54 protein-coding genes, 3 tRNA genes, 1 pseudogene and 1 riboswitch (1 of these 59 running past the window's edge) are annotated in these 54,431 nt (G+C 71.5%); of the genes and pseudogenes, 27 read left to right on the forward strand and 31 right to left on the reverse strand.

Features of this window, described 5'->3' with window-relative positions; genetic code table 11:
- Positions 1–128: 128 nt before the first annotated feature.
- From HYQ63_RS20900 to HYQ63_RS20925, 6 genes are all read right to left on the reverse strand, one after another.
- A complete protein-coding gene (locus tag HYQ63_RS20900) occupies positions 129–1,337 on the reverse strand; it encodes a CdaR family transcriptional regulator (RefSeq protein ID WP_179935329.1) in 1,209 nt (402 codons plus the stop codon).
- Positions 1,338–1,447: 110 nt separating this feature from the next.
- Positions 1,448–2,887, reverse strand: a complete 1,440-nt coding sequence (locus HYQ63_RS20905) for an amidase (protein WP_179935330.1) — start codon at positions 2,885–2,887, stop codon at positions 1,448–1,450.
- 62 nt (positions 2,888–2,949) lie between these two features.
- On the reverse strand, positions 2,950–4,443 hold the full coding sequence (locus tag HYQ63_RS20910; RefSeq protein WP_179935331.1) for a sodium:solute symporter: 1,494 nt from the start codon (positions 4,441–4,443) through the stop codon (positions 2,950–2,952).
- Positions 4,440–4,676: a hypothetical protein gene (locus HYQ63_RS20915; protein ID WP_179935332.1), complete on the reverse strand. Its 237-nt coding sequence runs from the start codon at positions 4,674–4,676 to the stop codon at positions 4,440–4,442. The genes HYQ63_RS20910 and HYQ63_RS20915 overlap by 4 nt, the downstream gene beginning before the upstream one ends.
- Before the next feature lie 131 nt (positions 4,677–4,807).
- Entirely contained in the window at positions 4,808–7,075 is a 2,268-nt protein-coding gene (locus tag HYQ63_RS20920; RefSeq protein ID WP_218929575.1) for a family 2 encapsulin nanocompartment cargo protein terpene cyclase, read from the reverse strand.
- A 198-nt stretch (positions 7,076–7,273) separates the two neighbouring features.
- Positions 7,274–8,557, reverse strand: a complete 1,284-nt coding sequence (locus HYQ63_RS20925; RefSeq protein ID WP_179935333.1) for an acyltransferase family protein — start codon at positions 8,555–8,557, stop codon at positions 7,274–7,276.
- A 342-nt stretch (positions 8,558–8,899) separates the two neighbouring features.
- On the opposite strand from HYQ63_RS20925, the gene HYQ63_RS20930 reads away from it, so the two are divergent.
- Genes HYQ63_RS20930 through HYQ63_RS20940 form a run of 3 tightly spaced genes read left to right on the forward strand, consistent with a single transcriptional unit; the run spans position 8,900 to position 11,825 of the window.
- On the forward strand, positions 8,900–9,145 hold the full coding sequence (locus HYQ63_RS20930) for a ferredoxin (protein ID WP_179935334.1): 246 nt from the start codon (positions 8,900–8,902) through the stop codon (positions 9,143–9,145).
- Complete coding sequence (locus HYQ63_RS20935; protein WP_179935335.1) at positions 9,093–10,529, forward strand: NAD(P)/FAD-dependent oxidoreductase; 1,437 nt, start codon at positions 9,093–9,095, stop codon at positions 10,527–10,529. The genes HYQ63_RS20930 and HYQ63_RS20935 overlap by 53 nt, the downstream gene beginning before the upstream one ends.
- A gap of 48 nt (positions 10,530–10,577) precedes the next feature.
- Positions 10,578–11,825 carry a cytochrome P450 gene (locus HYQ63_RS20940; RefSeq protein ID WP_179935336.1) on the forward strand — a complete coding sequence of 416 codons (1,248 nt, stop codon included), beginning with the start codon at positions 10,578–10,580 and terminating at the stop codon, positions 11,823–11,825.
- Here the strand turns inward: HYQ63_RS20940 and HYQ63_RS20945 are convergent.
- Positions 11,822–13,309 carry an SDR family oxidoreductase gene (locus HYQ63_RS20945; RefSeq protein WP_179935337.1) on the reverse strand — a complete coding sequence of 496 codons (1,488 nt, stop codon included), beginning with the start codon at positions 13,307–13,309 and terminating at the stop codon, positions 11,822–11,824. The two genes, HYQ63_RS20940 and HYQ63_RS20945, sit on opposite strands and share 4 nt — an antisense overlap.
- A gap of 72 nt (positions 13,310–13,381) precedes the next feature.
- A riboswitch (TPP riboswitch) is annotated at positions 13,382–13,553 on the reverse strand.
- 165 nt (positions 13,554–13,718) lie between these two features.
- On the opposite strand from HYQ63_RS20945, the gene HYQ63_RS20950 reads away from it, so the two are divergent.
- Positions 13,719–14,015 carry a type II toxin-antitoxin system VapB family antitoxin gene (locus tag HYQ63_RS20950; RefSeq protein WP_009716657.1) on the forward strand — a complete coding sequence of 99 codons (297 nt, stop codon included), beginning with the start codon at positions 13,719–13,721 and terminating at the stop codon, positions 14,013–14,015.
- Between the two features lie 114 nt (positions 14,016–14,129).
- Positions 14,130–14,798: a LytR C-terminal domain-containing protein gene (locus tag HYQ63_RS20955; RefSeq protein ID WP_179935338.1), complete on the forward strand. Its 669-nt coding sequence runs from the start codon at positions 14,130–14,132 to the stop codon at positions 14,796–14,798.
- A gap of 68 nt (positions 14,799–14,866) precedes the next feature.
- Here the strand turns inward: HYQ63_RS20955 and upp are convergent, their stop codons facing one another.
- On the reverse strand, positions 14,867–15,502 hold the full coding sequence (upp, locus tag HYQ63_RS20960; protein WP_009716655.1) for a uracil phosphoribosyltransferase: 636 nt from the start codon (positions 15,500–15,502) through the stop codon (positions 14,867–14,869).
- A 168-nt stretch (positions 15,503–15,670) separates the two neighbouring features.
- Between upp and HYQ63_RS20965 the strand changes: the two genes are divergently transcribed.
- From HYQ63_RS20965 to HYQ63_RS20980, 4 genes are all read left to right on the forward strand, one after another.
- Positions 15,671–15,871: a hypothetical protein gene (locus HYQ63_RS20965; protein ID WP_123104650.1), complete on the forward strand. Its 201-nt coding sequence runs from the start codon at positions 15,671–15,673 to the stop codon at positions 15,869–15,871.
- A 174-nt stretch (positions 15,872–16,045) separates the two neighbouring features.
- On the forward strand, positions 16,046–16,582 hold the full coding sequence (locus HYQ63_RS20970; protein ID WP_179935339.1) for a hypothetical protein: 537 nt from the start codon (positions 16,046–16,048) through the stop codon (positions 16,580–16,582).
- A gap of 19 nt (positions 16,583–16,601) precedes the next feature.
- Positions 16,602–17,102, forward strand: coding sequence for a tRNA adenosine(34) deaminase TadA (gene tadA, locus HYQ63_RS20975; protein WP_179935340.1), 501 nt, complete (start codon positions 16,602–16,604; stop codon positions 17,100–17,102).
- 59 nt (positions 17,103–17,161) lie between these two features.
- Positions 17,162–17,248: transfer RNA gene (locus tag HYQ63_RS20980), tRNA-Ser, on the forward strand.
- Between the two features lie 312 nt (positions 17,249–17,560).
- On the opposite strand, the gene HYQ63_RS20985 is transcribed toward HYQ63_RS20980, so the two are convergent.
- Complete coding sequence (locus HYQ63_RS20985) at positions 17,561–18,538, reverse strand: zinc-binding alcohol dehydrogenase family protein (protein ID WP_179935341.1); 978 nt, start codon at positions 18,536–18,538, stop codon at positions 17,561–17,563.
- Positions 18,539–18,737: 199 nt separating this feature from the next.
- Here HYQ63_RS20985 and HYQ63_RS44825 point away from each other — a divergent pair, with 199 nt between their 5' ends.
- Positions 18,738–18,977, forward strand: coding sequence for a hypothetical protein (locus HYQ63_RS44825; RefSeq protein ID WP_257231994.1), 240 nt, complete (start codon positions 18,738–18,740; stop codon positions 18,975–18,977).
- 11 nt (positions 18,978–18,988) lie between these two features.
- Here HYQ63_RS44825 and HYQ63_RS46075 read toward each other — a convergent pair.
- Positions 18,989–19,144 (reverse strand): annotated as a pseudogene (locus HYQ63_RS46075) (hypothetical protein); the annotation flags it as partial.
- A gap of 152 nt (positions 19,145–19,296) precedes the next feature.
- Positions 19,297–20,244: a LysR family transcriptional regulator gene (locus tag HYQ63_RS20995; protein ID WP_179935342.1), complete on the reverse strand. Its 948-nt coding sequence runs from the start codon at positions 20,242–20,244 to the stop codon at positions 19,297–19,299.
- Positions 20,245–20,393: 149 nt separating this feature from the next.
- Between HYQ63_RS20995 and HYQ63_RS21000 the strand changes: the two genes are divergently transcribed.
- Positions 20,394–20,915, forward strand: a complete 522-nt coding sequence (locus tag HYQ63_RS21000) for an SRPBCC domain-containing protein (RefSeq protein WP_179935343.1) — start codon at positions 20,394–20,396, stop codon at positions 20,913–20,915.
- On the opposite strand, the gene HYQ63_RS21005 is transcribed toward HYQ63_RS21000, so the two are convergent.
- Complete coding sequence (locus HYQ63_RS21005; RefSeq protein ID WP_179935344.1) at positions 20,857–21,456, reverse strand: helix-turn-helix domain-containing protein; 600 nt, start codon at positions 21,454–21,456, stop codon at positions 20,857–20,859. The genes HYQ63_RS21000 and HYQ63_RS21005 overlap by 59 nt on opposite strands.
- Positions 21,457–21,502: 46 nt before the next feature.
- Between HYQ63_RS21005 and HYQ63_RS21010 the strand changes: the two genes are divergently transcribed.
- A complete protein-coding gene (locus HYQ63_RS21010) occupies positions 21,503–22,066 on the forward strand; it encodes a GNAT family N-acetyltransferase (protein WP_179935345.1) in 564 nt (187 codons plus the stop codon).
- 19 nt (positions 22,067–22,085) lie between these two features.
- On the opposite strand, the gene HYQ63_RS21015 is transcribed toward HYQ63_RS21010, so the two are convergent.
- The gene (locus HYQ63_RS21015; protein ID WP_179935346.1) at positions 22,086–23,036 is read right to left on the reverse strand and encodes a phosphotransferase; all 951 of its coding nucleotides are present in this window, start codon (positions 23,034–23,036) and stop codon (positions 22,086–22,088) included.
- A gap of 173 nt (positions 23,037–23,209) precedes the next feature.
- On the opposite strand from HYQ63_RS21015, the gene HYQ63_RS21020 reads away from it, so the two are divergent.
- Positions 23,210–23,449, forward strand: coding sequence for a DUF6411 family protein (locus HYQ63_RS21020; protein ID WP_179935347.1), 240 nt, complete (start codon positions 23,210–23,212; stop codon positions 23,447–23,449).
- A 255-nt stretch (positions 23,450–23,704) separates the two neighbouring features.
- Here the strand turns inward: HYQ63_RS21020 and HYQ63_RS21025 are convergent, their stop codons facing one another.
- Together HYQ63_RS21025 and HYQ63_RS21030 are read right to left on the reverse strand one after the other, a co-directional pair.
- Positions 23,705–24,061: a hypothetical protein gene (locus HYQ63_RS21025; protein WP_179935348.1), complete on the reverse strand. Its 357-nt coding sequence runs from the start codon at positions 24,059–24,061 to the stop codon at positions 23,705–23,707.
- Positions 24,062–24,135: 74 nt separating this feature from the next.
- The gene (locus HYQ63_RS21030; RefSeq protein WP_179935349.1) at positions 24,136–25,323 is read right to left on the reverse strand and encodes a DUF6777 domain-containing protein; all 1,188 of its coding nucleotides are present in this window, start codon (positions 25,321–25,323) and stop codon (positions 24,136–24,138) included.
- A 278-nt stretch (positions 25,324–25,601) separates the two neighbouring features.
- Here HYQ63_RS21030 and HYQ63_RS21035 point away from each other — a divergent pair, with 278 nt between their 5' ends.
- Positions 25,602–26,468: a universal stress protein gene (locus tag HYQ63_RS21035; protein WP_179935350.1), complete on the forward strand. Its 867-nt coding sequence runs from the start codon at positions 25,602–25,604 to the stop codon at positions 26,466–26,468.
- 126 nt (positions 26,469–26,594) lie between these two features.
- On the opposite strand, the gene HYQ63_RS21040 is transcribed toward HYQ63_RS21035, so the two are convergent.
- On the reverse strand, positions 26,595–27,620 hold the full coding sequence (locus HYQ63_RS21040) for a 6-phosphofructokinase (protein ID WP_179935351.1): 1,026 nt from the start codon (positions 27,618–27,620) through the stop codon (positions 26,595–26,597).
- Between the two features lie 198 nt (positions 27,621–27,818).
- Between HYQ63_RS21040 and HYQ63_RS21045 the strand changes: the two genes are divergently transcribed.
- The 4 genes from HYQ63_RS21045 (at position 27,819) to HYQ63_RS21060 (ending at position 30,957) form a co-directional block, all read left to right on the forward strand.
- Entirely contained in the window at positions 27,819–27,983 is a 165-nt protein-coding gene (locus HYQ63_RS21045) for a hypothetical protein (protein WP_179935352.1), read from the forward strand.
- Between the two features lie 194 nt (positions 27,984–28,177).
- Entirely contained in the window at positions 28,178–29,032 is an 855-nt protein-coding gene (locus HYQ63_RS21050) for an RNA polymerase sigma factor SigF (RefSeq protein ID WP_179935353.1), read from the forward strand.
- A 183-nt stretch (positions 29,033–29,215) separates the two neighbouring features.
- A complete protein-coding gene (locus tag HYQ63_RS21055) occupies positions 29,216–30,046 on the forward strand; it encodes an RNA polymerase sigma factor SigF (protein ID WP_123104616.1) in 831 nt (276 codons plus the stop codon).
- Between the two features lie 38 nt (positions 30,047–30,084).
- On the forward strand, positions 30,085–30,957 hold the full coding sequence (locus HYQ63_RS21060; RefSeq protein WP_179935354.1) for a hypothetical protein: 873 nt from the start codon (positions 30,085–30,087) through the stop codon (positions 30,955–30,957).
- Between the two features lie 57 nt (positions 30,958–31,014).
- On the opposite strand, the gene HYQ63_RS21065 is transcribed toward HYQ63_RS21060, so the two are convergent.
- Positions 31,015–31,215, reverse strand: coding sequence for a hypothetical protein (locus HYQ63_RS21065; protein ID WP_179935355.1), 201 nt, complete (start codon positions 31,213–31,215; stop codon positions 31,015–31,017).
- Positions 31,216–31,415: 200 nt separating this feature from the next.
- Here HYQ63_RS21065 and HYQ63_RS21070 point away from each other — a divergent pair, with 200 nt between their 5' ends.
- From HYQ63_RS21070 to HYQ63_RS21080, 3 genes are all read left to right on the forward strand, one after another.
- Positions 31,416–31,901, forward strand: a complete 486-nt coding sequence (locus HYQ63_RS21070) for a MarR family winged helix-turn-helix transcriptional regulator (RefSeq protein ID WP_179935356.1) — start codon at positions 31,416–31,418, stop codon at positions 31,899–31,901.
- Between the two features lie 8 nt (positions 31,902–31,909).
- Positions 31,910–34,525, forward strand: coding sequence for an MFS transporter (locus tag HYQ63_RS21075; protein WP_179935357.1), 2,616 nt, complete (start codon positions 31,910–31,912; stop codon positions 34,523–34,525).
- 188 nt (positions 34,526–34,713) lie between these two features.
- Positions 34,714–35,568 (forward strand): YceI family protein, encoded by an 855-nt coding sequence (locus tag HYQ63_RS21080; protein WP_179935358.1) that lies wholly within the window; start codon positions 34,714–34,716, stop codon positions 35,566–35,568.
- 29 nt (positions 35,569–35,597) lie between these two features.
- Here HYQ63_RS21080 and HYQ63_RS21085 read toward each other — a convergent pair whose 3' ends face one another.
- The 6 genes from HYQ63_RS21085 to HYQ63_RS21110 all read right to left on the reverse strand — a co-directional run bounded on the left by HYQ63_RS21085 (position 35,598) and on the right by HYQ63_RS21110 (position 44,490).
- A complete protein-coding gene (locus tag HYQ63_RS21085) occupies positions 35,598–36,383 on the reverse strand; it encodes a TetR/AcrR family transcriptional regulator (RefSeq protein ID WP_179935359.1) in 786 nt (261 codons plus the stop codon).
- Positions 36,384–36,460: 77 nt separating this feature from the next.
- Positions 36,461–37,987, reverse strand: a complete 1,527-nt coding sequence (locus HYQ63_RS21090) for an MFS transporter (protein WP_179935360.1) — start codon at positions 37,985–37,987, stop codon at positions 36,461–36,463.
- A 177-nt stretch (positions 37,988–38,164) separates the two neighbouring features.
- Complete coding sequence (locus HYQ63_RS21095; RefSeq protein WP_179935361.1) at positions 38,165–40,555, reverse strand: glycosyltransferase family 39 protein; 2,391 nt, start codon at positions 40,553–40,555, stop codon at positions 38,165–38,167.
- Positions 40,552–41,850 (reverse strand): bifunctional glycosyltransferase family 2/GtrA family protein, encoded by a 1,299-nt coding sequence (locus HYQ63_RS21100; RefSeq protein WP_179935362.1) that lies wholly within the window; start codon positions 41,848–41,850, stop codon positions 40,552–40,554. The genes HYQ63_RS21095 and HYQ63_RS21100 overlap by 4 nt, the downstream gene beginning before the upstream one ends.
- A 25-nt stretch (positions 41,851–41,875) precedes the next feature.
- Positions 41,876–43,642: an ATP-binding protein gene (locus tag HYQ63_RS21105; protein WP_373689215.1), complete on the reverse strand. Its 1,767-nt coding sequence runs from the start codon at positions 43,640–43,642 to the stop codon at positions 41,876–41,878.
- Between the two features lie 110 nt (positions 43,643–43,752).
- Positions 43,753–44,490 (reverse strand): response regulator transcription factor, encoded by a 738-nt coding sequence (locus HYQ63_RS21110; protein WP_039938430.1) that lies wholly within the window; start codon positions 44,488–44,490, stop codon positions 43,753–43,755.
- 209 nt (positions 44,491–44,699) lie between these two features.
- On the opposite strand from HYQ63_RS21110, the gene HYQ63_RS21115 reads away from it, so the two are divergent.
- On the forward strand, positions 44,700–45,581 hold the full coding sequence (locus HYQ63_RS21115) for an LLM class F420-dependent oxidoreductase (RefSeq protein ID WP_179935363.1): 882 nt from the start codon (positions 44,700–44,702) through the stop codon (positions 45,579–45,581).
- A 59-nt stretch (positions 45,582–45,640) separates the two neighbouring features.
- Here HYQ63_RS21115 and HYQ63_RS21120 read toward each other — a convergent pair whose 3' ends face one another.
- The 3 genes from HYQ63_RS21120 to HYQ63_RS21130 all read right to left on the reverse strand — a co-directional run bounded on the left by HYQ63_RS21120 (position 45,641) and on the right by HYQ63_RS21130 (position 47,432).
- Complete coding sequence (locus HYQ63_RS21120) at positions 45,641–46,519, reverse strand: amidohydrolase family protein (RefSeq protein WP_179935364.1); 879 nt, start codon at positions 46,517–46,519, stop codon at positions 45,641–45,643.
- A gap of 75 nt (positions 46,520–46,594) precedes the next feature.
- Positions 46,595–46,668 (reverse strand) — tRNA-Met (locus tag HYQ63_RS21125).
- Between the two features lie 86 nt (positions 46,669–46,754).
- The gene (locus HYQ63_RS21130; RefSeq protein WP_179935365.1) at positions 46,755–47,432 is read right to left on the reverse strand and encodes a DUF4232 domain-containing protein; all 678 of its coding nucleotides are present in this window, start codon (positions 47,430–47,432) and stop codon (positions 46,755–46,757) included.
- 152 nt (positions 47,433–47,584) lie between these two features.
- Between HYQ63_RS21130 and HYQ63_RS21135 the strand changes: the two genes are divergently transcribed.
- A complete protein-coding gene (locus HYQ63_RS21135; RefSeq protein WP_179935366.1) occupies positions 47,585–48,154 on the forward strand; it encodes a cysteine hydrolase family protein in 570 nt (189 codons plus the stop codon).
- On the opposite strand, the gene HYQ63_RS21140 is transcribed toward HYQ63_RS21135, so the two are convergent.
- Positions 48,151–48,591, reverse strand: a complete 441-nt coding sequence (locus tag HYQ63_RS21140) for a class I SAM-dependent methyltransferase (protein ID WP_373689126.1) — start codon at positions 48,589–48,591, stop codon at positions 48,151–48,153. The two genes, HYQ63_RS21135 and HYQ63_RS21140, sit on opposite strands and share 4 nt — an antisense overlap.
- A gap of 167 nt (positions 48,592–48,758) precedes the next feature.
- Here HYQ63_RS21140 and HYQ63_RS21145 point away from each other — a divergent pair, with 167 nt between their 5' ends.
- Positions 48,759–49,088: a hypothetical protein gene (locus tag HYQ63_RS21145; protein WP_179935367.1), complete on the forward strand. Its 330-nt coding sequence runs from the start codon at positions 48,759–48,761 to the stop codon at positions 49,086–49,088.
- 376 nt (positions 49,089–49,464) lie between these two features.
- Here the strand turns inward: HYQ63_RS21145 and HYQ63_RS21150 are convergent, their stop codons facing one another.
- From HYQ63_RS21150 to HYQ63_RS21160, 3 genes are all read right to left on the reverse strand, one after another.
- Positions 49,465–50,388: a restriction endonuclease gene (locus HYQ63_RS21150; RefSeq protein WP_179935368.1), complete on the reverse strand. Its 924-nt coding sequence runs from the start codon at positions 50,386–50,388 to the stop codon at positions 49,465–49,467.
- A gap of 318 nt (positions 50,389–50,706) precedes the next feature.
- Complete coding sequence (locus HYQ63_RS21155; RefSeq protein WP_179935369.1) at positions 50,707–51,177, reverse strand: NUDIX domain-containing protein; 471 nt, start codon at positions 51,175–51,177, stop codon at positions 50,707–50,709.
- 2 nt (positions 51,178–51,179) lie between these two features.
- A complete protein-coding gene (locus HYQ63_RS21160) occupies positions 51,180–51,923 on the reverse strand; it encodes a helix-turn-helix transcriptional regulator (protein WP_179935370.1) in 744 nt (247 codons plus the stop codon).
- Positions 51,924–52,042: 119 nt separating this feature from the next.
- On the opposite strand from HYQ63_RS21160, the gene HYQ63_RS21165 reads away from it, so the two are divergent.
- Together HYQ63_RS21165 and HYQ63_RS44830 are read left to right on the forward strand one after the other, a co-directional pair.
- Entirely contained in the window at positions 52,043–52,402 is a 360-nt protein-coding gene (locus HYQ63_RS21165) for a DUF6415 family natural product biosynthesis protein (RefSeq protein ID WP_179935371.1), read from the forward strand.
- 876 nt (positions 52,403–53,278) lie between these two features.
- Positions 53,279–53,407: a hypothetical protein gene (locus HYQ63_RS44830; RefSeq protein ID WP_257231995.1), complete on the forward strand. Its 129-nt coding sequence runs from the start codon at positions 53,279–53,281 to the stop codon at positions 53,405–53,407.
- Positions 53,408–53,498: 91 nt separating this feature from the next.
- Here the strand turns inward: HYQ63_RS44830 and HYQ63_RS21170 are convergent.
- A tRNA-Arg gene (locus HYQ63_RS21170) sits at positions 53,499–53,571 on the reverse strand.
- Positions 53,572–54,006: 435 nt separating this feature from the next.
- Here HYQ63_RS21170 and HYQ63_RS21175 point away from each other — a divergent pair.
- On the forward strand, positions 54,007–54,431 hold the 5' portion of the coding sequence (locus tag HYQ63_RS21175) for an SSI family serine proteinase inhibitor (RefSeq protein WP_179935372.1). The gene runs 25 nt beyond the window's last position; the window shows 425 of its 450 coding nt (coding positions 1–425); the start codon lies at positions 54,007–54,009; the stop codon falls past the right edge of the window.

The raw sequence follows: 54,431 nt of genomic DNA on the forward strand, positions 1-54,431 counted from the left end.
CCCCGGTGTTGCGTGCTGCGTACGCATCATGGGCGGGCGGGGGCGCGCGCCGCACTGTCCTGGGGACCGATTGCACGGGGGCGGGTGTTGTCGCACGGCACAAGCCCGCGACGCGGGCCCGGCGTCGCCTACGGGAGGCGCAGCGCTCGTAGGCGCAGGCGCAGCTGGATCTCGAACTTGGCGGCCGGGTCGGCGAGGTCGAGGCCCGCGATCTCGTGTGCGCGCCGCAGGCGGTAGCGCAGCGTGTTGGGGTGGATGTGCAGCTGGCGGGCGGCCAGCCGGGCGTCCTCGCCGGCGGCGAGGTAGCGGGCCAGGCTGTCGAGCAGTTCCGTGCCGCGCTCGCGGTCGTAACGCTCCAGCTCGGCGATCGCGCCCAGCGGGTCGTGCCCGGACTCGTCGGCCAGGTCGACCGTCTGCATGAGCAGCGCGTCCAGGTGGACATCGCGGATGTGGGCGGCCGCGCCGCCCGAGCCGCCCAGCCGGGTGAGGAGGCGGACGACCAGGTCGGCGTCGGCCCGGGAGCGGTCCAGCGCGTCGGGGCCGGGGACGGTACGGCCCACCCCGGCCACCAGCCCGGACCGGTCCTGGAGTTCGCGGACGACGCGCGCCAGCCGCTGTTCGTCGCGCACCGGCAGCACGGCGTAGCCCGCGCCGTCGGCCTCCGCGTGGACACCGCCGTGCGCCGCCCCGGCCGGTCCGGCGAACCCCGCGAACCCCGCGAGCCCGTCGAGCCCGGCGAGCGCACGCCGCAGCGGCTCGCCGGACGCGGCCGGGGTCACCGGCCGCAGCGCGACGACGGCCAGCGGGCCGGGCGCCAGCGGCAGTTCGGCGGCGGCCTCGACCGCCCCCGCCCCGCCGGCCAGCAGGGCGCGTACGGCCGCGGCCCGCCGCGCCTCCTCCCCGCGCCGCCGCGCGATCTGCCGGGCCAGCACCGGAGCCGCCAGCGCGGCCGCCTCCACCAGGGCCGCCCGCTGCTCCCGGGAGGGCGCGGTCGGCACGATCGCCCAGATGGAACCCACGGACAGGTCGTCCACCCGGATCGGCATGATCGCCCGCGGCAGCACATCGGGCGCCCCGGACGCCCGGAAGTCCGCGTAGAGCGGGACGGACGAGCCCGCCAGCCGCACATCCAGCCGGTCGTTGCGCAGCAGCGGCCGGTACCGGTCGGGCACCCGGCGGCTGAGGATGGTCGCGACACGGGCGTCGTCCGAGTACTCCTGGCCGGGCGAGTAGGTGATCAACTCGGAAGCGTCGTCCTCGATGGTGACCGGCGCGCCGACGAGCCCGGCGATGCTGTTGGCCAGGGCGAGGAGGCCGTCCGGGGAGTCGTCGTACATGGCTCCTCCGCTCATGAGCGCGCCGACGGTTCCGGGGGCCACTACCCGGACCGGGCCGTATCGATGCGCTGAGGCGGGGATTGTCCATGGACGTGCCGTTACGCGCCCCGCTACCCGATCGCCCCGGTCGACTCCGGGCGGCGCCGCCCGTATCCGGTGGCCTGCTCGAAGGCGTGGCCGATCTGGAGGACGGCGAAGTCCGCCCGGTGCGGTCCGACGATCTGGAGACCCACCGGCAGCCCGGCGGGCGTGAACCCGGCCGGGACGGACAGGGCGGGGCTGCCCGTCGACGTGACCAGGTACGCGGAACGCATCCACTCCAGGTAGTCCCCCATCGCCACCCCCGCCACCTCGGTCGGGTACTCGATGCCGATGTCGAACGGCGGCACCTGGCTGACCGGGAGCAGCAGCACGTCGTAGCGCTCGAAGAAGGCGCGGACGCGGTGGAAGAGCGCGGTGTGCAGCACCTCGGCGCGGGCCACCTCGGGCCCGGTGAGGCGGCGCCCCGCCTCCGCGTTCTCCCGGATCGTCCGCTTCAGGCCCTCCGGGTGACGGTCCATGAGCGGGCCGAACGCGACCTCGAACAGCGCGGCCCGCTGCGTACGGAACACCTCCTCGCCCTCCGACAGGTCCGGGCACGCCCGCTCCACCACGCACCCGAGGTCCTCGAAGACCCCCGCCGACGCCTCCACGACCGCCGCCACCTCCGGCTCCACCGGCACCAGCCCGCCCAGGTCCGGCGACCAGGCCACCCGCAGCCCGGTCAGATCCCGGTCCAGCGGCCGGGCGAACCGGGCGCCCGGCTCCTCCAGCGCGATCGGCGACCGGGGGTCGGGGCCCGCCATCGCGGACAGCAGCAGGGCGGTGTCCGCGACCGTACGGGCCATCGGGCCCTTGACCGAGAGCGTGGTCCACGCGTTCGCCGCGGGCCAGGTCGGGACGCGCCCGGGCGACGGGCGCAGCCCCACCACGTTGTTGAACGAGGCCGGGTTGCGCAGCGACCCGCCGGTGTCGCTGCCGTCCGCGATCGGGACCATGCCGCTGGCGAGCGCGGCGGCCGCACCCCCGCTGCTGCCGCCCGCGCTGCGGTCGAGTGCGTACGGGTTGTGGGTGGCGCCGAAGATCGGGTTGAAGGTGTGCGAACCGGCGGCGAACTCGGGCACGTTCGTCTTGCCCAGGGTGATCGCCCCGGCGTCCCGGATGCGCTCGATGATCAGGTCGTCCTGGTCCGGTACGCCGTCGACCAGCGGCGAACCGTGGCTGGTGCGGATGCCCGCGGTGTTGTGGGTGTCCTTGTGCGCGATGGGCAGCCCGTGCAGCACCCCCACCCCGTCCGCCCCCGCCGCCACGATCCGCTCGTCGGCCGCGGCGGCGGCGTCGAGCGCGCGGTCCGCGACGAGGGTGACGATCGCGTTGACGTCGGGGTTGACCCGCTCGATCCGCTCAAGATGCGCCCGCACCACCTCCCGCGCCGACAGCTCACGCCCCCGCAACAGGGCGCTCAGCTCGCGCGCGGTCTTGTAGCACAGCTCGTCGTCGTGGTCCGTCACGGTGGCTCGCTCTCGTAGCTCGTCGGATTGTCCCCACCCCACTCCTCCCCCACGGTGAGCGGTTATCCGCGGGGGAATTCGTCGGCCCGCCGCGCGGCGGTGGCTGCGGGAGTGCGCGGGGCGGAGGCCCGGTCAGGGGCGGGAGCGGACCGGGAAGGGGCGGGGCGGGGGAACAGCAACTGCACCAGCAGCGCCACCGCCACGTTCACCCCCAGCCCCACCAGCCCGGCGTTCACGTGCCGCACATCCACCTCGGCCAGCGTCAGCCACGTCACCACGGCCTCGCCCGCCGCCAGCCCCGCCAGGGCGGCCCGTGCCGTGAGGAGGCGGCGTCGGCCGAGGACGGCGAGCAGGCCGGGGACGAGCTGGATGAAGCCGCTCACCGTGAGCAGTTGCAGGTCGGCCAGGAGGCCGGGGCGCAGGATGCCGAGGGTGAGGGCCAGGCCGATGGCCAGGACGACGACGCTGTGGTTGACCCGCATGCGGGCCGACTCCCGGCCCGGGGGCAGCAGGTTCTGGGCGACCAGGGTGGAGATGCCGATGCACATCGCCCCGGCCGGAACCATCGCCGAGGCCGCCGCGGCGACCACGACGAGCCCGGTGGCCCAGTCCGGCAGGGCGCCCTGGGCGAGGGTGAGCAGCACCCCGTCGCCGTCGCCGTCGACCCGCGCGACCACCCCCGTGAGCCCGATCATGATCGGGATCATCAGCGCGACCTGGTACAGCGGCATGAAGATGTTGTTCGTACGGATCGCCCGCGGCCCGCCCGCGGCCATCAGCGGCGGCCAGTGGTGCGGCGTCGCCATCATCCCGCCCGCGATCGCCGAGACCAGCACGCTGGTGGTCCACCACACCTGGTCCTGCGCCCCGCCGTGCACGGTCAGCATCTGCGGCTGCACCTCGTGGACCCGCCGGAACACCTCGCCCACGCCGCCGCCGACGTAGTGCAGCGGGACGACGACGGCGAGCACCGCCATGACGCCGACCGTCAGGACGTCCTTGAAGTAGGCGCTGTTCTTCAGCCCGCGGATGCCGGACCACAGCACGAAGGCGGCCGTCAGCACCGAGGCCAGCACCATGCTCAGCCGCCCCGACGCCGTACTTCCGGTCACCAGCCCGACGACCATGCCGAGCCCGGTGAGCTGGAGCTGGATGTAGGGGAGCAGGAAGATCAGCCCGATGACCGCGACGACCTTGCCGAACAGCGGGCTGCGGTAGCGGTCGGTGAAGTAGTCGGCCTGGGTGAGGTAGCCGCGTTCCTTGCCCAGCCGCCACAGCCTCGGCTGGACGAAGTAGAGCAGCAGGAAGGCGAGGGCCAGGTAGACGACGGCGTACGTGGCGGCGTTGCCGCCGGTGAACGCGACCCCCGCGACCCCGAGGAAGCTGAAGGTGGTGAACACCTCGCCCGCCTGGAGGAACCACATGGCGGCGGTGCCGAAGTTGCGCCGTCCGACGGCCCATTCGGCGAGGTCGGTGGAGCGCCCGGTCCGGCCGAGGAAGCCGCAGAGGGCGAGGGCGCACATGCCCAGCAGCGATACGGCGAGGACGACGCTCACTGTCCCTCACCCGCCGCCGCACCCGCCGCCACGCGCTCACCGTGCCGGAACAGCCCCCACTCGACGGCGGCCAGCGCCGGGGTGAGCGTGAGCACCCAGCCGCCGACCCAGACGTACAGCGAGGGCATGCCGAACCACAGCCGCTCGGCGTTGACGAACGGCAGCCACACCGAGGCGAGCAGGGCCAGCGCCGGGACCACGGGGAGAAGGACGAGCAGTTTGCGCCGCGACACGGTACCTCCAGGGCGCGAGGGGACTGCGCGGCATTCAACAGACCCGCCCCCGCGTCCGGCATCGTCACCGGCGGCCAACATGCGGCGGCCCCGCCTTGTCCGCGGGGACAAGGCGGGGCTCCACAAGGTCGCTACCGGCCCGCGCCCACCGGAAGCCGCGCGGCCGACGTCCCAAGACCCGTCGGTCCGAACAGCTGCCGCGGCGCCCCGGCCTCGTGCCGCAGCTCCTCCTCCCGGTACCGGGCGACCTCCCGGTGCCAGGTCAGGATCCCGGTCATCCAGTTCTGGAGGTCGCGCACATACCCCTCCAGGGCCGCCCGGCCCTGCGCCGACAGCCCGAAGTCCTCGTACAGGACCGGGAACTCATGGGCCGCGACGTGCTGGAACTGCCGCATCCGCGAGGTCATCAGGTCCTGCACGATGGCCACCCCGGTCGGGTAGTCGCAGTCGAAGAAGTTCTGCACGACCAGGACGCCGTTGTGGACCTCGCCCTCGAACTCGATCTCCTTCTGGTACGAGAAGACGTCGTTGAGCAGGGTGGCGTAGTCCATGGCGGCGCTCTCCAGCGAACGGACCGGCCCGCTGTCGCAGATCCCGGGCGGGACGCGCCTCCCGTATGCGAGTCGGCACAGGCTCATGGTGAGGCCGGAGCCGAAGGTGTGGCGGCGCATCTCGATGTAGTCGATCGGGTCGGGGATCCGGTGCTGCGCCTGGTTGGCCAGCTCCCACAGCCAGCTGTCGAGCATGTCGTCGACGGCCTGGCGGAACGCGCGGCGCGCGTCCTCCTCCATCGGTCCCGCGGTACGCGACCACAGGTCGGCGAGGCCGCGCTCCAGCCCGCCCGCGGGGACGGGGGTGGGGCCCGCGTCGACCGGCATGAACGTCTTGAGCCGCTCGTTGCACGCCTCGGCGCCGGTGAGGTCCCGCTTCCGGCCGAAGACCTGCGGATAGTAGTCGTCCGCGTAGGTTCCCCAGGTGAGCCAGCCCGACGTCAGATCCAGCTCGTCGGGGGACGCCTCCGGGTGGATACCCGCCGCGCACAGCGGAAGGTCGGCGGCGCGCAGCCGGCGCTCGTCCCAGACGTCCGAGTCGGGGACGCCCGGCTGGGGCCCGAAGATGCCCATCCGGTGCGTCCACTCGACCAGATTGCGGCGCGCCCGGTCCAGATGCGGGCTGAGCCGGGCGGTGAACGGCATGAAGAAGTCCGGCAGCCGGGACGGCCCGACCCGCTGGTGCGGCACATGGCTGAAACCGCGCGCCCGGGCCCGCTCCGCCCGGCCGGTGGTGAGCCGTATGTCGGCGGCCGATACGCCCAGGCCGCTGCCACCCGGGCCACCGACGCCGAGGCCGCCGATGCCGAGGCCGCTCACGGAGAACGGCGACCAGGCGGGCTCGGCCGCGGCCCCTCCGCCGTTCATGTAGCGGCTGGACCGCATGTGCCACTCATGGCCGCCCGACTGCCAGTCCTGGAGCCCCTTGACGTACGCCATGACGCCCGCGCATGCCGCCGCGTCCAGGCCGTGCTCGGCGAACAGCGGGGCCAGCTCGGTGAACGTGGTGTTCTCGAACTGCTGGAGCCGCGAGGTGAGCAGGTCGTTGACGGCGTCCGCCGCCTGCTGGGTGGTGCAGCCCAGGAACGTCTCCAGGACCAGCACCCCGTTGCTCCGCTCGCCCTCCTCCTCGATCTCCCGCTGGTACGAGAACAGGTCGTTGCGCAGGTGTACCGCGTCCGCGAACGCGTCCCGCAGCACGCGCAGCGGCCGCGACTCCGCGATCACCGCGGGGACCTCGGCCCCCACCGCGTGCTCCACGAGCCCCGCCGACCACGGGGCGCCGCCGACCTTGCGGCGCATCTCGATGTACTCCACCGGATTGGGTGTCCGCCCTGCGTTGATGTTGGACAGCTCCCAGAGCGACTCGTTGAGCAGGTTCTCCGTGGACTCCCGGAACCGGGCCCGCCAGTCCGGCGACATCGCGGGCACCGTCCGCACCCACAGGTCCTTCAGCCCCGCCTCGACCGGGTTCTCCGGTTCCGGCATCCCGGCCGCCGCCGGATCCATCGGCATGAACAGCGGCAGCCGGTCCAGGTACGCCTTGCCGCCCGCACGGTCCTGCGAGCGCTTGAACCGCTCCAGGAAGTGGTCGTCGAAGAAGAACACCCACACGTACCAGTCCGTGATCAGGGCCAGTTCCGCGGCGGAGCAGTCGGGGTGGGTGTAGGCGCACAGCAGGGCGTAGTCGTGGGCGTCGAGATCCTCCTGCTCCCAGATCCCGGAGCCTTCGAGCATTCCCCTCTCGCGGGCCCAGCGGGTGGAGTGCTCCCGTGCCTCCTCGACGTGGGGATTCAGCCGCGCCGGGTACGGCATGTAGAAGTCGGGGAGTTGAAAGGGCTGTGTCACTGGCGGGCCGGCACCTCTCCGTACGACGGTTGCCCGCGCGGCCGGAAACAGGCCCCCGCGGGCTGGTCGGCTCGGCCCTACCCAGGGCCCTGACGGCCTATCCGACAGACCGATCAGTCACATGAATGTGCGATCGTTTCCGGCCCCGCCACGGCGGTACGGCCGAGGCGGGACCGGAAACGGCAGGTCGTGCGCGCGCTATCCGGGCGGTCTCGTGGCCTGGGCCGGGACGACCGCCCGCGGCGTCGCGGCGGACCGCGCCACGACGGCCCCCGGGCCGGATCCGCCCACGGTGGCCCCCGGCCCGGATCCGGCCACGGCGGCCCCCGAACCGGCGGCGGCAGGCCCCGCCCCGGGCCCGGCAGCCGGAGACCCCGCCACCGACCGGAAGGCCCACTCCATCCGCGGCTCCATCGCGAATCGCAACGTCCGCTGCACGAGCGGGGAGCACAGCGCGGTCACCACCACCGCGGCGATGACCGTGACCGCGATCGCGCCCGCCGGGGTGTGCAGCCAGGACGGGTCGTACCACCCCGCGAAGTGGGAGCCCTTTATGAGCAGGCCGTGCAGCAGGTACCCGTACAGCGTTCCGGCGCCGAGCGCGGTGAACCACATCGTCCGCCCCGGCACCCAGGCGAAGAAGCACGCGGTGAGCACCATGGAGCAGCCGAAGAGGGCGAACGTCATCACGATGCCGCTCCACCACGGCGCCCCCATCTCCTGGGCGCTGTCCCGGTGGTAGAACCACCCGGCGTTCATGCGCGGCACCGCCCAGTACGTGAAGACCAGCGCGGCGGCCGCCACGGGCAGGGCCACCATCCGCACCTCCCGCCGCCGCACCATCCGGAAGTGCTCCGGCCGCATGTGCAGTCCCGCCACGAAGAAGGGGAGGAACTGGAGCACGCGCTGAAGGTCGAGATCGTCGCCGATGTCGGGCGAGCACGAGGCGAGCGCGGCGATCGCGAGCGCGAGCGGCACCGGATGGCGCGCGATCCGCCACACCGGGGTGGTGACCCGCCACACGAAGAGCGCGATCAGGAACCAGGTCAGATACCAAGGGTCGAGCAGGCTGATCGGGTACGAGGGGTCGCCGCCCGCCCAGCCCCTGAGGAGGCTGTACACGGACTCGAAGATCACGTACGGGACGGCGACCCCGGTGAGCAGGCGCTTCAGCCGATCCGGCCGGAGGTCGAAGTTCCGCGAGAAGTAGCCGGAGATGAGGATGAACGCCGGCATGTGGAAGGCGTAGACGAACATGTAGAGGGCGGACGCCGCTCTGCTGCCGTCCCGCAGCGGTTCCCAGGAATGCCCCATCGCGACCAGCACGATTGCCAGGTACTTGGCGTTGTCGAAGAACGCGTCCCGCTGCTTGGGGGCTGCGGAGGACGAGGGGACGGACACGGGGACGGGCGGGCGGACGGGTGGGGGGACGGGCCCGGGGGCGGGGGCGCGTTGCGCGCGACGTAAGGACGAGATGTTCATCACATACGCCACCCCATGGAACCGACAGCGGCGATCCCGCCTCTTTGTGGGGTTGAGGAGAGGGCTGCGGAGTGGAACATTCCACGCACGGTAGTGGCGGCCACAGGGCCACGGGCGGAATGACTCAGCTCTTGCGCAACGACCGTTCACGCCCCCGCCCCCACTGGCACACTGCGCCCCCGCACCCGCACCCGCCGCCGCACCGCACGTCGCGCCGCACCGCCTGACTCGCCCCCGTCGCCCCTTTGGCCCGGCTGTGCGCGCGGGCCCCGGCCGCCTCGCCCATGCTGGGCCCAGGAGGGGGCGACCCGGCGACCCGAGGCGTGCGAAGGGCAGGGCCCGATGAGGCTTGTCGTCGATCTCAACCGCTGCCAGGGATACGCGCAGTGCGCGTTCCTCGCCCCCGACGTCTTCACCCTGCACGGCGAGGAGGCGCTGCTCTACACCCCGCACGCGGACGACACCCAGCGGGAGAACGTGGCGCGCGCGGCGGCGGCCTGCCCGGTCCAGGCCATCCTGGTCGAGGGTCCGGACGATGACCTGGTCGACGGCCCGGTCGGCGACGAGGGCCTGTCCGGTGTCCGCTGACGGCGCGCCGCACACGCTGCGGCGCGAGGGGCGCATCGTGATCGTCGGCGCCTCGCTGGCCGGGCTGCGGGCCGCCGAGACACTGCGCGACGAGGGGTTCTCCGGGTCGCTCACGATCATCGGTGACGAGCCCCACGAGCCGTACGACCGGCCGCCGCTGTCCAAGCAGGTGCTGCTGGGCCGGGCCCCCGCCGACCACACCACGCTGCCCCGGCGCCGCGAGGTGTACGCGCGGTGGCGGCTCGGCGTCGCCGCCACCGGGCTGGACATGACCGCCCGCCGGGTGCGGCTGGCCGACGGCGACGAGGTCGGCTACGACCGGCTCCTGATCACCACCGGGGTGCGCGCCCGGCCCTGGCCGCACCCCCTGGAGGCCGAGCTGGACGGCGTCTTCGTGCTCCGTACCCGCGAGGACGCGGCCGCGCTGCACCGCCGCCTGTCGGCCGCACCGCGCCGGGTGCTGGTCATCGGCGCGGGCTTCACCGGCTCGGAGATCGCCTCCGCCTGCCGGGAGCGGGGGCTGCCGGTCACCGTCGCCGAACGCGGCCCCACCCCCCTGGTCGGCGCCCTCGGCGGGGTGCTCGGCGAGGTCGCCGCCGGCCTCCAGCGCGCCCACGGCGTGGACCTGCGCTGCGGCGTCATGGTCACCGGGCTGGAGGGCGACGCCGCCGGGCGGCTGCGGCGGGCCCATCTGTCCGACGGCACCGCCCTCGACGCCGATGTCGCGGTGGTCTCCCTCGGCATCACCCGCAACACCGAATGGCTGGCCGGTTCCGGGCTGGGCGCCGGGCCCCGCGGGATCGCCTGCGACGCGGGCTGCCGCGCCTTCGACGTACGCGGCATCGTCACCGACGACATCTTCGTGGCCGGGGACGTGGCCCGCTCCCCGCATCCGCTCTTCGGCTACCAGTTCCTGTCCCTGGAGCACTGGGGCAACGCGGTCGCCCAGGCCGAGATCGCCGCCCACAACATGATCAGCGCGAGCGCCGACCGCCGTCCGCATCTGTGGGTCCCGGCCTTCTGGTCCTCCCAGTTCGGGGTGAACATCAAGTCGGTCGGGGTGCCGTCGATGGGCGAGGAGGTCCTGATCGCGCAGGGGTCGCTCGCCGAGCGCCGCTTCACCGCGGTCTACGGATACCAGGGGCGCGTCATCGCCGCCGTCACCTTCGACCAGAGCAAGTGGCTGGCGTTCTACCAGCGGCTGATCGAGACCGCCGCGCCCTTCCCGCCGCCGTTCACCACCGTCGACCGCCGCACCGAGGGGCTGCGGCCCGTCCCCGCCGACTTCCCGGACCCCACGCTGCCCACCCACGGCCCGACCGTCACCCTCAGCGGCTACTCGCCCTCCGACCGGCGGATCGCCTTCACCCCCTCGCGCGTCTGACCACCCCGATCCCCTGCCCCCGTCCCTGATCCCCGGAAGGACTCCGCCATGGCCCACGGCCCCCTCCTGCGGAAGATCACCGACTACGCCAACCGCGCCGACCCGTACCCGATCTACGCGGAACTGCGCAAAACGCCCGTGGTGCACGAGGAGGACGGCCCGTACGTCGTCAGCACCTACTGGGAGATCCACGCCCTCCTGCACGACCCGCGCATCAGCTCCGACGCGCGCAACCTCGACCCCCGCGCCGCCGGGGAACCGGCCGACGCCGAGACCGAGGCCGAGGAGGACGACCCCGGGCTGCCGCCCGCCTTCCTGAAGCTCGACCCGCCCGAACACGACCGGCTGCGCCGCCTCGCCATGACCCCCTTCGGCCCGCCGCACACCCCCCGGCGGATCCACGCCATGCGCGGCGAGCTGTCCCGCATCGTCGACGAGCTGATCGACGGCTTCCGGGACCGGGACCGCATCGACCTCGTCGACGACTTCTCGTACCCCTTCCCGGTCACCGTCATCTGCCGACTGCTGGGCGTCCCGCGCGAGGACGAACCCCGCTTCCACACCTGGGCCGACACCCTCGCCGCCAGCCTCGACCCGGACCCCGAACAGGACGCCGCCGAACGGCGCCGCGTCACCCAGCAGGCGCGCACCGAACTCGGCCGCTACCTCTCCGAACTGATCGAGGAACGCCGCCGCTCCCCCGGCGACGACATGCTCTCCGCCCTCGTCGCCGGGCACGGCCCGGACGGCCGGATGAGCCATACGGAGCTGCTGAGCACCGCCGCGCTGCTGCTGGTCGCGGGCCACGAGACCACCGTCAACCTGATCACCAATGGCATGCTCGCGCTGCTCCGCAACCCCGACGTCCTGGCCCGGCTGCGCGCCAAGCCGCATCTGGCCGTCCCCCTGGTCGAGGAGTTGCTGCGCTACGACCCGCCCGTCCAGCTGCTGCCCCAGCGCACCCCGCTCTCGGACATCGACATCGCCGGGGTGACCATCCCCAAGGGCGCCTCCGTCTGGCTCGTCCTGGCCTCCGGCAACCGCGACCCCCAACGCTTCCTCGACCCCGACCGCTTCGACCCCCAGCGCCGCGACAACCAGCACCTCGGCTTCGGCAGCGGCATCCACAGCTGCTTCGGCGCCCCGCTGGCCCGCCTGGAAGCCCAGCTGGCCCTGACCGCGCTGGCCCGGCGCCTGGAGAACCCCCGCCTGCGCGAAGACCCGCCGCCCTACCGCCGCAACGCCGTCCTCCGCGGCCCCCGCCACCTCCCCATCACCCTGGACGGCCTGCGCTAGCTCAACGGCACAGCCACCCCGGACGACTCGGCCTTGGCGGCGATCTTCCGGGCCATCCCGCCGAACACCAGCGCGTGGAACGGCGAGACGCCCCACCAGTAGAGGTGCCCGGCCAGCCCGTGCGGGTGGAAGACGGCGCGCTGGCGGAAGACGGTCCGGCCCTCCGCGTCCCGGTCCACCCGCATCTCCAGCCACGCCAGCCCCGGCAGCCGCATCTCGGCCCGCAGCCGCAGCAGACGGGGCGGCAGGACCTCCTCGACCCGCCAGAAGTCGAGGCTGTCCCCGACCCGCAGCCGGGCCGCGTCGCGGCGGCCGCGCCGCAGCCCGACGCCGCCCATCAGGGTGTCGATCCAGCCGCGCAGAGCCCAGGCGAGGGGGAGCGCGTACCAGCCGTTCTCGCCGCCGATGCTCTCCACGACCCGCCACACCTCCTGCGGGGAGGCGTTCACGGCGCGGCGGCGGTGGTCGGTGTAGAGGCTGCCGCCCGCCCAGTCGGGGTCGGTGGGCAGCGGGTCGCTGGGGGCGCCGGGGGTGGCGGCGGAGGACCAGCGGGTGGCCACGTCCGCCTCGCGGATCCGCCGCAGGGCCAGCTCCAGGGCCCGGTTCACGCCGAGGGGGCCGCCCGGCGGGTCGGGTACGTAACGCCTGATGTCCCGCTCGGCGCAGACCACCTCATGCCGCAGCGACTCCACCAGGGGCCGGGCGAGGGTCCCGGGCACGGGGGTGATCAGGCCGACCCAGAGGCTGGAGAGCCCCGGGGTGAGCACCGGCACCGGCAGGATGGCGCGCCGGGGCAGCCCGGCGACGACCGCGTACCGCAGCATCATGTCGCGGTAGGTGAGGATCTCCGGGCCGCCGATGTCGAAGGCCCGGCTCACCTCGTACGGCAGCTCGGCGCAGCCGACCAGCAGCCGGAGCACATCGCGGACGGCGATCGGCTGGGTGCGGGTGCGCACCCAGCGCGGGGTGACCATGACCGGTAGCCGTTCGGTCAGATAGCGCAGCATTTCGAACGACGCCGAGCCCGACCCGATGATCACGCTGGCCCGGAGCACCGCGGTCGGCACCCCGGAGTCCAGGAGCACCCGCCCCACTTCGGCGCGGGACCGCAGATGGGGAGAGAGATCGCGGTCCGGGACCCCTGCCGGGGTCAGCCCGCCGAGGTAGACGATCCGCCGGACCCCGGCGGCCCGCGCCCGCTCGCCGAAGAGGCGCGCCGAGCGCCGGTCGGTCTCCTCGAAGCCGGGCCCGCCGCCCAGCGCGTGGACCAGGTAGTACGCGACGTCCACGCCCTCCATGGCCGCCCGGACGGACTCCTCGTCGGTCACATCGCCGCGTACGATCTCGACCCGCCCCGCCCAGGGGTGATCGCGCAGCTTGCCAGGGGAACGGACCACACAGCGCACCGCGTGCCCCGCGGTCAGCAGCTCGGGAACGAGCCTGCCGCCGATGTAGCCGGTGGCCCCGGTGACCAGACAGCGCATGCGGCCATGCTCGAACGCACGGGGGCCGCCCGCAAGCGGGGGGGGCGGCGGCAGCCGGGGCCGGGCAGCACAAAACCTGCGAGGTGGGCTCCCTTCGCCGGCATTGTCCGGATCAGGTTGTGGAGGTCGCCTTCCGGTCTCCCCGACCTTCCGGCCTCTCAGCCCGGCCATCAACGAGACGTTCCGGAGAACCAAAGTCCTCTGTCCTGAGCGCCTCTCCGGTCGAGCTCCCTCGCTCGCCCCGCAGGCTGATATTCAGGTTACTCCTGACCCCCTTGGGCGACTAGTCCCTTTTCGAGAAAATTCCACCCTTTTGCCAGCGCGTCGCGGAGCGCCCTCCCCGGGCCCCCGGCCTGGCACTCCCGCGCCTTGGCTGCGCCGGAAGCCGCTTGCCCGGTAGGCTTTCCGTGTGATCTTCAAGCGCATCGGAAACGGTCGACCCTATCCCGACCACGGCCGGGAAAGCACCCGCCAGTGGGCGGATGTCGCCCCACGCCCGGTACGTCTTGACCAGCTGGTCACGACGAAGCAGCAGCTCGATCTGGAGACGCTGCTCGCCGAGGACTCGACGTTCTACGGGGACCTCTTCGCCCACGTCGTGAAGTGGGACGGCGACCTCTATCTGGAGGACGGGCTGCACCGCGCGGTGCGCGCGGCGCTCCAGCAGCGCCAGGTGCTGCACGCGCGCGTCCTGGAACTCGACTGACGCCGTCCCGGCGAGGGGTGACCGGGCCTCCGCATTGGCCCTTTCGGGTTGGACTGCACACCAACCATTGATCATTTAGTAGGCATCGTCACCAGGCCGCACTACGCTGCGCACATGAGCATGCTGACCCCTCCTGGCATGGGCGGAAAGTACCGCATCACGGGCGACCGCTACCCGCGCATGCGCCGGCCCCGGGGCCGCCGGCGCCTGGTGTTCGCGGCCCTCGGCTCGGTCGTGGCGCTCGGCCTGGTCGGCTGGGGAACGCTTCAGCTCATCGACGTCTTCTCCGGCGGCGGCAAGGGCGGCGACACGGTGCGCGCGGCGCGCGGCAGCGCGGACTGCAAGCGCGAGCCCGGCAAGGGCCACGACCGGAGCCCCGGTTCGTCGTCCCGTACGGCGGCGAAGAAGCTGCCGAAGCCGTCCGACATCACCGTCAACGTCTTCAACGCGACCAAGCGCTCCGGGCTCGCGAAGGACACCGCCGAGGAGCTGGAGAAGCGCGGCTTCAAGATCGGGGACGTGGGGAACGCCCCGAAGGCGTACGACAAGAAGGTCAAGGCCCCGGGGATACTCCTGGGCGCACCGGCCTCCGCCGACGGGACCTTCCGGGTGCTCTCCACCCAGCTCACCGGGGCACAGACCAAGAACGACACCCGCCGGGGCAAGGACGTCGACCTGATCATCGGCTCGGGCTTCAAGGACCTGGTCAAGGCGAAGGACGCCGACAAGGCGCTCACCGCGCTGACCAAGCCCTCGCCCCGCCCCTCGGGCTCGCCCTGCTGAGCGGGACCGGCTGAACGGGACCGGGCGGGTCCAGCCCGCGCCGCCCCGCTGAAGGGGACCGGGCGGGTCTAGCCCGCGGTCCCGTACATCCGGTCGCCCGCGTCGCCGAGCCCCGGCACGATGTACCCGTGCTCGTTGAGCCGCTCGTCGATGGACGCGGTGACCACCGTCACGGGCGCGCCCGCCAGCTCGCGCTCCATCACCTCGACGCCCTCGGGCGCCGCCAGCAGACACAGCGCGGTGACGTCGTCCGCGCCCCGCGCTATGAGTTCCCGGATCGCCGCGACGAGCGTCCCGCCGGTCGCCAGCATCGGGTCCAGCACGTACACCTGACGGCCGGAGAGGTCGTCGGGCATCCGGGTGGCGTACGTGGACGCCTGGAGCGTCTCCTCGTCGCGGATCATCCCGAGGAAGCCCACCTCGGCCGTCGGCAGCAGCCGCACCATGCCGTCGAGCATCCCGAGGCCCGCCCGCAGGATCGGCACCACCATGGGGCGCGGATGCGAGAGCCGCACCCCGGTCGTCGCCGTCACCGGGGTCTCGATGTCGACCTGCTCGGTCCGCACATCGCGGGTGGCCTCGTACGCGAGCAGGGTCACCAGCTCGTCGGCGAGCCGCCGGAAGGTGGGGGAGTCGGTGCGCTTGTCGCGCAGCGTGGTGAGTTTGTGCGCCACCAGCGGGTGGTCGACGACGTGGATCCGCATGGCAACGACACTAACGGAGCCCTCCGACCGCGGCTCCCGCCGGTAACCCTCCGGCGCGCGCCGACAGTCTGTCGCTGTACTGGCATCAAACCGCCGTTTCGGGGGAAAGTGGGCAGGAGCGCCCGGGCCCCACGTCCGGGCGGAGACCTCGGCCCGAGGGGTGAGGCCATGGCCGACACCGACATGCCCACCGGCAGGACGATGGGTGCCGTGTCCGCACGCGAGAGCGCCGCGGACCGCCGCCGCCGTCGCGAACGCTTCCTGCGCGCGCTGAACGAGGCCCGGCAGGTGCGCGACCGCGTACGGCCGCGGCTGACCCGCGCCGCCCGCATGCGCGAGGCGATACTGCTGCGCACGTTCCGCTGGTGAACCCGAACCCGGCGCACCGTTGATGAAGCGATCAGGTCGGTCCGTTTCGTTTCACGTGAGCCACATCTCTTTGGACTGGTGCACGACGCAGCGCGGAAGACCTCTCGCGAAGCGATGGTTTCTGCCACGATTCCGATTGGGGCGGGACACTGTCCCGCCCGCCCCGGCACGCCTATGACCAGTGGGAGAGTCACGGTGTACTTCGCCGCATTGCTCGCGCGCACCGCAGAAGGGTGGGAAGCGAGCGACACAGAGCTCGATGACGTGGAGACTCTGACCGATTTGATCGATCTGGCTCGTGGGGCCGCCAAGGACGACGACACGGTTCTGGCCTTCATCGAGCACGAAGACGCGTGGTTCGGCGTCGTCCGCGTGGACGGCGAGGACGACCCGCACATCTACGTATCGGACGCGGCCGCGGCCGCCCGCACCTCATACGGCTCGATGCTCACCGACGAGCTGCTCGGCCGGGACCCCGACGACGACCTGGACAGCCTCGTCGACCTGGACGGCACCGAGGACGGCGAGCCCGACCAGGACGACGACGCCGACCCCGACGCCCCCGTCCCGGTGGGCCCCCTCGGGGACGGCGACATCCTGACCGACCTGGGCATGGAGGAGAAGGAACTGAAGGCCCTCGACGGGGACGCGCTCGAATCGATCGCGGACATGCTGGGGTGCAGCATGGAGGGCCTGGAGGCGGTGCGCTGACCGCCGCCACACTGGTGACATGACCGACCCGCTGACCGGCATCCTGCCCGGACCCGACCCCGACCCCCTGCGTGACCCCTGGCGCGCCCCGATGCGCCTCGCGCTGGAGGAGGCCGTACGGGCACCCGAGACGGGAGACGTCCCGGTCGGCGCCGTCGTGCTGGGCCCGGACGGCACGGTGCTCGGCCGCGGCCGCAACGAGCGCGAGGCCCACGGCGACCCCACGGCCCACGCCGAGGTCCTCGCTCTCCGCGCCGCGGCCCGCCGCCTCGGCGGCTGGCGGCTCACCGGGTGCACCCTGGTGGTGACCCTGGAGCCGTGCGCCATGTGCGCGGGCGCCATCGTGCTGTCCCGGCTCGACCGGGTGGTCTACGGCGCGGTCGACGAGAAGGCGGGCGCCGTCGGCTCCCTCTGGGACATCGTCCGCGACCGCCGCCTCAACCACCGCCCCGAGGTCATCCACGACGTCCTCCCCGACGAGTGCGCGGCCCCCCTCACCGCCTTCTTCCGCACCCCCTGACCGGCCCCCACCCGGAACCGATTTCGGATCTCGGCCCTTCGTCCGCTAGGCTCTGCCTCGGTAGCGTGTCCGAGCGGCCGAAGGAGCGCGCCTCGAAAGCGCGTGAGGGGGCAACTCCTCCGTGGGTTCAAATCCCACCGCTACCGCTCGAATCACCCCCCTGACCTGCGGAAACGCAGGGAAGGGGGGTGTTTTGCGTGTGGCGACGTCCAGGGACGCGGGCACCGCACGCCCCCAACTGGCCTACTGACGGCCATCAGTGTCAGGGCCTGCGGCTTCCGGTGGTGACCGAGTGCCACTTTGATTGGCTTCCGTCAGCAGCCGGGGCCAGTGGCGGGGTTGGCGCAGATGCTTCACCCGTGTCACACACAGTAATCGGATGGTGTACAGAAGGGGCAAGACGTATCACGCCGCGTCACCCGAGCGGAGCACTGCACCCGTCGATGGCTGACGGCACGTCACAGCTCGACGACGACGGAGCCGACCGCCTGGCGCGAGGCGAGGCGGGTGTAGCCGTTCTCGAAGTCGTTCAGCGGGATCCGGCTGTCGATGACGGGCCGGAGCCTGCCCGCGGCGGCCAGCTCCCCGATCCCGCGCAGGGCAGGGGCGATTGCCTCGGTGGAGTGGGAGAAGAGGGAGTAGCCGGTGACGTACTTCTCGCCGCCGATCAGGTCCATCACGTCCACTTCGGCCCGCATGCCACCGACGAAGCCGAGCGAGACGAGCGTGCCACCGCGGCGCAGGACGTGCAGCAGCGTGCCCAGGAGCGGTCCGCCGACGGGGTCGAGCGCCAGGTCGGCCCCCTGCCCGTCGGTCACGTTCGCGACGGCGTCGCCGAGGTTCCCGGCGGACCGGTCGATCACCGCCCAGGCACCGGCCTGTTCGGCCCACCGGGCCTTCTCCGGGGACGACACGAGTGCGATCGGGCGGGCGCCCAGGGCCGAGGCGGTCTGGATCGAGGCGTGGCCGACCGAGCCGGAGGCGCCGGAGACCAGCACGGTCCGGTCCGGGGTGACGTGCGCGATGTCGGTGAGGGCGAGGTAGGCGGTGAGGTAGTTGACGGTGAGCGCGGAGCCCTCGGCGAAGTCGAGGGTGTCGGGCAGGACGAGGAGGCGGTCCTCGTCGACGGCCACCCACTGCTGGAACATGCCATCCGCGGTCGTGCCCAGCTCGCCGCCGCCGTAGACGGCCACCCGGGTGCCCGGCGCGAACCGTTCGCCCTCCTCGACGACGCCCGCTCCCTCACTGCCGAGCACCAGGGGGACGGTGGCGTACTCCGGGCCGAAAGCGCCGGAGCGAACGGTGGCCGTGTACGGGCTGATCGTCGCCGCCCGCATACGGACCAGCGCTTGGCCGGGCTTGCGCACGGGTGTCGGCCGCTCCTCCACGCCCATCTGCGCGGGGCTGCCGAAGCGCCGGGTCACGATGGCTTTCATGGGGATGCTCCTGTCCTTGGAGGGTGGGGGGCGCGGTAGCTGACCGGCACCGGTCCCGGCCCACGAGGGCCGGATGGGAACAGCGGGACCCCTCCACCGTGGCCCCACTCGCGCCCCTGTCCCCGCTTCCGAGCCGGCCCAGCCGAACCTGGGTCCAGCTGGGCCTCGAACAGGGCCGCCACCCCACGTCTCCGAGGCCGTGCTGACCTCCGTCGCGCAGGCCCTGCGGCTGGACGACGACGAACGCGACTACCTGTTCGACCTCGCCCGCCCCCGCCCCGCGGGCCCGCGGGGCCGCCGTACGCCGCGAGCCGAGCGGGCCCGGCCCGCGGTGCACCGGATGCTCGACGTCCTGGGCGAGGTCACCCCCGCCTTCGTCGCCAACCTGGCGAGCAGGGCGAGGGCCTCGGCGGAGGGCGAGCCCGCTTCCGCCGTGTAGAGGCAGAGGGTCTGGTCGGGTTCGGCGGGGAAGGCCAGGGTCTCGTGGTGGAGGGTGAGCCTGCCGACGGTGGGGGGGGCGGAAGTGCTGGACGCCGTGGGCGCACTGGGCGACGCGGTGGGTGTCCCACCAGGCGCGGAACTCGGGCAGCTTGACGAGGAACTCACCGATCAGCTCGTTGAACCGTTGGAGCGCCCCCTCCGCGTCCCCTCCGTCCCCTCCGCGCCCGCCCCGACCCGCACGTCGCGCGGCGCCCCCCGGGCCCACCCGGGAGGGGTGAAGCGGGTCCGCACCGGCTCCCGCTGCCCCCGGGCAGCGACTACCAGGAGCGGGCCGCCTGCCGGAGGCGGTCGCGGACCCGGAGGACGTCCGGGTTCGTCCCGGCGCCGGGGCGCTGGACGAGGAAGAGCGTGTTCAGCGGCGGCACTTCCGGGTCGTGGAGCAGGGCGAGGCGGCCGGAGTCCAGATGTTCCTGGCACAGCGAGCGCGGCAGCACGCTGTACCCGGCGCCCGCGTTGACCGCCGACAGGACCGCGTACAGGTTCGGCACGGTGACGGCTGCGCGGGCGGTGAGCTGCTTGCCGAAGGCGGTACGCCAGTAGCGGCGGACGATCGGCAGGTCCTCGGCGTACGTCACCATCGGGACGTCGCGCAGCGCGGCACACAGGTCACCGCTCGCCGGATGCTCGGCGACGCGCTCGGCCCATGCGGGGCTCGCCACCAACAGGTACTCCTCATCCGCGAGCGGCACCGACTCCAGCGCCTTGCCGCGCGGGCGCCGGGTGGTGATCACCAGGTCGTGGCGCCCGGAGCGCATCTCCTCCAGCAGCGGCTCGGGCAGGCCCTGCGTGACGCGCATCTGGACACCGTCGGCGACGAGCGGGACCAGCGCGGGCAGCACCCGGACGCACAGCAGCTCCGACGGTCCGGCCAGGTGCACGGGCGCGGCCGTCGTGCCGCCGTCCTCCAGCGATGCCAGCGCGTCGAGCGGTCCGGCGACCTGCCCGGCCAGTTCGCGGGCGTACGGAGTCGGCTCCACCCCGCGCGGCAGCCGGGTGAACAGCTCCCTCCCGGTGTGCTGCTCCAGGGCGCGGAGCTGGGCGGTCACCGTCGGTTGGGACAGCCCGAGCCGCGGGGCCGCCGCCGTCAGGGATCCCGACCGGTAGACGGCCAGGAACGTACGCAGCAGATTCAGGTCCGCGTGCGGCGGCAGGTGCTTGCCGCCGACCGCCGGGGTGGTGTCCGGGACGGGCGTCCGGTGCTTCATGGCATCCAGCGTAGCGACGGTTCCCATCGGCATTCCGATAGCGGAAACCGGATCGCCTATTGGCTGGCGGATGGGACTCCGTCCTACGTTCATGAACGTCACCGACCTCCTCCGGACCTCCCTCACACGACCCGCTGAAAGGCATCCCCATGACCACGCAGAACGCGATCAACTGGCCCGAGAAGTACCTCCCCGGCACCGGCGACAACTTCGTCTCCAACGAGGTCGTCGTCCGGGGCATCACCGCGGCCCAGGTCTGGCGCTACCTGACCGACACCTCCGCCTGGGAGTCGTACTACGACAACGTCGCCGACATCTCCTTCCCCCGGGGCGGCGGCCCCGTGCTGGCGGACGACCTCGTCTTCAGCTTCGGCACCTTCGGCTTCCCGCCCCTGGCCGCCCGCGTCGTCGGGTTCCAGGCGCCCGGTGACGGCGTCCCGGGGCGCCTGTCGTGGACCGCGCGGCAGGACGGCAAGCCCGAAGAGCGGCTCGACGTGCTGCACGCCTGGCTGGTGGAGGACCTTCCCGGCGGCCGGGTGCGCGTTCTGACCCAGGAGACGCAGATCGGTCAGCCCGCCGCGGAGCTGGCGGGGCAGACCCCGAACCCGATGCTCAACGGCCACCAGGCGTGGCTGGACGGGCTGGTCCGCGCCGCGTCCGGGGGCGCATGATGAGCGCGGCGACGTGGTACGTGCACGGCGCGTCCGAGGGGTTGGCGTAGGCGTGCGTGACGTCGGCGGCGAAGTACGCGGAGTCTCCCGCGCCGAGGTCCACCGCCCCGTCCGCCACCGTCAGCCGCAGGGTTCCCGATTCCACGGCGATGAACTCATGGGAGCCGGGGGCGTACGCGGGGAACCGGCCCGCGTCGCAGCCGGGCGGCAGGGTGGTGCGGATCCATTCGAAGTTCACGCCGGGCACCACCGGGGTGAGGATGGTCCGCCGCCACCCTCCGGGCTCCTCGACGGCGTCCTGGTCGGCGGCCCGGCGCACGATGAGCCGGTGGTCATCCGGCCGGGCGACCAGTTCGGCGAGGGCGACACCGAGTCCGTCGGCGATGCGGGCGAGGACGACGACGGTGGGGGCTTTCTGGCCGCGCTCGACCGAGGACAGCATGCTCACGCTCACCTCGGCCGCGCCGGCCAGTTGCTGAAGGGTCAAGCCCCGGTCGTGCCGAAGCCCCTGGATGCATCTGCCCATCACCACGAGGTCCATTACACTATCGTAGCGACCAATTCTTCTATAGTGAAATGAGCCGTGTATGTCCCTCCCCGGAACGGCCATCCGACCGGCGGGCCACGCCGACCTCAAAGCCGTGGCCGACATCTACACGCACTACGTCCGCCACAGCGTGATCACCTTCGATGAGACGCCCCGCTCCGCCGCCGACTGGGAGCAGCTGCTCGGCGATCTCACCGTCCGGGGACTGCCCTTCCTGGTCGCCGAACTGTCCGGCGACGTCGTCGGGTTCGCGTACGCCGCGCCGTGGCGCCCCAAGCCCGCCTACCGGTACACGGTGGAGGACACGATCTACCTCGCCCCCGACGCCACCGGCCGGGGACTGGGCAGCGCCCTGCTGAGCCGCCTGATCGCCGACGCCGAACGGGCCGGGAAGCGGACGATGATCGCGGTCATCGCGGACACCGGCGGTGACGGCACCGGCAGTGACGCCTCGACGGCGCTGCACCGGCGCTTCGGCTTCACCGACGCCGGGCGGCTGACCGCCGTTGGCCGCAAGCACGGCCGCTGGGTCGACACGGCGCTCCTCCAGCGGCCGTTGTCCGCGCGGGAGCCCGCGCAGGAGCCCGCGCAGGAGCCCGGATGAGCCGTGCCGCCTGCCGGGGTCAGTCGGCCAGGCCCCCGGCGAACGGCATCGTCCGCCACTGGTCGACGGCTGGTGTCACGTACTCCACCAGCGCGGGCAGTTGCGGCGTCAGCGTGAGGCAGGCGATGGCCCGCAGCATGCCCACGGCGTTCACGTAGGCCAGGACGTCCTGGTTCAGCGTCCTCATCCCGTTGCGCTGCGCTCCGCGGTTGTAGGCGGATTCGAGGTCGGGCCCGAGGGCGGCCAGGTCCCACTCGACGGGGCCTAACGTGACCAGCTCGAAGTCGGAGTAGAGGTCCCCGTCCACCCCGGAGAAGATGTTCGCGGGCGGCGAGTCGCCGTGGATGGGCTGGAGTTCGACCCCCGGGAACGCCTTCTCGAACGCCGCGCGGGAGCGCGTGAGGGGTTCCAGCACCTGCCACTCGCGGCGTGCGCGGTCCAGATCGGCCGGACCGATCAGATCGGGGTGCTTTTCGAGCAGAGCGAGGCTTTCCACGATGAACTGCGGTTCGGCCGCGGACAGGAACGACAGTCGGCCCGGGTAGGCGCGCATCGCGGCGTGCAGGTCGGCAACGCTTTCGGAGTTCGCCGCGTAGTCGGGCTCCTTGTCCCGGTCCTCCTCGACGAACTGCCAGAACGTCATCGAGAATCCGTCGCGCCGAACGGGCTCCCGCGGCACCAGCGGACTCGGCGGGATCACGGGGGTTCCCTGGTCCGCGAGCCACTGTGTGACGTCCAGTTCCGTCTGCTGGCGGCGCGCCTGGGAGTCGGGGTCCGCGTAGTGCGGCAGGACGGTGGGGACCCGGACCACCACCGGGGACGGCGCGAGGTGGACGACGACGGAGAACAGGTCGTGGAGGACCGCGGCATCGGTCACGGTGAGTCCGAGCTCCCGCCCCGCTCCGACGGCGGCGTCGACCGCGGCGGAGGTGCGTCGGGCGATGTGTTCTGATGTCATGAAATCGGTCATCGAGCGATCGTTCCATGTCGCGGAGTGGCGCGGAAAGACAATTCTCGTGCAGGGCGGCGGAATACGGGCGGCACGCGGGCCGGATGCGGGCGGCATGCGGGCCGGATGCGGGCGGCATGCGGTCGGGCGGGGTGGGTACTCGGCAGAAACGCCCCACAGAGGAGTGCTTCGCCATGATTTTCGGCATCGTCGGCATCTGCGTCGTTCTGGCCGTGCTGGCCTTCTTCGTCCCGCGCCTGTCCCGCCACCCCGAACGGGGCACCCAGCGCACCCTGGGCGTCGGATCACGCGCGGGCAGCAAGGCCCCCGGCCTCCTGGGCCGGGTCCTCAGCAAGCCGTTCCGCAGCAGCTCCAAGGCAGTTGGCCGCAGCGGCTCCGCGGGCCGCCGCGCCCGGGGCCGCATGCCGTTCTAGATGGCTCCGGCTCCGGACGGCCGAGCCGCCGCGTCCCGTTGGTGCCGCACCGTGGTGTGCGCCTGACCCGGCCCGCCTCATCCTGACGACAGGCCGCGGTCTTTGAGGTGGTCCACGCAGTCCTCCGGCACCGCCATGTCCCTGACTGTGCCCTGGTACGCAGGGGCCCCGGACGGCTTGAGCGCTTCCTGCTGCCTGCGCTCGGCCTCGGCGCGCTCGCGCTCGACGCCCAGGCGACGAAGATCCCCCGGCGATTCATGCGCCGGACGGCGGCGTGGGGGCGGCGTCCAGCTTCTCCAGGATTCCTTGGAGCCAGCCACGGGCCTTGCCCGTGTTCAGCGCGAAGCGCGCATGGGAGAGCGGGCGGGTCAGTGGGTTCCGGCGGTGGGCGCGCGCCGCCTTCTCCGCAGCCCTGATGGCCTTCACGGCGAAGGAGAGCCGCAACTGAAGGTTCTCGGGCTCAGGGACGTCGACCAGTTCCGCGGCGCAGGAGACGACCTTGTCCGCGGCGCCCTCCAGCTCGTCGGCGGCACGGCGGATGCTGGAGGGTTCCTCGAAGGTCGTCAACAGGTCGTGGACCTCGCGTAAGGCGGCTATGGCTTCTGAAGACATGCGCACAGCATGCCGTAACCGGACGGAGGAGCCGTCCCGGGCCGGGACGGCTCCTCCGTGCGCGGCACCGAAGGTCACTGCTGGGGCGGGGGTTGTTGGGGCGGCGGCTGCTGAGGCGGCGGCGGTGGGGGCGGTTGCTGCGGAGGCGGCGGGGGCTGGGGTTGCTGCTGGTTCTGCTGGTTCGGGTCCGTCGGCTGCTGCGGCGGGGGCTGCTGCTGGGGCGGGGGCTGCTGTCCAGGGTCGGACGGCGGCTGGTTGGGCGGCGGGGGCGGCGGGGGCTGCTGCTGGGCCGGGTCCGACGGCTGCTGACCGGGATCCGAGGGCTGCTGACCCGGGTCCGTGGGCTGCTGGGACTGATCCATCGGCTGGGACGGCTCCGCCGACGTGGTCTCGGACGGCCGGATGGTCTCCAGGCCCAGGGGCGAGTGACGCTTGATCCTCTTCGGCGCCTCCGCCAGGTTCGGGGCGTTCTGCTCGCCCGGCATCGCCAGGTACTTCGGGTAGTGGGCCGGGGAGATCACCGCGTCCCGCGCCTTCTTGCCCTTGGCGTCACCGATCACCCGCCGGAACAGCTCCGACTTCCCGATCGTCACCACGGTGATCCGCTTGACCGCGTCCGGGGCGGGGCGGATGACGGTGACCGCGTTCCGGGAGAAGCCGGACCACTCGGGGCCGGTGAACGTCGGCTCGGCGTTCTTCTTCGGCGCCGCCGCCCTGATGGGGTTGCCGGAGGCGCACTTCACGACCGGCATGCCCCGCTTGTCGACGAGCACCGCGGTGCCCGCCTGGAGAACGGTGGCCGCGGGTTTCACCCGGCCCTGGTAGCCGTACGTCCTGGCGTAGGTGTCCGACCGCAGGACGACGCCGGAGAGCCGGTGGACGTAGGTCCGTATGCGCTCCGGCCGGATGTGCTGGACCCGGGCCCAGGCGGCGGCCTTCTTCGGGGTCGCCTTGAGGTCGCGGATCAGCTCCTGCCGGTCGCAGGGCTTCCGGCCCGGGACCCCGGAGTAGAGCCCGGGGGTGTCGCCCTGGAAGGCCCGGCCCCCGTTGGAGGGCGAGACCACATGTCTGCGGTCGTGGCCGACGGCCTGGGTGAACGCCGGTACCGAGGTCTTCCCGACCGGTTCACGGCGGTATTCCGCCGTCGCGGCCCGCCCGGAGGGGGTGACCGTCCCCAGGACCGCCACGGCGGACACGACGGCGACGGATCCGGCGGCAAGTCCTGATCGGCGCGAGGTGAGGTGCCATGAGATCGAGCGCATGTCCGTTTCCCTTCCGTCGCCCCCATCCTGCGCTCGCCCCGCATACCGCCGCGTCCCCCGAAATCCCGGTATCCGCCCCCACCTTCGGGGGACGTGACCGGCACCCCCATCCGCGGGACCCGGCGGTACGCAGAACCGCCCCCGGTCCGGTGGCCCGGACCGGGGGCGGCCGCTGCCCCTCGCGGTTCCGTGGAGAGGACTCTCCGAACATCGCGGATAAATCCCTCGTACCTAGACTAAACGCAAAAGCCCATGCGCGCTCCGGGAGGGAGAAGGCGATGACCGGCCCTGTCGTCGCGGGCGTCGACGGCTCAGAGCGCAGCCTGGTGGCGGCCGAGTGGGCCGCGCGGGAGGCGCTGCGCCGCGGGGTCGGGCTGCTGCTGGCGCACGCGTGTCCCCCGCTGCCGCGCAGGGTCTCCCCGGTGCCCGGGGTGGACGCCTGGCAGCACGTGGGCGAGCAGATGCTGCGGCGGACGGCCGACGAGTTCATGGGCCGCCACCCCGGCCTCGACGTCGAGGGGGTGCACACCGACGCCGAACCCGAGCAGGCCCTGCTCGCGGCCGCGGCGGACGCCGGACTGCTGGTCGTCGGGGCGCGCGGCTGGGGCGGCTTCGACGGCCTCGCGGTCGGCTCGGTGGCGCTGCACGTGGCGGCCACCGCGGACTGCCCCGTCGTGACGGTGCCCGACCCTGCGGCGCGGGCGCCGGACGCGGACGAGGTGGTGGTCGGTTTCACCCCACGCGCCCCGGCGGACGAGACGATCGGCTTCGCCTTCCGCACCGCCCGGGAGCGGGACGCCCTGCTGCGGGTCGTGCACGCATGGGCGCTGCCCCCGGCGGCGCCCTCCGCCTGGATGCTGACCGTGCTGGAGGAGGACCGCGGCCTGTGGGAGGACCAGGAGAGCCAGGTGGTCTCCGATGCCCTGCGGGTGTGGCGGGAGCAATACCCGCAGGTCGCGGTGGTGCCGGATGTGGTGCTGCTGGGCCCGGCGCAGGCGCTGGTGCGGGCGTCGGAGCGGGCCCGGCTGCTGGTCGTCGGCCGCCGCACCAGCCCGCGGGTGGCCGAGCGCCGTCTGGGTCCGGTCGCCCACGCGGTGCTGCACCACGCGCACTGCCCGGTGGTCGTCGTACCGCACCCCGCCTGACCGCGGACCCCCCGTCAGCCCCTCTCGGCCCGGCTCCCGTCAGCCCTTCTCAGCCCCTCTCGGCCCAGCCCCCGTCACCCCCTCCAATCCCTCACCCTCATCCCCCTCAACCACCCTCAACCACCCTCAGCCGAAGAACACTCCGAACTCGGCGTAGAGCGCCGGGTCGACGGTCCTGATCCCGGCCGCGGCCTCGGCGAGCGGCACGCGCACGATGTCCGTACCGCGCAGCGCGACCATGACGCCGAACTCCCGCTCCTTCACCGCGTCGACCGCGCGCAGCCCGAAGCGGGTGGCCAGCCAGCGGTCGAAGGCGCTGGGCGTACCGCCGCGCTGTATGTGCCCGAGCACGGTGGTGCGGGCCTCCTTGCCGGTGCGGTCGGCTATCTCCCGGGCCAGCCACTCCCCGATACCGGACAGCCGCACATGGCCGAACTCGTCCAGCGCCGAGTCCTTGACCACCATCTGACCCTCCTTCGGCACGGCCCCCTCCGCCACCACCACGATCGGCGCGTACCTGATCTTGAAGCGGTTCTCCACCCAGCCGCAGACCTGGTCGACGTCGAAGGGCTGCTCGGGTATGAGGATGACGTTGGCGCCGCCCGCGATGCCCGAGTACAGGGCGATCCAGCCCGCGTGGCGGCCCATCACCTCCACGACGAGGGTGCGGGTGTGGGACTCGGCGGTGGTGTGCAGCCGGTCGATGGCCTCGGTGGCGATGTTGACCGCGGTGTCGAAGCCGAAGGTGCTGTCGGTGCCCGCGACGTCGTTGTCGATGGTCTTCGGCACGCCGACCACGCGGATCCCCTCGTCCGCGAGGGCCGCGGCGACCCCGAGCGTGTCCTCGCCGCCGATGGCGATCAGTGCGTCCACGTCATGGTCGGCGAGCGTCTCCCGGACCCGGCGCACCCCGTCCTCGCTCGCCAGCGGATTGGTGCGGGAGGAGCCGAGGATGGTCCCGCCGCGGGGCAGGATGCCGCGCACGGCCGGCACGTCCAGCGGCACGATCCCGCCGTCGAGGGCGCCGCGCCAGCCGTCCCGCACCCCGACGAAGTCGAAGCCGTGCACCTCGACGCCCTTGCGGACGATGCCGCGGATCGCCGCGTTCAGCCCCGGGCAGTCGCCACCACCGGTCAGCACCCCGACACGCATCTCCGCCTCCCTCCATGACCTTCCATGCCCCCGCCCCTCTCCAGAGTCCACCCATCGTCGCCCGGGCGCCCACTCCACGGCTTCCGCACCTGTGGATCACCTGCCAGATGATCGGACTGATAAGACTGATGTTTCTGCGGTGTGGATAGACTCCGCCGCGATTGCCCCAGGGGACACGGCGGGAGAGGCAGTACGAAGATGGCCCAGGCGAAGAAAATCGCGCTCTACATGCTGATCGTCTTCGTGCTGTACACGATCATCAAGACCCCGGCACGAGCGGCCGACCTCGTCCAGGTGGGGTTCGAGGGCATATCGGAGGCCGCGAAGAGCGTGGGGGAGTTCATGAGCGAACTGGTCAATTGACCGGGACCGGCACAGTCGCCCGGGATGAGCACCCGGGTGATCACCGGCTCCGCCTTCCGAGTACCGGCGGAAGCACTGTCCCAGCATGGGGCAATTTCGCCATCAACACGTAGTAAAGCGGTGCTTGCACACAGTGCACATGTCTTGTGATGCTATGACCGCTTTGCCGGGTGAGTACATCGTGAAGGGGTGGCGTGACCGTGTCGGCCCGTACCGCGCCCAGAACCCCGCCCCAAGGCGATGGCGGCAGAGGTGACGGCGGCAGCGAGAGCGGCAGAAGCCGCGGGGCTGACGCCAGAGCCCTCACCCAGGTGCTCTTCGCCGAGCTGTCCGGCCTCACCCCCGGCACCCCCGAGCACAACCGGGTGCGCGATGCGCTGATCGAGGCCAATCTGCCGCTGGTCCGCTATGCCGCCGCCCGCTTCCGCAGCCGCAACGAGCCCATGGAGGACGTGATCCAGGTCGGCACGATCGGCCTGATCAACGCCATCGACCGGTTCGACCCGGGGCGCGGCGTCCAGTTCCCCACCTTCGCGATGCCGACCGTCGTCGGCGAGATCAAGCGCTACTTCCGCGACAACGTCCGCACCGTGCACGTACCGCGTCGGCTGCACGAGCTGTGGGTGCAGGTCAACGGCGCGACCGAGGACCTGACCGTGCTGCACGGCCGCTCGCCCACCACCGCCGAGATCGCCGAGCGGCTGGGACTGGGCGAGGACGAGGTGCTGGCCTGCATCGAGGCCGGGCGCTCGTACCACGCCACCTCGCTGGAGGCCGCCCAGGAGGGCGACGGACTGCCGGGGCTGGTCGACCGGCTCGGCTACGAGGACCCGGCGCTCGCCGGAGTCGAGCACCGCGACTTGGTGCGCCACCTCCTCGTACAGCTGCCCGAGCGCGAGCAGCGTATTCTTTTGCTCCGTTACTACAGCAATCTGACTCAATCTCAGATCAGCGCCGAACTGGGTGTCTCGCAGATGCATGTGTCCCGGCTGCTGTCGCGCAGCTTCGCCCGGCTGAGATCCGCAAATCGGATCGAACCGTCATCGTGACGAGGGACCCCCGCCCCGCCCCTTCGGCGCTGTAATGTCGACATGGCGCTACAGCGTGTTGCCGACATGTGACATTCTGCTGGAGTCGCGTTTGCCGCGGCCCGACCTCCGGTATTCAGGGGAAGGCTGCGCTTGAACGCGGAGAGCGCAACTGGGATCCGTCCGCGACCTCAAGGGGGTGGCATGTCCGTAGAACTGGGCAGCTCGAAGGTGCTCACCAACGACGCACCGCACGTGCTTGACGACTGCGACGCCATCGACACCCGCACCCTCTCCCGCTCCCTGTTCCTGCGGCTTGCCGCACTCGACCGGGACAGTGAGGAAGCCGGCTATGTACGTGACACGCTCATCGAGCTGAACCTTCCGCTGGTGCGCTACGCGGCGGCCCGGTTCCGCAGCCGCAACGAGCCGATGGAGGACATCGTCCAGGTCGGCACGATCGGTCTGATCAAGGCGATCGACCGTTTCGACTGCGAACGCGGGGTGGAGTTCCCGACGTTCGCGATGCCGACCGTCGTGGGCGAGATCAAGCGCTTCTTCCGCGACACCAGCTGGTCGGTGCGCGTGCCGCGGCGGCTCCAGGAGCTGCGGCTGGCGCTGACGAAGGCCAGCGACGAGCTGTCCCAGAGCCTCGACCGCTCCCCGACCGTCACCGAGCTGGCCACGGCGCTCGGCGTCTCCGAGGAGGACGTGGTCGACGGGCTCGCGGTGGGCAACGCCTACACCGCGTCCTCGCTGGACTCCCCCTCCCCGGAGGACGAAGGCGGCGAGGGCTCGCTGGCCGACCGGCTCGGGTACGAGGACAGCGCCCTGGAGGGCGTGGAGTACCGCGAGTCGCTGAAGCCGCTCCTCGCCAAACTGCCCCCGCGCGAGCGCCAGATCATCATGCTCCGCTTCTTCGCCAACATGACGCAGTCCCAGATCGGCGAGGAGGTCGGGATCTCCCAGATGCACGTCTCCCGGCTGCTCACCCGGACCCTGGCCCAGCTGCGCGAGGGACTCATCGCGGACTGACCCTGTACTCCTGACGGGTCGTCAGCCACACTGGCCCGATGCGACCCGCAGGGAGCCGGAAGAGCCGGACAACGGGCCGCCGAGGCACGGCGATCGCCTCCTCGGCGGCCGCGCTGTGCCTGGGCGCGCTGCTCAGCGGCTGCGCCGGAGGCGGCGAGGGCCATGTCGCGACCGGGGCGGCCGGGCCCGGTGACGGGCGGGCCCCGACGAAGGCCGTCCCTCCGGAGGGCGGCGTCGACCTGGTGCCGCTGGACCAGGACGACGACCCCGGCGCGCGCGGCCGTACGGACGGCAGGGGCGGACCGGGCGGGACCCCGGGGGCGGCCGGTACGGACGAAGCGAGCGGCGCGTCCCCTACCGCCGGGCCCACCACCGGATCCGGTGCGGGGGCAGGTACGCCCGCGCCTTCGGCGTCATCGCGGCCCCCGGCCACCGGTTCACCGGATGCCGACGGCCCGGGCGGCGGCGGAGACCCCGGTGGCGGGCGTACGAACGGCGAGCCCGCCCCCTCGTCCCCGTCCGGCACCGCGTCGCCCTCGCCCTCCGGGCCCGGGAAACCGGCCGCCCTGAAGGTCGGCGACCCCGAGCGCACGGCGACCGACGAGCGCTGGTGCGAGAAGGTGAGCGTCGAGTTCCGCAACACCGGTGGGCTGCCCGTCGTATCGGGCACGGTGACGCTGTCGACGCACGTCATCGACGCGCTCGGCCTCGACTGGGCGACGCTGGAGTCGAAGAGGAAGCTGCCCGCGCCGATCGGCGCGGGTCAGAAGCGCACGCGGAGCTGGAAGGTGTGTGTGGACGCCTGGCGGGTTCCGCTGGGCATGCACATCGAGACCCGGGACGTGTCCGTCGACTGGAAGCCGTGGAAGCCCCCGAAGCCCCGGGAGTCCGGGACACCAGAGGTGTCGTGAGTACCTGACGGGCCCCGAAGGGCCCGATACCTGACGGCCCCTGACGGGCCGGATGGATCAGCCCAGCGCCAGCCAGGCCACCGCCGCGACGATGACGATCGCGGCGACCACGCCGACGATCACGCCGACCCGCGAGCCGCCGCTCGCGCCGGCGGCCGTCTGCGGCTGCCGTCCGCCCTCGTCGACGAACGCGCGGAACATCTGGGTGGAGCCGGCCTGATCCTGGTTGCCGTTGGGGCTCTGGGGGTTGTTCGCCATGGGCCCAGACCCTAGCGAACGAGCGGATTCCCGCCCACCCCTGGGTCACTCCAGGCACCTCACATCTCAGTGACCTCATTTGACTGATAAGAGGACAAGCCTTTAAGGGGAATTTACCGCCCCAACCCACCCTGTCATTTGCCTGTAGCAACTAACTTCTTCTATGGTTGCCTAAAGCAACCTAAAGTCAAGGAGGTGCGATGGCAGCGCAGAGCCAGTACGAAGAGCTGGCCCGTCAGCTCAGCGCCATCGGCACCGTCAAGCGCGGCCTGGGCCGCGTCCTGCCGGCCGACTGCCCGGCCGGTTCGGCCGTCGTCCTCATGCTCCTCGACCGCTACGGCGAGATGCGCATGAGCAAACTCGCTGAGCTGCTCGGCATCGACATGTCGGTCACCAGTCGCCATGTGGCCCATGTCGCCGATCGCGGCTGGGTGGACCGCAAGCCCGATCCGCTCGACCGGCGCTCGCGGCTGCTGAGCATCAACGCGAGCGGATTGGAGCTGCTCAGCCAGGTGTCCGAGCGCTACACGGAGGCGCTCGCGAGCTGTCTGAGCGACTGGTCGGACGACGACGTCGGCCGCCTCAATGAACTTCTCGCCCGGCTGCGGACGAGCTTCGGTGACACCCGGCACCGGCTCCTGCCGCACCAGGCGGACAGCACCACCCGTACACCTTCGCAAAGTTAAGGACATTTATGGCAACGACCACACCGGACGGCGGTGTGCGGGGACCCGCGGGGCACCCCGCCCACGCCAAGCATGGCGGAGGAGGACACCGCGACCACCACGGCCACGGTGCCGACACCGCGGCACCGATGACCCACCGGCAGATCATGGAGGCGCTGTCCGGGCTGCTGCTCGGGATGTTCGTCGCGATCCTGTCGTCGACGATCGTCTCCAACGCGCTCCCCGAGATCATCGCCGATCTCCACGGCAGCCAGTCCTCGTACACCTGGGTCGTCACCGCCGCGCTGCTGTCCATGACGGCCGCCACTCCGCTGTGGGGCAAGCTTTCCGATCTGTTCAGCAAGAAGCTGCTGGTCCAGATAGCCCTGCTGATCTACGTCTCGGGCTCGGTCGTCGCGGGCCTGTCGCAGAACACCGGCATGCTGATCGCCTGCCGGGTCGTCCAGGGCATCGGCGTCGGCGGGCTTTCCGCACTCGCCCAGATCGTCATGGCCGCGATGATCTCCCCGCGGGAGCGCGGCCGTTACAGCGGCTACCTCGGCGCGACCTTCGCCGTCGCGACCGTCGGCGGTCCGCTGCTGGGCGGCGTGATCACCGACACCGACTGGCTGGGCTGGCGCTGGTGCTTCTACGTCGGCGTGCCGTTCGCGGTCATCGCGCTGATCGTGCTCCAGAAGACCCTGAAGCTCCCGGTCGTGAAGCGGGACGTCAAGGTCGACTGGGCGGGCGCGTTCTTCATCAGCGCCGCCGTCTCGCTGCTGCTGCTGTGGGTCACCTTCGCGGGTGACAAGTACGACTGGCTCTCCTGGCAGACCTACGCGATGGTCGGCGGCTCCGTCGTCCTCGGCCTGATCTTCATGCTGATCGAGTCGAAGGCGAGCGAGCCGATCATCCCGCTGCGGCTGTTCCGCAACAAGACGATCACCCTCGCCTCCCTGGCGTCGCTCTTCGTCGGTGTGGCGATGTTCGCCGGAACCGTCTTCTTCAGCCAGTACTTCCAGCTGGCGCGCGGCAAGACGCCGACGATGTCCGGCGTCATGACCATCCCGATGATCGGCGGCCTGTTCGTCTCCTCGACCCTCTCCGGCCAGATCATCACCAAGACCGGCCGCTGGAAGGTGTGGCTGGTCAGCGGCGGTGCGCTGCTGACCGCCGGCCTCGGCCTGCTCGGCACGATGCGGTACGACACCCCGTACTGGCACCTGGCGATCTTCATGGCGCTCATGGGCCTCGGCATCGGCATGATGATGCAGAACCTGGTGCTGGCCGCCCAGAACCAGGTGGCTCCGCAGGACCTCGGCGCGGCCAGCGCCGTCGTCACCTTCTTCCGCTCGCTGGGCGGTGCGGTCGGCGTCTCGGCGCTCGGCGCGGTGCTCGGCAACCGGGTCTCCGACTACGTCAAGGACGGCCTGACCGACCTCGGCCCGAAGGGCGCCGCGCTGGCCCAGAAGGCGGGCGGCGCCTCCGGGGGCGGCATCCCCGACCTGGACAAGCTCCCTGAGCCGCTGCGTTCGATCATGGAGAGCGCCTACGGGCACGGCGTCGCGGACGTCTTCCTGTTCGCCGCTCCGGCCGCGCTGCTCGCCTTCCTGCTGACCCTGTTCATCAAGGAGGTCGCGCTGCGCACCAACACGGGCTCGGCGCAGTCCGCCGAGGCCGCCCCCGCCGACTACGCCGTCGCCGAGGCGGCCGCGGAGACCGGCCCCGACCGGATCGAGGAGCGGGAGCCCGCCCTGGTGGGCGCCCCGTCCGCCGATCTGTCCACGTCGGACGCCGACCGCGCGACGGCCGCCGCGGTCGCCCCGCAGCGCCTGGCGGCGTTCGCCTCGGCCGGTGACGGCGGATCCGGGCACCAGCCCCGGCAGGGCGTGCACGGCTTCGTGCGGAACGGGGACGGCGGCGCCGTGCCGCGCGCCGCGGTGACGCTGATCTCGCTCGCCGGGCGGCAGCTCGGCCGTTCGGTGGCGCACAGCGACGGCTCGTACGCCCTGGACGCCCCGGGCTCCGGCTCGTACGTGCTGATCGCGGCCGCCGACGGCCACCAGCCGCAGGCGTCCACGGTCGTCGTCGGCGACGAGCCGCTCGGCTTCGACATCGTGCTGTCGGCCACCAGCGGGCTCGTGGGCACCGTGCGCGGCGCCGACGACGGGCAGCCGGTGGACGCGGCGATGGTCGTGGTCACCGACGTCCGCGGTGAGGTGCTGGCCACCGGCAAGACCGGTGAGCAGGGCGAGTTCAGCTTCGAGGAACTGGTCGCCGGGACCTTCACGGTCGCGGTCAACGCGCCCGGCTACCGGCCCGCCGCGCTGCCCGTCGAGGTCGGCTCCCAGGGCCTGACCCGGCTGGAGATCGCGCTCCAGGCCGGCGCCCGGGTGCAGGGCACCGTACGGGCCGGGGCCGACCGCCGCCCGCTGCCGGACGCGCGGGTCACGCTGGTCGACGCGGCCGGGAACGTGGTCGCCACCGCCACCACCGGGGAGGACGGCGCGTACGCCTTCACCGACCTGGACGCGGGCGACTACACGGTCATCGCGAGCGGCTACCCGCCGGTCGCGGGCAACCTCACGGTCGCCGGGCACGGGATCGACGGACACGACGTCGAACTCGCCCACCCCGGCGACTGAGAACCCCGGGGCGGGGGCGTGCGAAGAGCGGAGACGCGCCCCCGCCCCGGTCCGGGCGGCGCACATTTCGCCGGACCCGGAACCCGGAGCCGGGCAGCGGTGTACATCAGGCAGGGGACGGCCTCACACCGCTGCCCGGTCCGGGCGCGGAAGACCAAGCAGCACGGGAGCAGGAGACGACGCACGGCATGACGACCACTGGGGCAGGAGCAGGCGGGGGAGCGGGGCTGCGGGCCCGGATCCTCACCCGCGACGGATGGGCGGTGCAGCACGCGGTGCTGACCGTCACCGATATGACGGGCGGGCAGGTGCTGCGCGCCCAGGCCACCGAGGACGGTTCGGTGCGCAGCGAGGAGCCGCTGCCGCCCGGCCCGTACACGATCATCGCCACCGCGGTGGGCTACGCACCGGTGGCGTCGACGGCGATCGTCACCGCGGCCGGGCGCGCCGATGTGGGCACGGTGGTGCTGGCCCGGCAGGGCGGGGTGGAGCTGCCGCCGCCCGGGGCGTGGACGCTGGACCCCGCGCATTCGACGGTGGGGGCCGTCGCGCAGCACCTGGGGATCTCCAGCGTGCACGGGCGGTTCACGGACTTCGGCGGACGGATCGAGATCGCCGAGGACATCGAGAAGTCGCGGGTCGAGGCGGTGATCCAGGCGGCCAGCATCGACACCGGAAACGAGATGCGGGACGGCCATCTGAAGTCGCCCGACTTCCTGAACGTGGAGCGGTTCCCGGTCCTCACCTACCAGAGCACGCATCTGAGCGCGGCCGGGCCGGACCGGTGGACGGTGCACGGTGAGCTGTCCATGCACGGTGTGGTGCGGGACGTGGACCTGGATCTGACCTATCTGGGCACGGGCCCCGACCCCTGGGGCGGGGTGCGGGCGGCCTTCCGGGCGACCGCGGAGCTGCGCCGCGAGGACTTCGCGATGAACTACAACCAGGTGGTCGCGGCGGGCATCGCGGCGATCGGTACCACCCTGCGGGTGGAGCTGGACATACAGGCCGTCCAGGGCGAGGAGCTTCCGGCGGCGGCATGACCGCCGCGCCGCCCGCTCTCGGGCGCGGGCTAGGGGGCGTCCCGCAGGGCCTCGATACCGGCGATCGCGAAGTCCAGCGCGATGGTGAACTCCCGGTTGCGCATCTCCTCGACGGTCTGTCCGCGGCTCGCTTCCATGGTCTTGCGCGATTCGTCGAACTCCGGGCGCTCCTCGATCGAGCTCATCACCTCCTGGAGCAGTTCGTCCTGGGTGACGCCCAGCGTCCGGCAGAGGGCGGAGAAGCGGCCCTCGATGGTGCTGGTGCCGTAGACGAACTGGTAGACGAGGGAGAGCGCGCTGGTGATCTTGTCGTCCGGAAGTCCGCTCTTGCGCATCACCCGCTGCGCGGCGTTGGAGAAGGCCATCGCGTTCGGCCCGATGTTGAAGTACTCCCCCACCAGCGGGGACAACCAGGGGTGGCGCACCAGCAACTGGCGGTATTCGGAGGCGAGTTGGCGCAGCTGCTCGCGCCAGTCCCGGGGCTCGGTGGGCAGGTTTTCCAGCTGCTCGGCGGGCTGGGCGGCCTCTGCGGGGAGGGCCATCTCTCCCATGACGGCGTCGAGGGCGAGTTCGAGCAGATGGTCCTTGGTCTCCACGTACCAGTAGACCGACATGGCGGTGACCCCCAGATCCGCCGCCAGCCGGCGCATGGAGAAGCCCGCGAGCCCTTCGGCGTCCAGCAGCCGGACGGTCGCCGCGATGATCTTCACGTGGTCGAGACCGACCGGCTGCTGATCGCCCTTGCGTTTGGGGGCCTTGCGCTCGGAGAGCCAGACGCTGGACCGTGGGCGGGTGACACGGCTGCCGGTTGCCATGGCGGCTCTCCTTCTTCGTTGCGCTGCTGCCGCGTATCAGGCGGACACGATGCGCGACGGGTCATACATGTCCGATGCTATGCCGCCGATGGCGTCTGTGAAGATCGCTCGGCCCGACGGAGCAGCAGCGCGGCCAGCACCCCACCGGCGAGCACGGCCGCAGCGCCGACCAGCTGGCTGGTCTCCACACCGGAGGCGAAGGCGTCCCTGACGGCCGCGCGGTCCTCCGGGGTGCGGGCCGCGGCGACGGCGGCCGGGAGCGATCCCGCTCCGGCGGCGGCCGCGGGCAGCAGCGAGCCGAAGCGGGAGTTCAGCACCGCGCCCAGGACCGCGACGCCGAGCCCGTTGCCGCACTCGGTGAGGGTGCCGTTGACCCCCGCGCCCACCCCGGCCTTCTCCGGCGGGATCGCCGACATGATGGCGTTCGCCATCGCGGGCATGGCGAACGCGATACCGGCCCCCATCGCCACCAGGCCCAGCAGCATCCCGCCGTAGCCGTCCGTGCCGAGGACCGCGATGAGCGCGAGGCCGAGCGCGAGCAGCCCCATGCCGGTGACGATCGTCAGCGGCGTGCCGAGCTTCGGCAGCAGCCGGGCCCCGATACCGGTGAGGTTGAGCGCCACGATCACCAGGGCGAGCGGCGCGGTGCGCAGCCCCGCGTCCAGCGCGTCGTATCCGAGCACGAACTGAAGGTGCTGGGTGAGCAGGAAGAGCGAGCCGCCCATGCCGAACGCGACGAGGATGCCGCCCGCGACGGCGCCCACGAAGGAGCGATTGCGGAAGAAGTGCATGTCCAGCATCGGATACGGGATATGACGCTCCCACAGCGCGAACCCGGTCAGTACGGCGACGCCGACGAAGGCGGACAGCAGCACCCGGGTCGAGGTCCAGCCGTGCTCGGGCCCGGAGATGATGGCGAAGACCACCCCGGTCATGCCGACCGTGGAGAGCAGCGCGCCGAGCAGATCGGGCCGGTCGCCGGTCGGGTTCTTGGACTCGGGGACGAGCCAGACCACGGCGGCGATGCCGAGCAGGGCGACCGGGAGGTTGATGAGGAAGATCGAACCCCACCAGAAGTGCTCCAGCAGACCGCCGCCGATGAGTGGTCCCGCGGCGAAGCCGAGCGAGCTGACCGCACCCCACACACCGATCGCCCTGGTCCGCTCGGTGTCGTCGAAGATCTGCACCACGACGGCGAGCGTCGTGGTCATGAGCAGCGCACCGCCGACCCCCATCCCGGCGCGGGCGGCGATGAGCTGACCGGCCCTCTGCGCCATCGACGCGACCAGCGAGCCCACCCCGAACAGGGCGAGCCCCGCGACCAGCATTTTCTTGCGGCCGTAGCGGTCGGCGGCGCTGCCCGCGCTGAGCAGCAGTCCGGACTGGACCAGCGAATAGGCGTTGATCATCCACTGGATGTCGGCGGTGGTCGCGTCCATCTCCCGGGCGAGGGAGGGGACCGCCACGTTGAGGATCGTGTTGTCCAGCAGCACGGTGAGCTGGGCGAGGCAGATCACCGCGAGGATCAGCCAGCGCTGGGGGTGGCCGCCGGAGGTGGTGCCGGGTGGGGCGGCGGGGCCGGTATCGGCGGTCGGGGCCGTCATGGGGACTCCAGGGAGACGTTTGTACGGTGTATGGCTACGTGTTTGACTTACACCGTACAAGGGTCACTGTACGCCGTACAGCGAATTTCCGCGCCCGCGCCCGTGCGTCCATACGGGTACGGGCCGGTGGCCGCGGGAGGAACGCGGCCACCGGCCCGTACGAACGGGCCTCCGGCGTCAGCTGGAGGACTTCTTCTGCGTCAGGTCGTAGAGCGTGGTGCTGCCCACGGTGACCTTCTTGTAGTTCGCCTCGACCCAGGTCGTGATCTTGGAGGAGGTGCCGTTGCTCCCACCGCCCGGGCCGCCGCCCATGCCGGTGCCCGAGGAGAGGAAGTAGTGGATCTTCCCCTGCTTCACATACTCCTTGAACTGGGCGAGGGTCGGCGACGGGTCGCTGCCGTTGAAGCCGCCGATGGCCATCACCGGGTCCTGGGTGGCGAGCTGGTAGCTCGCGGCGTTCTGCGAACCGATGGCCGCCGCGACCCAGGTGTAGTCGTCGGCGTCCTTCTCCAGCTTCGCCTTCACCTTGGCGTTGACCTGCTGGCCGTTGAGCAGCCCGCCCATGCCACCGCCGCCCATGCCTCGTCGGCCGCCTTCGCCCATGCCGCCGGGCATCATGCCCTGCTGACCGTTCCGGCCCTGGTTCTGGCCGTTGCCCTGGTTCTGGCCGTTGCCCTGGCCCTGCTGCCCCTGGGCGTTGCCGTTGCCGTTCTGCTGCTGGCCGCCGCCCGGGAAGCCGCCACCGGGACCACCGCCCGGCATGCCCTGCTGACCCTGGCCCTGCTGACCTTGCTGGCCTTGCTGACCCTGTTGGCCCTGGCCCTGCTGGCCGCCCTGCATCCCCGGCGGACCGCCCATGCGTCCGCCGCCGGGACGGCCGCCGCCCGGACCGCCACCGGGGCCGCCCATGCCGCCCGACACCGTGGGACCGGCCGTGATGATCGAGCCGCCCTTCGGCGTCTCCACCGTGTTCAGCGTGTACGCCACCGGCCCGGCCAGCGCCGCCGCGAGACCGAGCGCGGCCACGCCCAGCGCGACGTTCCGCCCCAGCCGCGCCGCGAACAGCAGCCCGACCGCGGCCGCCAGACCGGCGATCAGCACCGCCCAGCGCAGCCACGGGTGCCAGTCCGCGGACCGGCCCAGCAGCACGTACGACCAGTAGGCCGTGACCGCGACCGTGACGGCGAGCACCACCGAGGCCGTCGTACCGACGCGGCCCTCGGCCTGCCCCCGCCGCTCCCACAGCATCGTCGCGCCCATGCCCACGATCGCCGCGATGTACGGCGCGAGGGCGATGTTGTAGTACTGATGGAAGATCCCGGACATGAAGCTGAACGTCGCGAACGTGATCAGCAGCGCCCCGCCCCAGACCAGGAACGCCGCGCGCCGGGTGTCCGTCCGCTTGGCCCGCCAGGTCAGCCACAGCCCCGCCACCAGCAGGATGAACGCCGCGGGCAGCAGCCAGGCGATCTGACCGCCCATGTCGGAGCCGAAGAGCCGGTCGATCCCGGTCTCGCCCCACATCCCGCCGCCACCGCCACCGCGCTGGCCGCCGCCGACGCTGCCGGTCTCGTTGCCGTTGATCCGGCCCAGGCCGTTGTAGCCGAAGGTCAGCTCCAGGAAGCTGTTGTTCTGCGAGCCGCCGATGTACGGCCGGGACGACGCGGGCCACAGCTCCACGATCGCGACCCACCAGCCGCCGGAGACCACCATCGCGAGCCCCGCGAGCAGCAGTTGCCCGAACCGTCGGCCCAACCGGGCCGGGGCGCACACCGCGTACACCACGGCGAGCGGCGGCAGGATCAGCCACGCCTGGAGCGTCTTGGTGAGGAAGCCGAGGCCGAAGCAGATCCCGGCCAGCACCAGCCACTTCGTCCGGGCGTCCTCCAGCGCGCGCAGCACGCAGTAGACGGCCGCGACCATGAGCAGGCACAGCAGCGCATCGGGGTTGTTGAAGCGGAACATCAGCGCCGCGACCGGGGTCACCGCGAGCACGCCGCCCGCGATAAGCCCGGCGGCCGCGCTGAACCGGCGGCGTACGGCCGCGTAGAGCACGCCGACCGTCGCGACGCCCATCAGCGCCTCGGGGACGAGGATCGCCCACGACGACAGGCCGAAGATGCGCACCGAGAGGGCCATCGGCCACAGCGCGGCCGGGGGCTTGTCGACGGTGATGGAGTTCGCGGCGTCCGAGGAGCCGAAGAAGAACGCCTTCCAGCTTTCGCTGCCCGCCTGCACGGCGGCCGAGTAGAACTGGTTCGCGTAGCCGGAGGCGCCCAGGCTCCACAGGTAGAGGACGGTGGTCACAGCGAGCAGGGCCCACAGCGCGGGCCGCGCCCAGCGGGGGTCCTCCGGACGGCCCCGCCACGCCCGCGCCGGGCGCGAGCCGCCGGGAGCGGCGGGCGCGGGAGACGCGGCGGGAGCAGCGGGCGCGGCAGACGCGGCGGGAGCAGCGGGCGCGGCAGACGCGGCGGGAGCGGCGGGTACAGCGGGAGCAGCGTGGGGAGGGGCCGCGGGAAGGGGCGGCGGCGGACCGGCGTCCCGGGGTCCGTGGTCGTAGGTCGTCATCGGTTGGTCCTCGGGTCGTGGTCGGTGATGGCCCCGCTGTCCGACGGGAAGACCCAGGCCCGGAAGAGCAGGAAGCGCAGTACGGTCGCGGCGAGGTTGGCCGCGATGAGCACGGCCAGCTCGGTGCCGTGAGAGGGGGAGCCGGGGGCGGTGTCGAGGGCGGCCAGGGAGCCGCTGGTCAGCACGAGGCCGATACCGAAGACGACCAGCCCCTGGGCCTGGTGGCGGATCGCCCGGTCCCGGCCGCGTACGCCGAAGGTGAGCCTCCGGTTGGCCGCGGTGTTGCCGAGCGCGGACAGCAGCAGCGCCAGCGCGTTGGCCACCTGCGGGCCCGTACCGAGCCGGAAGAGCGTGTACAGCGCCAGATACACGAGCGTGGACAGCCCGCCCACCACACAGAACCCGACGAGCTGGCGGGCCAGTCCGCCCGGCACGCCGCTCAGTTCCCGGTCGCGCGGATCGTCACCGAACGGGCGGCGCAGCCGGTCCAGCGGGAGCGCACCGGTGGCCAGCGCGCGCCCCACCCGCCAGACGCCCTTGAGGTCGTCGGTGGCCGTCTTCACGATGTGCACGGTGCTGTTCGGGTCGTCGACCCAGTCCACCGGCACCTCGTGGATGCGCAGCCCCGCCCGTTCGGCCAGCACCAGCATCTCGGTGTCGAAGAACCACCCGGTGTCCTCGACCATCGGCAGCAGCCGCTCCGCGACGTCCTTGCGGATCGCCTTGAACCCGCACTGGGCGTCGGAGAACCGGGCGGCCAGGCTGCCCCGCAGGATCATGTTGTACGCGCGCGAGATGAACTCCCGCTTGGTGCCGCGTACGACGCGCGAGCTGCGCGACAGCCGCGACCCGATCGCCAGGTCCGAGTGGCCGGAGATCAGCGGGGCCACCAGCGGCAGCAGCGCGTTGAGGTCGGTGGACAGATCGACGTCCATATAGGCGAGCACCGGCGCCTCGGACAGCGTCCACACGGTGCGCAGCGCCCGCCCGCGGCCCTTCTGCTCCAGCCGGACCGCCGTCACCTCCTCGACGGTGTCGTCCAGGTAGGCCGCCACGTGGGGCGTGCGGTCCGTACTGGCGTTGTCCGCGATGGTGATCCGGAATCGGTAGGGGAAGGTCCGCGTCAGATGGTCGTGGAGCCGTCGCACACACCGCTCGAGGTCCGCCTCCTCGTTGTAGACGGGGATCACGACGTCGAGCACCGGACGGCTGCGGTCGACCAGGATGTGCCGGCGCGCGGGCAAGGTCTCCAGGGGTGTCTCGGGCGGCGCCTCGAGAGGGGTGTCGGTTCGCATGGAACGACATTCGCGAGCGGCGCTGTCACGGCTGTGTGGTCAGCCTGTGGCCTGGCTGTGAGTGCGTTACGCCCTGGTGAACAGGGAGATGGACGCCGAACACGGTGCGCCCCGGCACGCTGTCCACCGTCACCTGGCCGTCGTGCGCGGCGACCACCGCGTGCACGATGGCCAGCCCCAGCCCGGTGCTGCCCGCGGTGCGCGAGCGCGAGGCGTCACCGCGCGCGAAGCGCTCGAAGACGTGCGGCAGCAGATCGGGCGGGATGCCGGGGCCGTCGTCCTCGATCTGGAGCGAGAGGTACGAGGGCGGCTGCGGCGGCCCGAAGGTGCCGGGGTGCGCGGCCGCCTGCGCCATGCCGTACGGGGATCCGTACGGCGCCGCGTAGGGGCTGCCGGAACCGCTGTTCCCGGACGGCGCGTCGTGGCCGAAGGCGTACGGCGAGCCGGGCCCGAAGCCGCTGCCACTGCCGTTGCCGCTGCCACTGCCGTTGCTCGGACCGTTCGCGGGCCCGTACGACGGTCCGTGCACCATGCCGTACGGGGCCAGGTACGGCGACGGGTGCGGCGAGGTGTGCGGGCCGCCCCACAGCACGCGCGCGGTGACGGTCGTCCCGGCGGGGGTGTGGTTACGGGCGTTGCCCAGCAGGTTGACCAGGACCTGGTGCAGCCGCGCCGAGTCGCCGTAGACGAGCGCGGGTTCATCGGGCAGCTCCAGCCGCCACTGGTGGTCGGATCCGAGCGCCCGCGCGTCGCTGACCGCGTCCACCACCAGCGGGGACAGGTCCACCTCGGCGCACTCCAGCGGCCGCCCCGCGTCCAGCCGGGCCAGCAGCAGCAGATCCTCCACCAGCCCGGTCATCCGCCCGGCCTCGGACTCCACCCGCCCCAGCGCATGCCGGGTGTCGGGCCCGATCTCCTCGCGGCCGCGCCGGGTCAGCTCGGCGTAGCCGCGGATCGAGGCGAGCGGGGTCCGCAGCTCATGGCTGGCGTCGGCGACGAACTGCCGTACCCGCGTCTCGCTCTCCTGGCGGGCCGCCAGCGCCGATTCGATGTGCCCCAGCATGCGGTTCAGCGCCGCCCCGACCTGGCCGACCTCGGTGCGCGGATCGGCCTCGGAGGCCGGGACCCGCTCCCGCAGCGCCACCTCGCCGCTGTGCAGCGGCAGCTCCGAGACCCGGGTCGCGGTCGCGGCCACCCGGCGCAGCGGGCGCAGCGAGATGCCGACCATGGTGGCCCCGGCGATCCCGGCCGCGACCAGTCCGGCGGCGGCGACGCAGACCTCGACCAGGATGAGGGTGTTTACGGTGTCCTGGGTCTGGTTGAGCGGGAAGGCGAGGATGATCCCGCCGTCCCTCGGGTTCCACTTGGCCACGGCCCGGTAGCTGCCGAGGCCGGGGAGGTCGACGGCGTGCACCCGGTCGTCGAGGGGGATGGCGGTGAGCGCCTTCTCCTGGCTGCTGGTCAGCTTGTCCACGCGCTGCGCGGCGTTCGAGAAGTCCGGCAGCATGGGCTCGTCGTTGCTCTTGCCGGACTGGATCGACGTGCCGTCCGTCCCGAGCCGCGCCCCGGCGGTTCCGATGGGCTGCCCGGGCCCGTTGAGGAAGAAGATGCCCTCCGGGCTGCGCGGGTCGGTCGGGTTCGGCTGCTCGCCCACCTTGCGCATGGCGCCGCCCGCGGACGAGCGCAGGTCGTTGTCGACCTGGCCCTCCAGATACGACTTCAGGGCGATCGTCGTGACCGTGCCGATCACCGCGCAGACCACGGCGATCAACGTCACCGCCGAGACGACCAGGCGGGTGCGCAGCGACCAGGGCCGCCGGGTGGCGGCCCTGGTGTTCTTCCTGGCACGCGGGGGCCGCGCCGGAGCGGCCTCGGACGGCGGGGTCGGGTGCGCCACGGTGCCTACTCCCCGGGCTTGATCAGATACCCGGCGCCGCGCCGGGTGTGGATCATCGGGCTGCGGCCCGCGTCTATCTTGCGCCGCAGATACGAGATGTACAGCTCGACGACGTTGGCCTGGCCGCCGAAGTCGTAACTCCACACCCGGTCCAGGATCTGCGCCTTGCTGAGCACCCGGCGCGGGTTGCGCATCAGATAGCGCAGCAGCTCGAACTCGGTCGCGGTGAGGTGGATCTCCTGCCCCGCCCGCGATACCTCATGGCTGTCCTCGTCCAGCACCAGGTCGCCGACCGCCAGCACCGATTCGCTGCGCGCGGCCGCCGCCCCCGACCTGCGCAGCAGCCCGCGCAGCCGGGCGACGACCTCCTCCAGGCTGAACGGCTTGGTGACGTAGTCGTCGCCGCCCGCCGTCAGCCCGGCGATCCGGTCCTCGACCGCGTCCCGCGCGGTCAGGAACAGCACCGGCACCTCGGGCAGCTCGCGGCGCAGCCGGCCCAGGACGGTGAGCCCGTCCATGTCGGGCAGCATGACGTCGAGGACGACCGCGTCGGGGCGCAGCTCACGGGTCGTACGGATCGCCTCGGCGCCGTCGCCCGCGGTCCGCACCTCCCAGCCCTCGTAGCGCAGCGCCATCGACAGCAGGTCGGCGAGGGCCGACTCGTCGTCCACAACCAGCACCCGGACGGGGCTCCCGTCGGGTCGCAGCAGCTCGGTACGCCCATGGGGCGAGGTCGCCATCATGAACGTCAGCTTCCGGTGACGGTCTGAGAGCTTCCTTTCGGCTACCTGTGAATAACCTGAGAATCCTGTGGCCCCGGGAACGGCCCCGAGACGGCCCAGGGGAATGGCCCAGGGGGGTGACCCAGGGGGGTGACCCAGGGGGGTGACCCAAACGGGTGAACATCCCATGCTCCGGGAATAGACGGAATCACCCTCCGGTTCGCGAGGGTATGGCTACTCAACCCGCCCTTGGCAAGATCGGCATCTGGACCGCGGCCCTGCGGGTCTCGGATTCCCTGTCGTCACAGCAGGTCAGCGAGGCGGCGGCCGAGCTGGACGCACTCGGCTACGGCGCCCTCTGGTTCGGCGGCAGCCCCAGCGCGGACCAGGCCGCGACCCTCCTGGAGGCTACCGACCGGATCACCGTCGCGACCGGCATCCTCAGCATCTGGGACCACTCGGCCGCCCACGTGGCCGATCGGTACGCCGCCATCGACGCGGCCCACCCGGGCCGTTTCGTCCTGGGCCTCGGCGTCAGCCACAGCGCGCTCGCCGGTGAGCGGTACAAGCGTCCGTACTCGGCGATGCGGGACTACCTGACGGTCCTGGACTCCGCCCCGATCCCGGTCCCCGCGTCCCGGCGGGTCCTGGCCGCCCTCGGCCCGAAGATGCTGGAGCTGTCCCGCGACCGCGCCGCGGGCGCCCATCCGTACCTGGTCACCCCGGAGTTCACGGCCGAGGCGCGGGAGATCCTGGGCGACGGCGCCCTGCTCGCCCCGGACCTCAAGGTCGTCCTCGAACCCGACCTCGACCGCGCCCGCACCATCGCCCGCAACTACCTGTCCATGTACCTGAAGCTGCCCAACTACACCAACAACCTGCTGCGGTTGGGCTTCGAGGAGAAGGACTTCGCGGACGGCGGCAGCGAGCGCCTGGTGAACTCCGTCTTCGCCCTGGGCGACGCGGAAGCGATCCGGCGCCGCGTGGACACGTACCTGGAGGCGGGCGCGGACCACCTGGCGGTGCAGGTGGTGACCCCCGAACCGCTCACCACCCTCCCCCGCGAGGAGTGGCGCACCCTGGCCGAGGCCCTTCCCCTCGGCAACCGCTGACGCACCGCTGCGGGGGGCATGACGGTCACCGGTCGCCGGCGTCACGGGCATCACAGGCGTCACAGGCCGAACAGCCGCGCCGCGTTCCCGTAACACACCCCCCGCAGCCAGGCGTCGTCCTGATCCAGCCGGGTCAGCGCCTCCAGGGCGTGCCCGTACCCGTACGGGATGTTGGGGAAGTCGCTCCCGAACAGCACCCGGTCGCCGAGCGCACCGAGCCGTCCCCGCTCCTCCGGCGGGAACGGCCAGTGGCTCTCGGAGAAGTCGGTGAACGCCATCGTCGTATCCAGGTGCACCCCCTCGTACCGCTCCGCGAGACCCAGGAAGTCCGCGTACTCCGGCAGCCCCATGTGCGCGATGACCAGCCGCAACCGCGGATGCCGGGCCAGCAGCCGGGCCACCGGTTCGGGGCCGGTGTGCTTGCCGGGCGCCGGGCCCGAACCGCAGTGGATGACGATGGGCGTGCCGGCCTCGGCGAGCATCCCCCACACCGGATCGAGCAGCGCGTCGCCCGGGTCGTACGCCCCCACCTGCACATGCGACTTGAACACCCGCGCCCCGCCGTCCAGCGCCGCGCCCACGTACTCCTCGACGCCCGGCTCAGGGAAGAAGGTCGCCGTGTGCAGGCAGTCGGGCGTACGGGCGGCGAACCCGGCCGCCCACTCGTTCAGCCACGCCGCCATGCCGGGCTTGTGCGGGTAGACCATCGAGGTGAAGGCCCGCACCCCGAACTCCCGGATGATCCCGAGCCGTTCGGCCTCGTCCTGGCGGTAGGTGATGGGCCACTCCAAGCCGACCAGCGGCTCGACGGCGTCGAAGTACGCCCAGACCTTGTCCAGGACGTTCTTCGGCATGAAGTGCGTGTGCACGTCGATGATTCCGGGCAGCCCGAGCCCCTGCCAGAAGCGACGGACCGGGACGGCGTCAGGATCAGTCATACGGATCACCGTACGGCGGTGGAACCACGATCGAGGGCCCGGCACCATTTCTGGTGCCGGGCCCTCGATCTCAAGTAGCGGGGACAGGATTTGAACCTGCGACCTCTGGGTTATGAGCCCAGCGAGCTACCGAGCTGCTCCACCCCGCGTCGGTGAATGCAACACTACGCGATTCATCTCGCTGAGGGAAATCGGTTCCGCACGCCCGGGCCTACGCCCCGACCTACGCCCCCGCCTACGCACCGGCCCCGGGCGTCACAGCCGTCACGGTGAACTCGTCCCCGCACACCCGCAGACCCGAGGAGACCCGCGCGGTCATGGCCTCCTTCGACCCGGGCGGGTAGGCCTGCACCAGAGGGGCGCTCTTCCAGCACGGCTTGTCCGAGAGGCCGTCATTGATCGTGTGCAGCACGGCATGCGCGCTGCCCCCGGCGGCCACCGTGACGGGCTTCCCCTTGGCCCCCTCCCGCTCGGCCGGCTTCCCGATCGCCTGCCCGTCCCTGTCCAGCAGCGACGCCCCGGGGAACCCGTTCAGCGTGCAGGCGCTCTTCCCCTTGTTGGTGAACACCAGTGAGTACCGGATGTTGCCCGCCCCGATGTCGGCCCTCCCCACGCGCAGACCCATCGACGAGGACTCACACCGCGCGCTTCCAGCGCTGCCGGCGCTTCCGGCGCTTCCGGCCTTCGACCCGATCTCCTCACCGCCCGCCGAGCCCGTCGCGTCGCTGCCCTGCCCGTCCTGCCCGTCCTGCCCGTCCTGCCCGGCCTGCCCGGCCTGCGAGGCGGCGGACACGGGCGCCTTGCCCTCGGGCTTGGGCTCGCTGCCCTGACAAGCCGTAACCCCCATGGCCGCCACCGCCGCCATCGTGGCGACGACGACCTTGCCCCGGCTGGTGAGCGTGATGTGCGACATGGGATCCCCCTGGATCGATGGGTGCGACTCTCGCACCAACTACCGTGCCGATCCGCGCTAGTGCCCTGATAACACCCCAGTGGCACACCACTAACGCATCGCTAACGCCCCGGCCCTACCCTGGTCGCGGGACCGTCCGGAACAATCGCCCCATGACCCACCCCGTGGCGCCCGCCCAGGCCCTGATCGTGATCGACGTCCAGTCGGCCTTCGTCGCGGGCCCCGACGCGGTTCCCGAGGCACCCCGGCTCCTCGACCGGATCACCGACCTGATCGCCAGGGCACGCGCCGGTGGCTCGCTCATCGTCCACCTCCAGAACGACGGCCCCACGGGCGCGCCCGACGAACCGAAGACCCCGGGCTGGGAACTGCACCTGCCGGTCCGCGAAAGCCATCGGGAGGTCGTGATCCGCAAGACGGAGGACGACGGCTTCCACAAAACGCGGCTGGGCGCTCTCCTCACCGAACAGGGCGTACGCGCACTGGCCGTATGCGGGGTGATGTCCGAGATGTGCGTCAGCGCGACAGCGCGCACGGCCCTGGAGCTGGGCTACCGGGTGGTCATGCCCCACGACTCCCACGCGACGTACGACATCCCGGCGGCGGCGGACATCAGCGACGCCGTACCGGCGGCGATGGCGTCGCGCGTCGCCGAATGGGCCCTGGGCGACGAGATCGAGATCATCGCCCGCGCCGCCGACCTCACCTTCACCGCGGGCTAAGCCCGGTACACCAGCAGATACCGCCAGAGCAGCAGACGGCGCAGCGTCGAACCGGGCAGGAGGCGGGCGGATTCGGCGCGCGTTCGGGCGTACGACAGCGGCGGCGGCCAGACGAGCGGGATCTGCACGGCTGGAGCGGCGCGGCGCCTGCCCAGCAGCCGGTCGGCCCTGAGGAGGGACAGCGCCGGGAGGGCCCACACGAAGTCGGTCACCGTCCTGACCGGATAGAGCCCCAGCACCGCCAGAACCCCGCCCGGGGCAAGGGCCCTCCGCAACGTCAGCACCGTCTCGAACGGCATGTGGTGGAGGCTGGCGATGCACGAGATGAAGTCGTAGTGGCCATCCGGAAGGTGCGCATCGCGCACATCGACCTGACGATACCGAGGACCACCCCCGGCCTCCCGCGCCGCCGCGATGACGCCCGCGTCGGCGTCCATCCCTTCGACGTCCAACCCCGGCCGCCGGCACCAGAGCGACAGCGGCCCGCCGGGTCACTCTTCGGGCATTAGTGGGGCGTTAGCCATACGGCGGTAGATCATCAGCGGTGGCCGACAGCCTTGTTCTCACGAGCCCGGAACACCACATCGAGAAAACGGGGAACACCATGTCGCACCGCACCGCCCTCCGCCACGGCCGCAAGGCCGCCGCCGCCGTGATCATCGCCGTCGCCGCGCTCGGGCTCACCGCCTGCCAGGACGGCGACACCGGCGCCTCGTCCCCCTCCTCATCCCCCTCGGCAAGTGCCCCGCAGTCCCCCTCCGCCACGGCCAAGACCGCCCAGGGCGCCGCCAACGACAAGCCCTCGGGCACCCCCAAGAAGCCCGGCGTGAGCTGCACCGACCAGATCAACTACGCGGGAGACTCGCGATCCAACGCCGAAATCAACACCATCGGCGAGGACACCGGCTACTGCCCGCCGGTCCAGGACCAGTGAGCCCTTGCCCGGCCCCGGGGGCGCCACTGAGCACATACGCCAGAGGCCCCTTCCGATGTTCGGAAGGGGCCTCTGAGTTACTGCGCGCTCGGCAGGATTCGAACCTGCAACCTCTTGATCCGTAGGTTTGGGCAGGGTGCGGGCAGGGCTCCGCTCGACCTCCCCGGCAGCGAGTCACGGCGAGCGACTGACCGGTTGTGTGTGCCCTCGTTGATGTCAGCATTGATGTCAACTGTGGCTACCAGTGGCCCGGACTCCATTCAGTCCTCGCCACTCGGAGATTGGTGTCCACCCCCAGCCCCAGCGATCCAATCTTCTCTGCCTATGCAAGGCCCGCGCACGGCGCGGGTGTCGCTGCGGCGCGGCTTGAGTCGCGCTATTCGCTGAACATCCCGGCCGCTGGGAAGAAGCAACTTCCAGTCTCATTCACGTGACGGCGCTTGCGCATGAACAGGTCGTCGAGTGAGATTCGGCCATCGAGGACCGTGTAGATATCCGATCCATCCATAGTGATGAATGGTGAGCTTGACGCGTATTCCGCCAAGCCATCCCCGCTGAATCCGTTGACACTCACATACAACCCCAGAGCGTTACGCCCCTTTCGTTCAACCTTCTTCGCAAACACGTCTAGCTGCTCCCGCGACACGACACTCTTAAGCCACTTCGCCTCAAGGATATAGTCGTCCGTATCGAAGGTGAAAGCTCCGTCGATCTGCTCTCGCTCAAGGGAATAGGCGGCCCGTGGGTAGAAATCCCAGAGAGCGAACAACTCGTTCAGGAACGTCTCGAACGTGCGCCCACGAGCCTGAGGATCTGGATCAGACCCCAGGATCAAAAACTTCTCCTTCAGGGATGCCAGGGCGCCACTAATCGCGCGCCCCCTCTCTGCCTCCTCAACGGCTTCCGCGAGCTCCCTTTCGAAGCGTGTGTGCTCCTCGGCCGATTGTCTGTGCTGCTTCGTCAAGTCCTGAAGCTCAGCGACTGCCTGGCGGGCGCGCTCCAACCACTGCTGATCTTCTAGTTGCTCCAGCTCACGAAAATTCTTCATCGAGGAGATCTCGACCATCAAGGATACGGTTACATCCTGATAGCGATGCTCACTGGCTGCAAGTCGACCAACAAGAGTCGTGGCCGTTTCTCGCTTTTGTGCGATCTCCAGGTCCAAACCAGTAAGCAATTCCGGATACTCACGCAAAGCCAACCGCAAAAACTTCGCAAGCGTCTTCTTATACCAGAAGATCAGGGCGAGGGCGTCCCCCAGGGCCGAGTATGCAACCGGACTGATCTTCTTCTCCGCCATTAAGGCCCCCCAAGCAGACGAATAGGCACGGAGTACAGCAACTTGACCGCACGTTCCCATGCTAGCGGAGGCCCAACTGATCGTGATCGCGCCGTCACAGATCGGGGAGCCAGTGACTCGCCCCCTGGGCCGTCGGAGGGTGGCCGACCCCGGCAGAGGACGCCCACGAGTAACCGTCCTCGCACCACTCTGGCCTGGGACACCCGAGTCGATCTGCGGCTCGGGAAACCATGTCTCAGACCGGAGAACGTGACTCTAGAGGTGCACGCCAGCGGACTTGATCCGATGGGCAGCCACCCCTGAGTGAATCGACGTTTATCAACCTAGGTAGGGGCGCTCGCGGTGCTCCAGGAAGTGTTGGATACGCAGTCGCTGCGTGTGGTGCATGGGCAGCTCGTCCAGCTCTTCCTGCCGGACGAATCGCAGCTCGGTGGACTCGTCCGAGATGGCGAGCTGGCCGCCGACCACTCGGGCCGTGAAGCAGACGTTGAACTGTCGGCGTACCTCACCGTCCGTGTAAGCGATGACGTGGCACGGGTCTGTGTACGTGCCGACGAGACCCGTGATCTCAACGTCCAACCCGGTCTCTTCCTTGACCTCACGGACCGCTGTCCCCGGCAATGAGTCGGTCATCTCCATGCCGCCGCCCGGGAGCGCCCAAAGGTCGTTGTCCCGGCGGCGCTGAAGGAGAATCCGGCCTTCCTCGTCGGTGACGACGGCGGACGCGGCGACCACCAAGCTGTTCGGCTCGGGTGCGTTCGGGTCGTCGTAGTACTCGGTTCGTGCCACGGTCAGTCTTCCTCTACGGGTGTCCCTGTCGCCCACACCGCATCGAAGCTGGCGGCGTAGGTGTCGAACATCCCGCCTACCCCACTTCGCCGCAGATGCCACACAGGGGCAGCAAAAGCATTCACGCCCCAGACATGGGCATTGACCATCACTTGGTCATCGGCGCGGTAGATCGAGTTGTAGAGCGTCGTGCCATGGGTCCGCACCTCGATGCCCGACGTCCCGATGAGGGACCGGTAGTGCATGAGCGCTAGGCGGCAGCGGGATTCGATCCCGTGCCCGAACTTCTCCTCCTCGCCGCGCAGCCGAACGTTCTCGCTGTCGGGGTCGCCGATGGCGATACGGACCGCGCAGCCTTCGGCGGCTCGCTCCTGCAAGAGGTCGTTGAGCCGGGGGTACGCCTCGTGCAGGAAGACGGCGGCGTACACCAGGACGTCGATGCGCTCGCGGGCCTGGGCCAGCATGTCCACGAACGCGGACACAGGGATGTCCGCTCGCTGGTCGTAGAGCGCGACGAGTTCGGGGCTCACCGCGCGGGCGGGGCGCGACTGCCGGAGCGATGGCCATAGTGCGTGCACGTCTTCTCCCAGGGTTTCAGCCGCCTTCATAGCTGTGGCGCGGCGCGGCGTACGCCCGAGGTTCACCCATCGCTCAACGGACTTGGGGTCCACTTCGACCTTCTCCGCGAGGTTGGCGTACGTCCAGCAGCCAGCGGCCATGGCGGCGCGTAGCCTTTCGTTCGGCATCCGAGTCTCTCTCTGCATCCGGGGACGGCACTAGGGACGTTTTACCCGACGCGGGACGTCCCCAAGTGGGAATTGGCGGTGGTTCCTACGTCCTGGCGAATGGCCAGAGGATGCGTCTCATGGGCACCGACAAGACTCTTCGAGCAGACGTGGACGTCGACGAGATCGAGGCGGCAATCGTCCGCGCCCTGGTGAAGCGGACGGCGCTGCCCCCGTACGAGGAACTGCGTGATCTGTACAACGCACTGGTGGAGCACGTCCAGGCACTGATGCCGCTGGCAGAGAAGCAGATCGCCCGTCTGAATCGGGGCACCGTGGTCTGGTACGAGAAGCAGAGCAGGTTGAAGACCATCCCGCACGAGCTGGCTCAGGGCCTCGGCTCCGGCTTGCAGTCCGCTGACTGGCACGTGCGCAGCCTGGGCTACACGTTGCAGTTCCTGCTCGACAACGCCGGCCTCGCTCAGGAGCGCGACCGGTGACCTGAAGACCGGGCGGGAGCTGCTGCCCATGGGGAAGGACCCGCAGCTTCCGCCCTCAACCCCGGCGTGTGGTGGCTGTGGGGTGGACATCACCCCGTTCGCCATTCCGCAAATGGCACCCATCGCGCCCGGGGGCGGCGGACCCTGCACCGTCCGCCGTCAGCGGTCCGGCTCCCTTTCTCGCTCCGACCCGTTCCGCGGGAAGGGAGCCGGGCCGCTCGCTTCGGCACTGCCTTGTCCCCGATGACCCCAGGTAAAGAAAGAGGTGGTGACAAGTGCGAGGCATGCACGGCGAGGTGGGTTCCATGCTGGCGATGACCGAAGCGTCTACGACACGCTGGCCAGCCACGGCGATACGGGAACCGACGCGGAGCGACCACGACGGGCCGAACCACCACGCGGCAGCAGCTGCTCCCCACCCGCCACGTCCGAGGCAGCACGTCTGCTCACGCGCCCGCATGCGTGACGGCGGCAGTACGGCGGCCGGCCACATCGAGCCGGAGTCGACGACCGACATGCCTCTGACCCAGCCACCCCTCCCTCGCCGCTGGCCGTTCCTGCGCGCACAACAGCGATAAACGCAGTCGGCAGACGGCCGGCCATGTAAACCGCCTTGCGTAGCCGCCGCTCGACAGCCGCCCGGTCGGGCACGTGGGCCTGGCCGTACTCCTTCCTCGGAGCACCCACTGCGATCGGCGGCATGCACGGACGCAGGTGTTCCGGCTGCTGACTGTGTCTGGTGGAGCGCTGAGTCGGGCCGGCGCGCTGAGTGGCCCGGGGGCGCCGCTGAGCGGGACGGCAGACAGGAGCGGGCAGCGGCCACAGGCCGCCAGCGCGCGCTGCGCGCGCAAGCGGGCCGCCTTGATCCGCGTGACGATGGACATCTACACCTTCGTCCGGCTCGACTCGCAGCGCTCCGCCTTCGACCGCGTCGGCGATGCCCTGCGTGACGGCGACGGCCCGGACGATGATGACGGCGCGGGCGGTGCCCTGGTCGCCGTCTGATCGGAGCGCTCGGCGGTTGCCGTCAACGACCGCCGTCAACAGGCAACGCAAGAGGGCCCTTCCATCTCTGGAAGGGCCCTCTGAGCTGCTGCGCGCTCGGCAGGATTCGAACCTGCAACCTCTTGATCCGTAGTCAAGTGCTCTATCCGTTAAGCTACGAGCGCTTGGCTTCCCGGCGGTTTTTCTTGCCGGTCGGCGTTGCGGGGACAACATTACATGACCTGCGCCGTCACGCGAAATCCGTTTCCCTCACCCACTCTGACCTGGGCAAATACCTGTTTTGAGGCTCGCGAGGCCGGTCATGGCAACAGGGGAGGAGGCCCGGGCGGCGCGGCGCGGGGTGGCTCGGTGGAGGGCGTCGGTGGGGTGACGCTGCGGAGGGGGTTCGTCACTCGGAGGGCGTACGCACAAGAGCCCCGGTCGTGATCGACCGGGGCTCTAGACGAGCCCTCGATGCAGGTGGTGCAGGACCGCCCAGCACACCGCCTTTGGCAGCAGCCCAATGCCCAATGCGGATGGCGGCGCAACGCGCGCGGCGGAGGCGCGTTAGCAGGGGCAGGGGCAGCGTGCCCCGGTCCGATCACACCAGGAGTACTGACATGCCCCTGCTGCATCGCCTCGCCGTCACCACCGCCGCCGCTGTCGCCGCCACCGTGGCCGCGCTGAGCCCCGCGGGGGCCACGCCGCTGCCGCTGCCGGTGTCGTACGACGGGGAGAGTTCCGACCGTCTCGTGGTCAGGGTGAGCGAGACGGGCCGGCACTTCGACACCGTGCGGTACGTGCTGGCGTGCCACCCCACCGGCGGTACGCACCCCCGGGCCCGGGCCGCCTGCCGTCAGCTGGACGCGCAGACCGAGTGGGGCCGGGATCCGTTCGCGCCGGTGCCGCCCGGGGCGATGTGCACGAGTCAGTACGGCGGGGAGGCCACGGCGACGGTGCGGGGGCGCTGGGCGGGCCGTCCCGTCAATGCTCGCTTTACGCGAACGAACGGGTGTGAAATCGCCCGGTGGAACCGTTTCTCGAT

The organism is Streptomyces sp. Rer75 (assembly GCF_013414305.1).
GTDB lineage: Bacteria > Actinomycetota > Actinomycetes > Streptomycetales > Streptomycetaceae > Streptomyces > Streptomyces himastatinicus.

Excerpts from the sequence above, each read along its gene's own strand:
- HYQ63_RS21035 (WP_179935350.1), top strand. The coding sequence starts at position 25,602 with ATGACCGGCCCTGTCGTCGCGGGCGTCGACGGCTCAGAGCGCAGCCTG.
- HYQ63_RS21090 (WP_179935360.1), bottom strand. The coding sequence starts at position 37,987 with ATGACGGCCCCGACCGCCGATACCGGCCCCGCCGCCCCACCCGGCACC.
- HYQ63_RS20985 (WP_179935341.1), bottom strand. The coding sequence starts at position 18,538 with ATGAAAGCCATCGTGACCCGGCGCTTCGGCAGCCCCGCGCAGATGGGC.
- HYQ63_RS21065 (WP_179935355.1), bottom strand. The coding sequence starts at position 31,215 with ATGGCGAACAACCCCCAGAGCCCCAACGGCAACCAGGATCAGGCCGGC.
- HYQ63_RS21070 (WP_179935356.1), top strand. The coding sequence starts at position 31,416 with ATGGCAGCGCAGAGCCAGTACGAAGAGCTGGCCCGTCAGCTCAGCGCC.
- HYQ63_RS20995 (WP_179935342.1), bottom strand. The coding sequence starts at position 20,244 with ATGAAGCACCGGACGCCCGTCCCGGACACCACCCCGGCGGTCGGCGGC.
- HYQ63_RS21140 (WP_373689126.1), bottom strand. The coding sequence starts at position 48,591 with ATGGACGCCGACGCGGGCGTCATCGCGGCGGCGCGGGAGGCCGGGGGT.
- HYQ63_RS21160 (WP_179935370.1), bottom strand. The coding sequence starts at position 51,923 with ATGCCGAACGAAAGGCTACGCGCCGCCATGGCCGCTGGCTGCTGGACG.
- HYQ63_RS21010 (WP_179935345.1), top strand. The coding sequence starts at position 21,503 with ATGTCCCTCCCCGGAACGGCCATCCGACCGGCGGGCCACGCCGACCTC.
- upp (WP_009716655.1), bottom strand. The coding sequence starts at position 15,502 with ATGCGGATCCACGTCGTCGACCACCCGCTGGTGGCGCACAAACTCACC.
- HYQ63_RS20945 (WP_179935337.1), bottom strand. The coding sequence starts at position 13,309 with ATGCGCTGTCTGGTCACCGGGGCCACCGGCTACATCGGCGGCAGGCTC.
- HYQ63_RS21055 (WP_123104616.1), top strand. The coding sequence starts at position 29,216 with ATGTCCGTAGAACTGGGCAGCTCGAAGGTGCTCACCAACGACGCACCG.
- HYQ63_RS20965 (WP_123104650.1), top strand. The coding sequence starts at position 15,671 with ATGGCCGACACCGACATGCCCACCGGCAGGACGATGGGTGCCGTGTCC.
- HYQ63_RS21135 (WP_179935366.1), top strand. The coding sequence starts at position 47,585 with ATGACCCACCCCGTGGCGCCCGCCCAGGCCCTGATCGTGATCGACGTC.
- tadA (WP_179935340.1), top strand. The coding sequence starts at position 16,602 with ATGACCGACCCGCTGACCGGCATCCTGCCCGGACCCGACCCCGACCCC.
- HYQ63_RS20900 (WP_179935329.1), bottom strand. The coding sequence starts at position 1,337 with ATGTACGACGACTCCCCGGACGGCCTCCTCGCCCTGGCCAACAGCATC.
- HYQ63_RS21085 (WP_179935359.1), bottom strand. The coding sequence starts at position 36,383 with ATGGCAACCGGCAGCCGTGTCACCCGCCCACGGTCCAGCGTCTGGCTC.
- HYQ63_RS21145 (WP_179935367.1), top strand. The coding sequence starts at position 48,759 with ATGTCGCACCGCACCGCCCTCCGCCACGGCCGCAAGGCCGCCGCCGCC.
- HYQ63_RS21165 (WP_179935371.1), top strand. The coding sequence starts at position 52,043 with ATGGGCACCGACAAGACTCTTCGAGCAGACGTGGACGTCGACGAGATC.
- HYQ63_RS21080 (WP_179935358.1), top strand. The coding sequence starts at position 34,714 with ATGACGACCACTGGGGCAGGAGCAGGCGGGGGAGCGGGGCTGCGGGCC.
- HYQ63_RS20935 (WP_179935335.1), top strand. The coding sequence starts at position 9,093 with ATGACCTGGTCGACGGCCCGGTCGGCGACGAGGGCCTGTCCGGTGTCC.
- HYQ63_RS21110 (WP_039938430.1), bottom strand. The coding sequence starts at position 44,490 with ATGATGGCGACCTCGCCCCATGGGCGTACCGAGCTGCTGCGACCCGAC.
- HYQ63_RS20925 (WP_179935333.1), bottom strand. The coding sequence starts at position 8,557 with ATGAACATCTCGTCCTTACGTCGCGCGCAACGCGCCCCCGCCCCCGGG.
- HYQ63_RS21060 (WP_179935354.1), top strand. The coding sequence starts at position 30,085 with ATGCGACCCGCAGGGAGCCGGAAGAGCCGGACAACGGGCCGCCGAGGC.
- HYQ63_RS21100 (WP_179935362.1), bottom strand. The coding sequence starts at position 41,850 with ATGCGAACCGACACCCCTCTCGAGGCGCCGCCCGAGACACCCCTGGAG.
- HYQ63_RS21025 (WP_179935348.1), bottom strand. The coding sequence starts at position 24,061 with ATGTCTTCAGAAGCCATAGCCGCCTTACGCGAGGTCCACGACCTGTTG.
- HYQ63_RS21150 (WP_179935368.1), bottom strand. The coding sequence starts at position 50,388 with ATGGCGGAGAAGAAGATCAGTCCGGTTGCATACTCGGCCCTGGGGGAC.
- HYQ63_RS21015 (WP_179935346.1), bottom strand. The coding sequence starts at position 23,036 with ATGACCGATTTCATGACATCAGAACACATCGCCCGACGCACCTCCGCC.
- HYQ63_RS20970 (WP_179935339.1), top strand. The coding sequence starts at position 16,046 with ATGACCAGTGGGAGAGTCACGGTGTACTTCGCCGCATTGCTCGCGCGC.
- HYQ63_RS21000 (WP_179935343.1), top strand. The coding sequence starts at position 20,394 with ATGACCACGCAGAACGCGATCAACTGGCCCGAGAAGTACCTCCCCGGC.
- HYQ63_RS20940 (WP_179935336.1), top strand. The coding sequence starts at position 10,578 with ATGGCCCACGGCCCCCTCCTGCGGAAGATCACCGACTACGCCAACCGC.
- HYQ63_RS20955 (WP_179935338.1), top strand. The coding sequence starts at position 14,130 with ATGAGCATGCTGACCCCTCCTGGCATGGGCGGAAAGTACCGCATCACG.
- HYQ63_RS21020 (WP_179935347.1), top strand. The coding sequence starts at position 23,210 with ATGATTTTCGGCATCGTCGGCATCTGCGTCGTTCTGGCCGTGCTGGCC.
- HYQ63_RS21030 (WP_179935349.1), bottom strand. The coding sequence starts at position 25,323 with ATGCGCTCGATCTCATGGCACCTCACCTCGCGCCGATCAGGACTTGCC.
- HYQ63_RS20930 (WP_179935334.1), top strand. The coding sequence starts at position 8,900 with ATGAGGCTTGTCGTCGATCTCAACCGCTGCCAGGGATACGCGCAGTGC.
- HYQ63_RS21075 (WP_179935357.1), top strand. The coding sequence starts at position 31,910 with ATGGCAACGACCACACCGGACGGCGGTGTGCGGGGACCCGCGGGGCAC.
- HYQ63_RS21005 (WP_179935344.1), bottom strand. The coding sequence starts at position 21,456 with ATGGACCTCGTGGTGATGGGCAGATGCATCCAGGGGCTTCGGCACGAC.
- HYQ63_RS21095 (WP_179935361.1), bottom strand. The coding sequence starts at position 40,555 with ATGACGACCTACGACCACGGACCCCGGGACGCCGGTCCGCCGCCGCCC.
- HYQ63_RS21045 (WP_179935352.1), top strand. The coding sequence starts at position 27,819 with ATGGCCCAGGCGAAGAAAATCGCGCTCTACATGCTGATCGTCTTCGTG.
- HYQ63_RS44830 (WP_257231995.1), top strand. The coding sequence starts at position 53,279 with ATGGACATCTACACCTTCGTCCGGCTCGACTCGCAGCGCTCCGCCTTC.
- HYQ63_RS21040 (WP_179935351.1), bottom strand. The coding sequence starts at position 27,620 with ATGCGTGTCGGGGTGCTGACCGGTGGTGGCGACTGCCCGGGGCTGAAC.
- HYQ63_RS21130 (WP_179935365.1), bottom strand. The coding sequence starts at position 47,432 with ATGTCGCACATCACGCTCACCAGCCGGGGCAAGGTCGTCGTCGCCACG.
- HYQ63_RS21115 (WP_179935363.1), top strand. The coding sequence starts at position 44,700 with ATGGCTACTCAACCCGCCCTTGGCAAGATCGGCATCTGGACCGCGGCC.
- HYQ63_RS21120 (WP_179935364.1), bottom strand. The coding sequence starts at position 46,519 with ATGACTGATCCTGACGCCGTCCCGGTCCGTCGCTTCTGGCAGGGGCTC.